The organism is Amycolatopsis sp. NPDC043885, from assembly GCF_056435685.1.
Genome location: NZ_JBWKEA010000001.1, coordinates 978337 through 1026712, shown reverse-complemented (window position 1 = coordinate 1026712; position 48376 = coordinate 978337). Strand labels below are relative to the sequence as shown.

Genomic DNA, 48376 nt, shown 5'->3' with positions numbered 1-48376 from the left:
TTTTTTTGGGGGGGGGGGGGGGGGGGCGGGGGGGGGGGGGGGGGGGGTGTTGGGGGGAAAACCAAAAACCCCCCCCCACGACCCCCTCGACCCACGGCCAGGCCGAAGGCGTCCCTTCGTCGCATCAGACGCAGCGAAGGGAGCCTTCATCCCACCTGTCAACCTCGCCCAAGATCAACTTAAGCTACGTGACATTGCGTTCTAACCGTCATTATCACTCACGACCCCGCCGTGGAACCGCGCAAATCGCCGGAATCGGGCCATTCCTTCTCGGGAGAGTCCCTTGTGGACAATCAGGAGTTCAAGGTCCCCTTCAGCCCACCGGGGTCGGAACCGGAGCGGGCTCCTCTTCGGGATCTTCGAGGACCTTCGGCACCCCGCGCAGCGTGAACAACGCGCTGACCGCCAGCAACGCCATCAGCCCCGCAGAGCACACCATCGTCACCTGCAACCCGTCGACGAACGCCGACTTCGCACTGGCCAGGACCAGCGCGCCCTGCTCGGGCGGCAACTGTGCCGCGACCTGGACGGCGCCGCCCAGGGTGTCCGAAATCGCCGCCGAAGTCTCCGGCGGTACGCCCGCCGGGATGACGAGTTCGCTCCGGTACAGCGCGCCGAGCGCACTGCCGAGGACGGCGATCCCCAGCGCACCACCGAGTTCGGTCGCCGTCTCGGAGATCGCCGACGCCGCGCCCGCCCTGGCCTTCGGCACGACGCCGAGCACCGTGTCCGTCGCGACGGAGAGGATCAGCGACAGCCCGACGCCGAAGATGATCATCGCGGCGAGCAGGTCGGTGTAGACGATCGTCACGCCGACCCCCGCGTACAGCGCGAACCCGGTCGCCGACAGGGCACAGCCGAGCCCGATGGTGACAGCGCGGCCGAAGGCCTTGATCGCCAGTGGCGTGAGCATGCCGCCGAGGATCGCGCCGCCCATCCCGGGCAGCCCGGCGAGCCCGGCCTTCAGCGGCGACCAGCCCGCCACCAGCTGCAGGTACTGCGCGAACATCAGCGAGACCGCGAGCTGCGCGAACATCGCCAGGATCGTGGTGCCGACGGTCGCCGAGAACGCCCGCTGAGCGAACAGCTTCAGGTCCATCAGCGGTTCGGCCAGCCGCGGCTGCCGCAGGATGAACGCCAGCAGGCAGCCGAGGCCGAGCACGGCGGCGACCGCGACGTCCCAGTGCCCCCAGCCCTTGTACGCGACTTCCTTGATCGTGTAGACGATCCCGACCATGCCGACGAGCGAAAGCAGCACGCTGGGCACGTCGATGCGATGGGACACCGGGTTCTTCGATTCGGGCAGGATCAGCGCGCCCGCGATCACCATGACCACCACCACCGGCACGTTGACCAGGAACACCGAACCCCACCAGAAGTGCTCGAGCAGGAAACCGCCGACGAGCGGCCCCATGCCGAAACCGAGGATCGTCAGCCCGCTCGAAACCCCGATCACGGCCGCGCGTTCCTTGCCGGTGAACACGTTCCGCACGATCGACAGCGTCGACGGCATCAGTGTCGCGGCGGCGATCCCGAGCAGCGCGCGGGCGGCGATCAGGAGCTCCGCCGTCGGCGCGTACGCCGTGATCACCGAAGCGACACCGAACAGCGACGCCCCGATCAGCAGCAGCTTCTTCCGCCCGACCCGGTCGCCGATGTTCCCCATCGTGATCAGCAGCCCGGCGAGCGCGAAACCGTACGCGTCGGCGATCCACAGCAGTTCCGTCGTCGACGGGTGCATCTGCTCCGAAAGCGACGGCAGCACCAGGTGCAGCACGGTCAGGTCGATCGCGATCAGCAGCTGCGCCAGCACGCAGACCGCGACGGTGCCGATCTTGCGGCCCTTGCCGATGGTCACCGCGAGACCCCGAACGTGAGTTCCGGCGTGTGCCGCGCGGTGCCGTTCTCGCCGTCACCCAGGTAGAACCGGGTGCTCAGGGTGCGGGCCGCCGGGTCGAGGACGCTGCGCCACAACGTCCGCCACGGCGCGCCGGGCTCGACCGTGAAGGACACCGCGTCGAGCGCGTCGCGCGGCCCGGCGTCCGCTTCCTTGGTGACGGTGCGAAGCCGCTCGTAGGTGCGCATGGTCTCCGGGGTGTCCTCGGGCAGCGCGCCGAGATCCGGATGACGGTGCAGCAGGTGGTTCGTGACGCACAGCGGCCCGTCGGCCACCTCGACGAAGTACTCGACGTCGTGCGCTCCGCGTTCGTAGACGAAGCCGCGGCCGGAGGCGTCGGCGACGATGTAGTGGCAGGGCGCGCCGTGCGCGTACTGCTTGGCGAGCATCAGCGCTTCCTTGGCCTCGTCGACGGTTTCGCAGGTGTCCAGCAGATACCGGCACACCTGCAGTACCGAGAGGCCTGCCTGCGGACCGTGCTCCAGCGGCATGGCCGTCTCGACCTCGGCCATCAGCAGCGCGACGACGAGCCCTGCCTCGTTGACGCCCTCCGTGCCACCGTCCATTGTGGACATCGTGAGGGACGTCGAGGCGATGCCGTCGTCGGGGATCGTCGTCAGGACGTAGGGCCGTGACGCCATCGGCACGGTCCCGTCGTCGACGGGCTCCTCCCCGGCCAGCACCGCGCCCAGCTGAGTCCAGCTCATGGTGAAGAAGTCGTAGTTGCGGCCGAGCTCGCTCCCCGTCCACAGCGCCGAACAGCCCGATCCGGCGGGCAGGGCACTCGCGTCGTCGAAGGAGACGGCCGCGTCGGCGGGGAATCCGTGGGCCTCGGCGAACCCGGCGGTGCGCGCCGCGTACTGCGGCCAGTTCCGCGCGAACCAGGTACGCCGCGCCTTGGCCACGGCCGGGTCGAGCGGCGACGGCGACCAGTCCGAGCGCGCCTTCACCTCGGCGCCGAGGGCATGGCCGATTTCGGCCTGGGAGCCGCGCAGGGTCAGATGCCGCACGGCGAGGAAGTCTTCTGGAGATCCGGCTACGTAGGTCATGTCCGGAGGGTGTCCGCCGCCGCTGACCGTCCACGCACCGAACGCTGGCAGCGTGTCATCCGAATGTCATGTGCCCCGAGCGAAAGTGGTCCCACCAGGCAACGACGAACGAGGGAAACCATGCTCAGCAACAAGGTGTACATCATCGGCGGGGCGGTCATCAGCGTCCTCTTCCTCGCGCTCGCGATGGTCGAGTTCTCCACCGGCTACCCCGACGACGGCCTCCAGGACCTGCTCTACGCCGCCGTGAGCGCCGGCGCCGGCGCGCTGCTGTACGTCCTCGACCGCCGCCAGCGTGAGCGCCGCGCCGCAGCCAACGACGCAGCGCAGCGTGACGCCCGATGAGGAACATCGACGGCGGCTTCCTCGCCACACCCGACCAGGCCTCGCTTCAGCGCCGCGAACAGGACGTGCGCAAGGGCAAGCTCGCACTGCTCCTGACCGTCGCGGGCGGCTTCGTCACGCTGGTCGCCGGCTACCAGGTCTTCGCGGACTTCTCCCCGGTTTCGCTGGTGGTGACAATGCTCGCGCTGGCCGCCGCGATCGGCGGCGGGCTGCTCACCAAACACCTGATGCGCGCCGTGCGGTTCCGGGTGCACAAACCGAACGCGGGCCTGGTCGGCGCCGCGAAACTGACCGGGATGGTCGTGGCCGTCCTCGCGTTCATCGGACTGGTCGGCGCGATCGAAGGCCCCGGGGTGCTGCGGATCATCGCGATCGCCGTCGGCTGCGCGGCCATCGGCTACGTGAAGTCGCTGCACGACCAGCAGTGGGTGCTCTTCGAACTGGACGCGGTGGGCGTCCGGATCGAGCGGACGGTCGTGCCGTGGCGGGACGTCACCCGGCTCACCATCGACCCGGTCGGCCCGGGGATGACCCGCCTCGGCGCGGTGCCGGTCAACGCGGCGCCGCTGTACGTCGCGGTCGAGGACACCGAGCTCGACCAGCGGCTCCTCGCCGAGGCCGTCGGCCGCTTCGCGCCGCAGGGCACGCAGCTGACTCGCGCCTAGGCCAGCTGAGTGGCGCCCCGCAGGCCGAGCCCGCGGCGGTAGGCCCGGTCGAAGTCGTCACCGAGCCGCTCCCGCACGGTCGTCCTGAGCAGGGCGGCGTCCAGATCGACGGCGAACGGGGTGCCCCGGATGGTCACCGCCGCGCCGATCAGGACCGCCGCCCGCTCGGCGTCGCCCCGCACCAGCGCGACCCCGGCGAGACCCTCGGCGGCGCAGGCCATGGTGGTGCTGTCGTGCCAGCGGTCCGCCGACACCAGCGCCAGCCGGTGCAGTTCCTCGGCCCCGTCGAGGTCACCCTCGGCGGCAAGGACCCAGCCGAGAGAGATCTTCGCCCCGGCGCGCACCCCTTCGGCCGCGAACGAACCACCGGAACACTCCGCGAGCGCGCGTTCGCTCAGCGCGCGAGCCGCCGCCAGATCGCCCTCGTGCCGGGCGAGGAACGACAGTCCGACGTACCCGGCCGCCCGGCTTTCGGGCATCCCGGCGCGGCGCGCGATCTCAATGGCGAGTTCGAAATCCGCCCGCGCGCCCGCCGCGTCGCCGTGGAGCAGCTTGCTGCCGCCGCGACGGCACAGCAGGTCCGCGTTGTCGTCGGACGCGCCGAGTTCCCGCATCAGCCGCAGGGCCTCGTTCATCGTTTCGAGGGCTTCGACCTGCCGGTTCGTCCAGATCAGGATCTGGGACAGATGGTCGAGGGCCATCGAAAGGCCCCAGCGTTCCCCGATCGAGCGGAACGCCTGCGCCCCTTCGAGCAGGAACTCTTCCGCCGTGTCGAGTTCGCCCTGCAACAGCGCGCGAAGGCCGTAACCGGTCGGCGCGAGGGCGAGACTCCAGGCCTCGCTGTTCGCCAGCAGCACCCGGCTGCGTTTGATCAGCGCGTCGTCGTCACCGGGCGGGCCGGACACGACGCCCATCAACAGCAGCAGTGCCGGGTTCCGGGGCGCCTTGGTGAGATTCAGCATGAGGCCGTCCACCAGCGGCAAATGCCGGTCGAGCGCCTCGTGGCCCCGCAGTCCCGCGGCGGCGGTGAGCACGCAGAGCTGGTACTCCTCTTCGAGACCGTCCGGCGCCCGTTCGCCGAGCCGTTTGATCACTTCCAAGCTCAGCGTCGAGCCTTCGAACCGGCGGCCGCGCATCCACCAGTACAGCACCAGCGAAGCCGATAGCCGGAGCGCGATCCGCACGTCGGACTCGGCGGCCCAGCGCAACGCGGCGAGGAGGTCGTCGTAGGCGGCGTCGAGCCGATCGAGCCAGACCAGTTGGTCGCCGGTGCGCAGCAACGGATCGGCTTCCTCTGCGAGGGCGAGGAAATACTCGGCGTGCGCGCGCCGCGAGCGCTCTGTTTCACCCGCTTCGGCGAGTTTCCCGGCGAAGAAGGCCCGGATGGTTTCGAGCATCCGATACCGGTCCCCGGTGCGCTCGACCAGCGATCTGTCCACAAGGGACGGAAGCAGCTCCGCGATATCCGGCACGGCGCAGACCGCTTCGGCGTCGGCCAGGGTCGTGCCGCCCGCGAACACGGTCAGCCGCCTGGCGAGCAGGCGTTCGTCCTCGTCGAGCAGATCCCAGCTCCACTCGACGACGGCGCGCAGGGTGCGATGACGGCTCTCGGCGACCCGGCTGCCCCGCGAAAGCAGTCCGAACCGGTCGTCGCCCTCGAGGTGCTCTTTCCCGCCGAGAGGCCATGGACCCAGCCGGGCGGCGATCTCCCCGACCGGCAGGGTCCGCACCCGCGCGGCTGCGAGCTCGATGGCCAGCGGCAGCCCGTCGAGCGCGGCGCAGATCCGCTGGACGTCGCCCGCGGTCTCGTCGTCGACCGCGAAGCCCGGATCACTCGCCTGGGCCCGGTCGGCGAACAGGCGGACCGCGGCGAACTCCAGCGAGCGGGCGGGCGGCGTGCCCGGCGGCGGCACGGCGAGCCGCGGCACGGGAGAGACGACCTCGCCGGTGATGCCCAGCGGTTCGCGGCTGGTGGCGAGGACCCGCAGCGCGGGGGCCGCGCCGAGCAGCCGGGCGGCCAGTTTCGCGGCGGCCTCGACCAGGTGCTCGCAGTTGTCGAGCACCAGCAGGACCGCCCGTTCGGCCAGCGCGTCGATCAGCCGCTCCAGCGGCGCGTTCTCCACCGGTGCGGTGACCGTTCCGAGCGGGACCGTCCGCAGCCCGAGCGCGGTCAGCACGGCGTGCGCGACAGTGAAGTCCCCGGTGTCTTCGGTGTACGGCGCCAGCTCGACGAAGACCGCCGGGAGGTCCATCGCGGCCGCGGTCTCGATGGCCAGCCGGGTCTTGCCCGCCCCGCCCGGTCCGGTCAGCGTCACCAGCCGCGAGCTCTCCAGCCTGCCGAGCACGTGCCGGAGATCGCCCTCACGGCCGATGAAGCTGGTGAGCTGCGCGGGGAGCGCCGCGGTCTCGATGGGCGCTGTCTTGACCGGCGGCGTCTCCCCGCGAAGCACGGCCAGATGCGCGGCGGCGAGTTGCGGCCCGGGGTCCATGCCGAGTTCGTCGGCGAGGACGCGGCGGGCGTCCTCGAACGCGGTGAGCGCGTCGGCCTGACGTCCCGCGGCGTGCAGCGCGCGGATCAGCAGCGCGCGGGTCCGTTCCCGTAGCGGCTGCTCGTCGATGACCTCGCGAAGCTCGGCAAGGACGTCTTCGTGTCTTCCCAGCTTGAGCTCGGCCTCGGCGCGGTCCTCGATCGCCGACGTCTTCAGCTCGTTCAGCCTGGTGACCTGCGGATCGCGGAACGGCGCGTCGGTGATGTCCGCGAAGGCCGGGCCACGCCAGAGCCCGAGAGCGTCGCGAAGCAGTTCCGCCGCCTTCGCGGCGTCCCCAGCCGCGAGAGAGCGCCGTCCCTCGGCGGCGAGCCGCTCGAACCGATGCACGTCGACGTCGCCGGGGTCCACGGCGAGCCGGTAACCCGCCGGGCTGAACTCGACGGGCGCGAGCTCCTTCAGCGCGCCACGCAGCCGCGAGACCTGCGATTGCAGCGCGTTCGCCACGCCTTCGGGTGGCTGCTCGCCGTAGAGGCCGTCGATGAGACGCTCCGCCGGGACGATCCGGCCGGCCTCCAGCGCGAGCAACGCGAACAGCGTGCGGGCCCTGGGGCCGCCGATCGGAACGGCGGTGCCGTCCCCGCGGCGCACCTCCGTCGCCCCCAGAACGCCGAATCGCATGGTTAGAGGTTAGGGATGGAAGCGCAGCTTCTCCATTGAGGGCGGTGGCGGGGGCATGGATGGACTAGGCCGTCGTTGACCTGGGCGGATCCAGCCCGCCCGAGATCGGCCGAATGGCGTCTATACACTTCGCCGGGTCCCCACGCAATGGGAGAGGTATGTCTGAGCAGGAACCCGTCGTTCTGGGTCAGCCGACCGTCGGCGACGAAGAACTCGCCGCCGTGGCGGAGGTCTTCCGGTCCGGCTGGCTGGCCGGAGCCGGCCCCGCGTGCCGTCGTTTCGAGGAACGCTTCGCGAAGACCGTCGGCACCGCGCACGCCCTGACCACCAGCAACTGTGGGTCGGCACTCTTCCTCGGGCTGCGTGTGCTCGGCGTGAAGCCGGGCGACGAGGTCATCGTCGGCGACTACACCTTCCCCGCCACCGGCCACGCCGTGCTCCAGGCCGGCGCGACGCCGGTGTTCGCGGACATCCGCCCCGACGTCTGGAGCGCCGACCCGGCGTCGATCGAAGCGCTGATCACCCCTCGCACGGTCGGCATCCTCGCCGTCGACGTCGCCGGTCAGCCCGGTGACTTCGACGAGTACCGCGCCATCGCCGACAAGCACGGCCTGTGGCTGTTCGAGGACGCCGCCTGCGCCGCGGGCGCGACCTACAAGACCCGGCCGGCGGGCAGCCTCGCCGACCTGGCCGCGTTCTCCTTCCACGGCCGCAAGGGCATCACCGCGGGCGAGGGCGGCGCGCTGGTCTCGGACCGCGAAGACCTCATCGCGCACGCGCGCAAGCTGCACACCTACGGCATCGAGCCCGCCATCACCCGCGAGGGTTCCGGCGCGCTGCCGATCCCGGAGTTCCACGAGCTGGGCTACAACTTCCGGCTCTCGGACGTGCAGGCCGCGATCATGAACGTGCAGCTGGACCGGCTCCCGGACCTGCTCTCGGCCCGCCGTTCGGTGGCCAAGCGCTACCACGAGGCGTTCGAGAACCTGCCCGGTCTCGACGTCCCGGTGGAACTGCCGGACCGCGAGCACCCGTGGCAGGCCTACATCCTCACCGTGGCCCCGGAGATCGACCGCGACGCGCTCGCGTTGCGGATCCGCGAGCAGGGCGTGCAGTGCAACTTCGGCACGTACGCCTCGCACCTCCAGCCCATCTACGGCAAGAAGCAGACCTTGCCGGTATCGGCGGACCTCTTCGCCCGTCATCTCGCCATCCCGATGCACGCCAACCTCACCGATGCCCAGGTCGACCGGGTCATCGGGACCGTCAGCGCCGCACTGCCGAGCTAGGAGAGAAATGCCCGACAAGAAGGTCCTCTTCACCGGGGGCGGCGGTTTCATCGCCGCGCACGTCATCCCGATGCTTATCGAGGGCGGGTACACCGTCCGCGTCTTCGACAACATGACCCGCGGCGACCGCGCCCGGATCAACGAGTTCGTCGCCACCGGCAAGGTCGAACTGGTCGAGAAGGACGTCCGCTACGGCGGTGCCGTGCGCGAGGCCATGCGCGGCTGCACGCACGTCATCCACTTCGCCACCGTGTCGATCAACAAGTCGGTCGCGGACCCGCACGAGTCCATCGACATCAACATGGTCGGTAACCACAACGTCTTCGCCGCCGCGGCGGACGAGGGTGTCGAGCGGCTCGTGTTCGCCTCGACCGCGTCCGTCTACGGCGACCCGAAGCGGCTGCCGATGCACGAGGACGACGAGCTCAAGCCGCTCACGCCGTACTGCATCTCGAAGCGCGCGGGCGAGGACATGCTCGGCTTCTACGAGCGCACCAAGGGCCTGTCCTGGAACGCGCTGCGGTTCTTCAACGTGTACGGCCCCGGCCAGAAGATCGAGGCCTACTACACGTCGGTGATCAACCACTTCATCCAGCGCCTGCGCGCCGGTCAGCCGCCGATCATCGACGGCCGCGGCGACCAGTCGATGGACTTCGTGCACGTCACGGACCTGGCCCGGGCCGTCGTCGCGGCGCTCGAGTCGGAGAAGGCGAACCTGCCGATCAACATCGGCACCGGGATCGACACCTCCATCGCGACGCTGGCGAAGATCCTCATCGACGCCGTCGGCGTCAACGTCGAGCCGCTGTTCAACGAGCGCGACGTGCTGGTCTCGCGCCGCGCCGCGGACATCACCCGTGCCCGCGAGGTCCTCGGCTGGGAGCCGAAGATCTCCGTGGAAGAGGGCATGTACGAACTGGTGAAGGCCTCCGAGTGAGTTCCGTCGACGCACTCTTTTCCGCGGAGACGGCATGGTGATGGCGCCGGGGGAGAGCCGTCCTCTTCGTATCGCCGTGGTGAACAACTTCTTCCCGCCGAGGGTGGGCGGAAGCGCGCACATGGCGGCGTCCCTGGCCGAGCAGTACGCGGCGCGCGGGCACGAGGTGCTCGCGATCACCGCCGCCTACGCCGACGCCCCGGCCGACGAGACGAAGGACGGCTACCGCGTCGTCCGCCTGCCCGCGGTGAAGATGCCGCAGCTGGGCCTGTCGATCGACTTCGACATGAGCTTCGCCTCGCTGCGGCCGGGGAACTGGCGGCGGCTGTGGAAGCTGCTGGACGAGTTCAAACCGGACGCCGTCCACCTGCACGGGCAGTTCTTCGACCTCTCGTGGCTGGCCGGCCTGTACGCGCGGCGGCACGAGCTGCCGATGCTGCTGACCATCCACACCCTGCTGATCAGCGACAACAAGCTGTACGGCGGTGTGTTCCGGTTCCTGGACAGCGTGCTGGTGAACCCGATCCTGCGCTACCTCAAGCCGCGCTACGTCATCCTCGACAAGCTCGGGGTCGACTACTGCGTCGAGCGCTACGGCACGAGCGACGCGAACTCGGACTACTTCCCGATCGCCGTCGACACAGGGAACTTCGAGAAGCCTTTGACGCTCGATGTCCGGGCGGAGCACGGGCTCGGCGACGGTCCGGTGATCGTCTCGCTCGGGCACGTGATCCCGCTGCGCAACCGGCTCCCCCTCGTCGAGGCGCTGCCGTCCATTTTGGACAAGCACCCTGGCGTGAAGGTGGTCGTCGTCGGCCGCGTCTACCACGACGTCTTCCTGAAGCGGGCGGAAGAACTGGGCGTCGCGGACGCCATCATCGTCACCGGCGCCGTGCCGAAGGCCGACGTCCCCGCGTACTTCGCCGCCGCCGACATCGTGACGCACGACCTCAACGGCGGCTGCGGTACCGCGTCGCTGGAGGCGATGCTCTCGGGCACCGCGACCATCGCGTCGGTCACCGAGGACAACTACCCGGGTATCGAATTGCGCAACGGCGAGAACATCCTGCTGGTGCGGCCGGACGACAGCGAGGCGGTGGCGAACACCGTCATCGACCTGCTCGACGACCCGGAGAAGCGGGCTTTGGTGGCACAGCGGGAAAGCGCGATGGTGCGGGCCAACTTCGGCCTCGACGTCGTCGCCGAAGAACACCTGCGTACCTTCGAGAAACTGGTGACCGAGGCCGATGTTCTTCGATGACGAGCGCAGCAACCGCCTGCGCCCGCAAATCCTGACCGAACTCGTCTCGCAGTACATGAACGACGCCGAACGCGCCCGGTTCTACGGACTGCCGGAGTCGACGAGGGTCCGTGAACGGGTCAAGATCATCAGCCCGGAGAACCTGAAGATCGGCGAACACTGCTGGATCGGCGAAGGCGCCGCGCTCGACGCGAGCGGCGGGCTGGAGATCGGCGAGCACACCAGCATCGGGCTCAACACGCTGATCTTCACGCATTCCAGCTGGCTCGCGAACATGACGCTGCAGAACCACTCCGGCAGCGACCTCATCGAGCGCAAACCCGTGAAGATCGGCAAAGGCTGCTTCATCGGCGGCCTCGTGGTGATCATGGCCGGGGTCACGATCGGCGATTTCGCCACCGTGCAGCCCAATTCCGTGGTCGCCAAGGACGTCCCGCCGCGCAGCCTGGTGGCGGGCAACCCCGCGCGCGTGTTCCAGAAGTACGACGACGAGTACATCCAGTCCGAAGTGGAGCGTGTACGCGCCGAGAATGCGCGGCGGCGCGCGCTGGCGGAGGAACGTGGGGACGCCGCTGGTTCTTGGGGCGCGCCGGCGGGCGACTTCACGGAGTAGCTCGGCCCTGATCACAGCCTGTCGGCGAACAGTTTCGCCAGCGTGGCGTAGACGTCGGACCTGGTCTTGTACAGGTACAGCGTCGCCACCCTTGTTTCGCCGTGGCCGCGTTTCCCGACGCTCACCAGGATGTCGAGGTCCGGGCCGTCGGTGGGGATCTCGCACCACAGGGCCTGCTCGCCGATCCCGGGTAGCTGGGTGGCCGGTTTTTCGCATTCCTTCGCGAGCTTGTCGATCGTCGCGCGGGGCGGCTGGTTTCCGGGGATGGCCGCGACGAAGAGCTCCGCCGATTTCCCGTACTTTCCTTTCGGGTCTTCGTAGGCGCACCGGTAGGCCTTGCCTGCGCCGACCCGTTCGGACTCGCCTTCGTTGGCGACCAGATCGTCTGATCTCCCGATCACTTGAAGGAATTCGGTCACGCCCAGTACGGGGCAGGCCGCGGTGATCTTGGTGAGAGGCGCCGGTGGCGTCGTGGCCGGGCTGGGTGTCGCGCGACTGGCCGGTTTGCTCGACGACGGTGTCGACGACATCGGCGCGGGCTCGGTCGCGGTGCCGCTCGAGCAAGCCGTGACGGCGAGCAGCAGGCATACGGTGGTGAGGATTCCCCTCGATCTGTGCACGGCGGGAACGTAGCCAATGTGGGGCGGTCGTGACCAGGCGTTTCTTTCCGTCCGGTCAGAGAATGCACCGACAGTCAAGAACCTCCAGGGTTCTTCGTTTCTCGAAAGGAAGACGACCTGCGGAAACGCAGGGAGCACGATGGTGCACCCCGATGCGGGCCTTGCTTCCCCGCAACTCCTCACTGTAATGATTCACTACTTTCCGTGCTGATACGTTCTTGGGGAAACCGTGGGAAGATGGTCTGGTGATCACCGGCGAAGGAGGAGTTCGATGAGTGTCGTGGAGTGGCCTCATCGATTCCTGACGCTTGACGACTGGGCCGCGTTGCCGGAAGACCCGGAACACCGCGCGGAAGTCGTCGAAGGAGTGCTGGTCGTGTCACCCCGTCCGTTGTTTTTCCATCAGCGTGCGGTCAATCGCCTGACATATTGGCTCGACGAACAGACGTCGCCGGAGTATAGCGCGATGGGTGAGGCCGAAATGGTCGTCGCCACCGCGCCGCTGACGGTCCGAGTTCCCGATGTGCTGGTCACCTCCGCCCTCGTGGCCGACGAAAACCCGGCGAGAGTCTCCGCCGAGGAAGACGTGCGGCTGGTCATCGAGGTCCTGTCCGAGGGCACCGTCCGCACCGACCGGGTCACGAAGTTCTCCGAATACGCGGAAGTCGGCATCGAGCACTACTGGATCGTCGACCTCGACGATCCGGCGAGCATGACCACCTACCGCCTGATCGACGGCGAGTACGAGAACTTCGGCGAGCACACCGGCAAGGTGAGCCTCGACTTCGACGGCACTCCGCTCACTCTCGACCTCGACGCACTGACCACCCGCCACGCGCAGCGCCCGTGATCGCCCTCGTGAGTGGCTAGGACGGTTAGAACCGTCCTAGCCACTCACGAGACGCTGGCCGAACGCGAGGTGACGCGTCCTCGGGCCTTGCTCAACGGAGGATCGGGGACACTCAACGTCCCCGATCCTCCGTTGATCAAGGTCATGCCGAGCGGGGGCCGCCAGAACCGTCCTAGCCACTCACGACCGGGAACCACCACCCCGCTCGACCCGACTACTAGGCTCGGCGGGGGAGTTCCCCGGTGAGAAGGGTGTCAGATGAGGCTCAAGCGGTTCGGTGCGTCGTTGCTGGTCACCGGGTTGGCCCTGCTGGGCACCGCGTCCCCGGCGCTCGCCCATTCGGAGCTGAAGAGCAGTGACCCGGCGAGGGGTGCTTCGCTGGCGACGCCCCCGACGCAGGTCAAGCTGACCTTCTCGGGCCCGGTCACCCTCGCCGACGACAACCCGATCCAGATCACCGGCCCGGAGAACGCGTCGTGGACGGTCGGCCGCGCGGAGGTCGCCGGAGCGGTCGTCACGGCGCCGGTCCAGGCCGTCGGCCCCGCGGGCGAGTACACGCTCCGCTACAAGGTCACCTTCGAGGACACGCACGCCGCGAGTGGCTCGGTGAAGTTCAACCTCAGCGCGCCGGTACCAAGCCCGACGAGCCAGGCCCCGACGAGCAGCCAGGCCCCGGCCGGCAGCGCGTCCCCGGCGCCTCCGGCCGGCGAGACCACCCCCGAAGATCTGGTACCGGCCTGGGTGTGGATCGTCCTCGCGGTGGCCGTGGTCGTGGCGGGGATCGTCGTCGCGCTCCGGTTCACTCGTCGGAAGGACTAAGCGGTCAAAGCAACCTTTCACGTGGTCAACCGTCGAACGGAGATGAGGACCAGGGTGGCTCGCGGCGATGACGAGTTCGTCGAGTTCGTGCGGAACTCGGCGACGCGTCTTCAGCACGCCGCCTACCTGCTCACCAGCGATCGTCATCAGGCCGAGGACGCCACCCAGACGGCGCTCGCGAAAACGTATGCGGCCTGGTCGCGCGTACGCCGTAAGGACGCCTACGCGTACGCGCGACAGGTCCTCGTCAACCATGTGATCGACGGCTGGCGGCGTCCGATCCGCGAGAACGCCACGGAGGACATCCCCGAGCAGCCGAGCGGCCTGGACGTCGCCGGTGCCGTCGTCCAGCGGAAATGGCTGCTTGACGCGTTGCGTACGCTCACAGACCGGGAGAGAGCCGTCGTGGTGCTCAGGCACTTCTTCGATTTGAAGGAATCCGACGTGGCCGGCGAACTGGGTGTCTCGATCGGCACCGTGAAGAGCACCAATTCCCGCGCCCTGACCAAGCTGCGGATCACCGCGGAGGACGGAACGGAACTGATCGGGGGGCTGGGACGATGACCGACCTCGAGATGCTGCGTTCGGCCTTGCGGGAGCCGCCCGTCGAAGGGTTCGCCGAACCTGACCTCGGCGCGATCATGACCAAGGGCAGGCGTATCCGCCGTCGCCGCCGTCTCGCGACCGGCGCGGGCGGGGGCGCCGCCACCGTGGTGACGGTGCTGGTCATCGTCGGCGCGGTCGCGCTCAAAGGCTCTTCGTCCGAACAGCAGCCGCTTCCGCCCGCCGCGAGCGCGTCGGCCGCGCCCGTCCCGACCCCGGCACCGGCGAGCCCGTCGATCACGGCGGCCCCGTCGCCCTCCCCGCTCGGTGACGTGATCCCGCTCGGGTTCAAGGGTGAAGGTGGCCGCGAGCTGGTGATCTACGCGTCCGAGATCGACGAGCCGTCGATGCCGGACGTCCGGTTCGGTCTTCAGGTCGCGTACCGGGACGGCGCGGGCGACTACGACGCGCTCCTGGCCGCCAACGAATTCAAGGGATCCGATCGGTCGTTCGGCTTCCACGCCGTGGACGGCGGCGACCTGATCCGGGGCACGTTCGTGCCCGTGTTCGGCTACTTCTCGGGTCCGGCGGTGCGGATCACCAGCACCGTCCGGGGGAAACCGGTCGAGGCCAAGGCCATCCCCTGGAGCGAGGACCCGTCGGTCGTCATCTTCTGGTTCGACCCAGGCCAGGTGGAGTCGCCGTACGTGCTGACCCCCCTCGTCGCGTACGACGCGAGGGGCCAGCGCCTCACCAAATAACGCATTTAGTCCTCTGGATGCGGTAGTTGCGTGGGCAACTACCGCATCCAGAGGACTAAATGCGAGAGATCAGGCCGCGGCCTGCGTCAGCACCTGGTCGACGACGGCGTGCGACGGCAGGATCAGGTCCCGCTCGGTGTCGGCGTCGATCTTGCCTTCGAGCAGGTCGACGAACCGGTCCAGCTGGGTCGCGAGCGGCTCGCGCGCGGTCACCAGTTCCGGGATCTCGATGACGGTCTGCTGGCGGTAGCCGAGGCCGTCCTCGGTGACCGAGTCGTGCGAGACGTGGCGGTAGATGGTGACGTCGCGGCGGAGCAGGTCGATCTCGATCATACGGTCCAGTTCGGACACCCAGAGCGAGCGGACCTTGCGCTGGCCGAGGCGGGACGCGGAGACCGTGGCGAGCCCGGATTCGAACGACAGCACCGTCTCGATGGTGTCTTCGGCGCCTTCGACCGAGCTCGGGTGGAAGTAGCCCGCGCCGGAGGCGACCCGCTGCGGGGTCGCGCCGCCGAAGAACTGGATCGCCAGGTCGACGTCGTGCACCAGCAGGTCCCACGCGACACCGGTCTTGATCCGCGGCGCGTACGGGCCGTGGCGGCGGGCCATCAGGTGGATCGGCTCGTTGACCAGCGCCCGCGCGGTCATCACGGCCGGGTTGTAGCGCTCCAGGAGCCCGCACATCAGCGGGACGTCCTTCTTCGCCGACAGCCCGACGATCTCCTGGGAGAATTCGAAGCTGTTGCACACCGGCTTCTCGACCAGCATCGGCTTGCCCTGGCCAAGGATCTCCTGCGCCAGCTCGTAATGCGCCTCGGTGGCCGAAGCGAGCACGACGGCGTCCACATCGGACAGTGAGCCGATTTCGGGCGTCCACTGGGTTTCGTAGCGTTCGGCGACCTTGCGGCCCGCCTCTTCGCGCGGGTCGATCACGCGGACGAGGTCCACGCGCTCGTTCGCGGCGAGGACACGGGCGTGCAGCGAACCCATGTTCCCCGTGCCGATGAGGGCGATCTTGTGGGTGGTCATGCGCCGAGTACCTCGCGAACCGTTTCGATGATGGTGTCCAGGTCGGACTCGGAAAGGTGCGGGTGCACCGGCAGGGAAAGCGCCTGCGCGGCGACGGAAGCGGCCACCGGGAAGTCCTCGACCTTCGCGTCGGGGATCAGCGGGTTGTTCCGGTAGCAGTCGTAGTCGAAGACGATCTTCGGGTAGTAGATCCCGTTGCCGATGCCCCGCTCGGTCAGCGCGGCGGCGAACTCGTCACGCGAGAGCATCGCGTGCGGGCCGATCAGCACGGTGTACTGGTGCCACACGTGTTCACGGCCGGGCAGGACCTGCGGGAGGTCGAGGCCCGGGGTGCCGGCGAGGCCCTCGGTGAGGCGCTTCGCGTTGGCCTGGCGGGCGGCGGTGAGCTGGTCCAGCTTCTCCAGCTGCGGGATGCCGACGGCGGCATGCAGGTCGGTCATCCGGTAGTTGTGCCCGGCGACCTCGTACTGGTACCGCGCACGCATGCCCTGGTTACGCAGCACCCGCAGCGCGTCGGCCAGCTTGTCGTCGTCCGTGGTGATCACACCGCCCTCGGCGGTGGTGACGTTCTTGGTGGCGTACAAGGAGAAGCAGCCGATCCCGAACGAGCCAGACGGCTTGCCCTGGAACGACGCGCCGACGGCCTGCGCCGAGTCCTCGATGACCTTGAGACCGTGCTCGGCGGCCAGCGGCGCGAGCTTGCCCATGTCCGCCGTCTGCCCGTAGAGGTGCACGGGCATGAGGACCTTGGTGCGGTCGGTGATCGCGGCGGCGACGGCGTCCGGGTCGATCGCGAAGTCGTCGCGCCGGATGTCGGCGAAGCGGACGGTCGCGCCGGCTTCCAGGATCGCGTTCAGCGTCGCCACGAAGGTGAACGGCGAGGTGACGACCTCGTCGCCCGGCTGAAGGTCGAGCGCCTGGATGGCGGCGACCAGCGCGGTGGTGCCGTTGTTGACGGCGATCGCGTGCTTCGTGCCGGAAACGCTCGCGAACGCGTCCTCGAAGCGCTTGACCATCGGTCCCTGTGCGATGGCGCCGGATCGCAGCACCTCGACGACGAGGTCCTCCGCGTCACGGACGTCGACCACGGTAATGGGGATCATCTGCAAGTCTCTCTCGACTGGGCGTTCTGGTGCGTCCGGTACAGTGAGCCGCCGGTTCTGCGCCCGGCCGCCCTCTCTGGCGCGGGCCACACGTTACCGGGACCGCCGAAGCGCCCAATACCCCAGGCTGTCTCCAGCCACGACGAACGGATCTTCACGTGGTGAACCGCATCCACCCGACAGCAGTCATCGGCGAGGGTGTCGAGCTCGGCGAGGACAACGTCATCGGACCGTTCACGGTCATCGTGGGCCCCACCCGGATCGGGGACGGCAACTGGATCGGCCCGCACGTGACCATCGGTACCCCGGGTGAGGATCGCGGCCGCGAACACCCCGCCGCCTGGGAGGCCGCGCCGGACGGTGATCCCGATCACGACGGCCACGGCGTCGTCATCGGCGGCCGGAACCGGATCCGCGAGTACGTCAGCGTCCACCAGGGCACCTGGCGCACCACCAGCATCGGTGACGGCGGCTACTTCCTCCGCGGCAGCCACATCGCCCACGACTGCATCGTCGAAGACGCCGTCACGGTCGCTTCGAACGTCATCACCGGCGGCCACTGCCACATCTGGTCCGGGGCGAACCTGGGCATGGGCGCGATCCTGCACCAGCGGGTCGTGGTGGGCCCCGGCGCGATGGTCGGGATGAGCTCCGCGGTCCGCAAGGAGGTGGGCGCGTTCACCATCGCCGTGGGCAACCCCGCGCGGGTGACCGGCGTCAATACCGTGGGCCTGTCCCGCCGAGGCCTGGACGAGGCCGCCATCGAGGCGCTGGGACCTTGGCTGAAGGGTAAGGCCGGTCTCCCTGAGGACGGGCTGGCCGACCGGCTGCCCGGCGACCTCTCTACCTTGGTGAAGGCGTGGGACGCCCGTCCACGCGACGATCATTAGGAGTACGGACATGGCGGAAGTCGCCGGCAAGCTGCGTGAGGTCTTCGTCGAGGCGCTGGACCTCGACGGCGAGGTCGACGTCGAGAACCTGAAGTACCGCGACATCGAGGCCTGGGACTCGGTCGGTCACATGGCGCTGGTCGCGGCCATCGAGGACGAGTTCGATGTGGAGTTCGACACCGACCAGGTGATCGACATGTCCAGCTTCAAGGTCGCCGTCGACATGGTGACCGACCTCCAGTCCAAGTGATGCTGGACGGAAAGGTCGCCCTGGTCACCGGGGGTACCCGGGGCATCGGGCTGGCCACCGCGCGGGCGCTCGCCGAGGCGGGCGCCACCGTCGTGCTGACCGGTCGCGACGAGGCGAAGGCCAAGGAAGCGGCGTCCGCGGCGGGGGCCGCGAGCGGGCTCGCCCTGGACGTCACCGACGCCAAGGCCGTGTCGACGCTGGTCCGCGGGGTGGCCAAGGAGCACGGCAAGCTCGACATCGTGGTCGCCAACGCCGGGATCATGGAGGACGCGCTCCTCGGCATGATCCGCGAGGAACTGGTCGACACCACGCTGAGCACGAACGTCGCCGGCACGCTGCACACCGTCCAGGCCGCGGCCCGGGCGATGATGCGCAAGAAGACCGGTGCCATCGTCGTGCTGGCCTCGATCGTCGGTGAATACGGAAGCGCAGGTCAGACGGTGTACGCGGCCTCGAAGGCGGCGGTGGCGAACATCGCGCGTTCGGCCGCGAAGGAGCTCGGCCGTTCCGGGATCCGGGTCAACGCGGTGGCGCCCGGCGTCATCGACACCGACCTGACCTCGGGCCTGACCGAGGACGCCAAGGCCGAGAACATCGGCAAGACCCCGCTCGGGCGGCTCGGCACGCCCGAAGACGTGGCGAACGCGATCCGGTTCCTCGTCAGTGATGACGCTTCGTTCATCACCGGGCAGGTGCTGGGCATCGACGGAGGACTTGTTCTGTAATGACCCTTTTGGGTGTGGGTGCGCGACTGATCGAGGTCACGAGCGGCAGGACGCTCGAGGGCGAGGAACTCGACACCGAGGTCACCCGCGTGGGTGCCGCGTTGTCGCTGCTGCCGCCGGGCGCGCTGTTCGCGCGGATGTCGGTGGACCTCGAAAGCGTCCTGAACTACCTCGGCGCGTTCGAGGCGGGCCGCGCGATCGCGCTGATCGACCCGGCGCTGGACGCCGACGTCCTCGCGGGGCTCATCGAGCGTTTCCGCCCGGCCGCCGTGCTGTCCGCGCCGGACGCGCCCGCACCCGAGGGGTACGGCGTTTCCGACGGCCACTGGGTCCGGAAGTCCACCGAGGGCGTCGAGCCGCATCCGCATCTCGCGGTCCTGTTGCCGACCAGCGGTTCCACCGGCAACCCGAAGCTGGTCCGGCTCTCGCGCGGCGCGATCTTCGCCAACGCCGACGCGATCGCCGAGGTGCTCGGCATCGACCGCCACGAGATCGCGCCGACCAGCCTCCCGTTGCACTACAGCTACGGCCTGTCGGTGCTGAACTCGCACCTCGTCCGCGGCGCGACCGTGGTCATCGAGCCGTCGGGTGTGCTCGGTCGCGGGTTCTGGGACGCGGTCAACGAGCACAAGGTCACCTCGCTCGCGGGCGTGCCGTACCACTACGAGATGCTGCGGCGCCTGAAGTTCGACCCGGCGAAGTACCCGACGCTGCGCACGCTGACTCAGGCGGGCGGCAAGCTCCGCGACGACCTGGTCGCCCAGTTCAACGACAGGATCCGCGAGGTCGGCGGGCGGATGTTCGTGATGTACGGGCAGACCGAGGCCGCCCCGCGGATGACCACCGTCCCGGCGGAACGGCTCGCGGAGAAGCTCGGCGCGGCCGGACCCGCGCTGCCCGGCGGCTCCTTCGCGATCCGGCGCGAGGACGGTTCCGAGACCACGCATCCGAAGATCGTCGGCGAGGTCGTCTACCGCGGGCCCAACGTGATGATGGGCTACGCCGAGGACGAGGCGGGGCTGGCCGCGGGCGACGAATACGGCGGCGTTCTCGCCACCGGCGACCTCGGGTATCTCGACGAGGACGGCTTCCTCTACATCACCGGGCGCCTCAAGCGGATCGGCAAGGTCTTCGGCAACCGCGTCAGCCTGGATGATCTCGAGCACGCCGTGCGTTCCGCCTCGGTGGGGATCGACGTCGTGGCCGCCGTCCCGGCCGGGGACAAGGTCGTCCTGTTCGCCGAAGGCGCCGACAAGGACATCTGCAAGGACGCCGCGAAGGCGCTGTCCGAGCGGCTGCACCTGCACACGAGCGGGTTCGACGTCCGCGCATGCGACACCGTGCCGCTGCTGGCCAGCGGCAAGATCGACTACCGGTCGCTGGAGGCCCAGGTATGAGTGTGTTCACGCTTTCGCAGGCTGAGCGCGAGAAGCATCTGCTTCCGCAGCTCGCCGAATTGACCGCGCACCACCGCGAGAACTCCGAGGGGTACGAGCGCATCCTCTCGTCGCTCGGCATCGCGCGGGACGCGTCGTTCGGCTCCATCGCGGACCTGCCGTGGCTGCCGGTGCGGATGTTCAAGACGCACGACCTGCGCAGCATCCCCGAGTCCGAGATCTTCAAGACGCTGACCTCGTCGGGTACCACCGGCGCGGGCGCGTCGCGGATCTACCTCGACAAGGCCGCCGCGGGCGCGCAGACCAAGCAGCTCGGCGCCACGCTGCAGGAGGTCCTCGGCGGCGAGCGGCTGCCGATGCTGATGGTCGACACCATCGGCATCATCAAGAACCGCCGTTCGTTCTCCGCACGCGGCGCGGGCGTGCTGGGCATGGCGAACTTCGGCCGCAAGCACACCTACGTCCTCGACGAGAACGACCAGCCGGACGTCGAGGCGGTCAAGACGTTCCTGGCGACGTACGGCGACAAGCCCTTCCTGATCTTCGGCTTCACCTTCATGGTGTGGCAGTACCTCTACGAGGTCGCGCGCGAGCACAAGCTGGACCTGTCGAACGGGATCCTGATCCACTCCGGCGGCTGGAAGAAGCTGATCGACCGCGCGGTGGACAACACCGAGTTCCGCCGTCGCTTCAAAGAGGACACCGGGCTCACCCGGATCCACAACTACTACGGGATGATCGAGCAGATCGGCACCGTTTTCCTCGAAGGACCGTCCGGGAACTCGTTGTACTGCCCCGATTTCGCCGATGTGGTGATCCGGAACCCGGAGACCTGGGAAGAGCAGCCGGTCGGCGAGCCCGGCGTGATCGAGGTCGTCAGCACACTGCCGCACTCGTACCCCGGGCATGTCCTGCTCACCGAGGATCTCGGTGTCTACAACGGGATCGACGACGGTGACTGGCCGGGCAAGCACTTCTCGGTCATGGGCAGGCTGCCCAAGGCCGAGGCCCGCGGTTGCTCGGACACCTTCCAGGGAGCGGCGGCATGAGCCTGAACCAGCGTTTTCCGCTCGCGGACGCGATCGAGGTCGACAAGCTCGTCGAAGAGCTGCGGGCCGAGCCGGTCGGCGGACGGCTTCGCGTGGGTGATCCGCGTGTCGTCGAGTTCCTGACGAAGTTCGCGCGCAAGCTGCTCGCCCCCGCGACGGCCCGCCGCTTCCCGGAGCTGGCGTCGCTCGGTTTCTTCCTGCGCAAGGGAGAAATCGCCAAAGCACTGTCCACTTTGGAGACTTCCGGTGACGCGCTGCGCTTCCCGCGCGGCCTCGTCTTCCACGTGCCGCCCGCCAACGTCGACACGATCTTCGTGTACTCGTGGGCGCTTTCCGCGCTCGCGGGTAACCACAACGTCGTCCGGGTGTCGTCGCGTTCGGCCGGTGCGGCGGAAACGGTGCTGGAGGCACTGAACGCCGCACTGTCCGAAGTAGACGCCGACACGGCCGCCGCGATCACCGCGACGCAGCGCATGGTCACCTACGACCGCAGCGACGCGATCAGCGGCGCGCTGTCGGTCGCCGCCGATCTGCGGGTCATCTGGGGCGGTGACGCCTCGGTCGCCGCGCTGCGCAAGTACCCGCTCGCCCCGCACGCGCGTGACCTGACCTTCCCGGACCGGTCGTCGTTCGCGGTCGCGTCGGTGCGCGGCTGGCAGAACGCCTCCGAGGCCGAACGCCGCGGGGCGGCCGAGGGTTTCTACAACGACTCGTACTGGTTCGACCAGGCCGCCTGCTCGTCGCCGCGCGCGGTGTTCTGGGTCGGCGACGAAGACGGCGCCCGTGAAGCGGGTCAGGAGTTCCGGAAGCTGCTCGCCGAGGTGCTGGCGACGAAACAGCACGTCACCGAGCCCGCCATGGCCGTGCAGAAGCGGGTGTCCGCGTACGGCGCGGCCGTCGACGGGCTCGTCAACGGCATCGAATTCCAGGGCAACGGCATCGCGACACTCGAACTGGCTGACCCCGCAGTCCTGCCGCGCGAATGGCTCGGCGCGGGTACTTTCGCCAACGCGCGGGTCGACACGCTTTCCGACCTCGTCCCGATCGTGCTCCGCAAAGATCAAACCGTCGGTCAATTCGGCTTCACCAAAGAAGAATTGGCGGAATTCGTGACGGAATTGGCGGGCCGCGGCGTCGACCGGGTCGTTCCGTTCGGCTCGGCCCTGACGTTCTCCGCGATTTGGGACGGCTACGATCTGCTGACCGAGTTCAGCCGCTTGGTGACCGTACAGGCCTGACCTGCGGTGACGAGGTAGCAGCAGAGGAGGTTCAGTGACGACGGTCGAAACGCCCGAGGAGGAGTCTTCGGTTGCGATAAAACAACCGAAATCCACCAAGGCGAAGATCCTCGACGTCGTCCGCTGGGTCGCCATCCTGCTGGTCGTCGGTTTCGCGGCGAAGACCTTGGTCGCCAATTGGGGTGAATTCTGGCGGACCTTGTCCGAGGTCGCGTGGGAATCCTCCACCTTGAGCCTGCTCGCCCTCATCGCCGCGATCATGGTGTCGACCTACGGCTGGCAGGTCATGGTCGACGACCTCGGCAAGCCGATCGGCTACGCCCGCGGCGCGCAGATCTGCCTCGTCGGCTCGCTCGGCAAGTACGTGCCGGGTTCGGTGTGGGCGTACCTGCTGCAGATGGAGCTGGGGCGCAAGGCCGGGCTCGCCAGGGCGCGGATCTTCACCGGCTCGCTGATCCAGCTCGGCGTCGGCGTGGTGTCCGCGCTGGTCGTGTCGCTGCTCGCGGCGCCCGCGGTGTTCAGCAACAGCCCGCGGGCGCTGTGGCTGTTCGTGCTGATTCCGGTCGGCCTGGCGATGCTGCACCCGCGCGTGCTCACCTGGGGCACGTCGCTGGTGCTGCGGATCCTGCGCCGTCCGCCGCTGGACCACCGGCTGAGCTGGTCGGTCGTCGGGAAGGTCTTCGGCTCGTCGACCGCGGCCTGGGCGCTTCAGGGCGTGCACCTGTGGCTGCTGGCGAACTCCGTCGGCACGCCCGGGTTCAGCGGGTTCGTGCTGTGCGTCGGCGCGATGGCCGTCGCGATGACCGTCGGGACGTTCGCGTTCATCCTGCCCAGCGGGGTCGGCGTCCGCGAGGTCGCGCAGGTCGCCGTGCTGACCGCGTCGGGCCTCACCGTCGTCCAGGCGACGGCGTTCGCCATCGCCTCCCGGGTCATGTTCACCGTCGCGGACCTGATCACCGCCGGTGGCGCCGCCCTCTCGGCCCGCCTCGTGACCTCCCGCGTTTAGTCCTCTGAATGCGGTCCTTGCGCGTGCAACTACCGCATTCAGAGGACGAAATGCGTCAGGGGTTCAGCCGGTAGATGACGGCGTCGGCGTTGCGGTACACCTCGGTCACGAAGTTCAGCCCGTCCAGATCGCGCAGCCCGGCCTGGCGCGGGGCACCCGTCGGGTAGCCGTATTGCCCGAGAATCACCCACCGCACGTTCAGCCGCGCCACCGCCGCCCGCACCTGGGCGTTCGACGGGTACTCGCGGAAATGCCACTCCAGCAGCCGCGCGTCCGACGGCGACAGCGTCTCGTCGAAATGCCCGGAGGTCGTGCGGACGCCGGAGAGCGCGTAGGTCCACACCGTCCCGTCCAGCCGGTCGTTCAGCGCGCGCTCGCCGGGTTTCACGAACTCGGCGAGCTTCTCCATCGCGACGACCTCGTCCGGGCTCACCGGCAGCTTGTGCGGGTCGACGCCGGGCGTGTTCGCGTAGCCGGGCGCGACCTTGTCCGCGTTGGACGGCGCGTAGAAACCGTTGCTCAGGAAGGCGAACGCGCCGAAGACCGCCACCGCGACGGCGAACGCGGGCACCTTCCGGTGCGCCACGTTGTCCCGGAGCCACGCCTGCGTTTCGGCGAGGCCGTGTGCCGCGATGATCGCCAGCGGGATCGCCGCCATCGACATGAACCGGTACGGGTCGTTCCACCACGGCCGTGACAGCGCCAGCACGAGCGGCTGCTCGGACGACGTCACCGCGATGTAGGCGAGCCCGGTGATCAACGCCGTCACGCCGATCCAGCGCAGCCCGCCCAGCCGCGAGAAGAAGATGAAGCCCAGCAGCAACGCGGCCGAAAGCCAGACCTGCGGATACGGCTCATGGTGCTGGAAGCCCAGCAGCGCGCCGAGTGCCGTCGTCGCCCGCCATTCGACCGGCCAGCTGCGGTAGGGCACCTCGCCGTTCGCGAGCCCGATCGCGCCGAACAGCTGCAACCACGCCACCAGGATCGCGACGACTCCGACGATCGCCAGCGCGCGCAGGTCCCGGCCGATCCGCCGCCACTGTTCGCCCGGCGCGATCCAGCGTTGCAGCAGCAGCGGCCCGGCGAACAGGATCGAGCCGAACAACGCGGACGAGTGCACGCACAGCAGCCCGACAGCGGCGGCCAGCAGCACGAAACCGGTGTCGGGAGCGGGCCGGTCGAGGTAGCGCTTCACCGCGACGGCGGCCAGCGGGGTCAGCGCCAGGCCGAGCAGGAACGGGAGCAAAGGTCCCCTGCTCATCGATTCGTACAGGCCCATCACCGGCGCGATGGAGACGAGGGCGGCCGCGCCCGCGAACACCGCGCGCCCCCGGAACACGCGCACCATGGTGACCAGCGACAACGCCAGCAGCGCGGGCAGCAGCGCGGTGTTCACGTCCAGCGTCAGCGGGATGCTCGCCGGGCTGAGCAGGTACACCACGGACGCGAGCAGGTGGTACGCGTTCGGGTAGAACACCGGTGCCGCGTCGCCGTACCAGTTGACCTCGCCGGTGCCGAACAGGCTGCCGTCCCCGGTTTCGGCGATCTGCCGGACCCCGTTGGCGTGATAGACGGCGTCGAACCCCTGCGGGATGGCGTCCAGCCTGCCCATCCCGCGCACCACCGCGTACATCCCGACGGCCGCCGCGAGCAGCAGGCACGCCCCGACCGCGAGATGACCGGACCGTCCCCACAGCGGTTCGTCGGGCTCGGGCGGCCAACGGCGCAGGGTGAGCCGCCGCAGGCCGTACGCGAGTCCGGCGAACAAGGCCGTCGCCACCGCGTACGTCACCGGGTTGAACGGGAGTCCGAGCGCGGCCGCCCACGGCCCGGCGAGGCCACCGATGGCGTAACTCAGCAACGGCGTCATCCCCGCGAGCACCCAGCCGCGCAGGCCGGCGGCGAGCCCGGTGAGCAGACCGGGGAGGCCGATGACGAGCAGCGCGACGCACAGCGTGACGACGTCGGCGGACAGGGAGGTCTGGGTGGGCACGGGCTACCTCGGGTGGGGAATCCGCACAGAACCCCCGAGGTGCGGAACGGAATGGGAAGCCAGATTAACCGCCGGGGACCGTTACCCGAAGGAGTCACATCCTGACGGGCAAAACGGTGGGCCGTTGCCTACTTTGTGCACACTTGCTGGACCATTCGTGTCAAATGACTGCGCCGAAAGAAACACACCGGCGCGGTGATCGATACTTGACCGTAGTCTTTCGTCAGGGGAGTGGCCGGCCCGGGAAGGTGGGGGATCAGGTGGTGATCGCGCTTGTCGTCGCCTGGTTCGTGGTCGCGGTCTTCGTCCTGGTGGCCTGGGCCAGAATCGGCGCGGACAAGGCGTGGCGCGCCGTCGCGCTGATGCTGACCCTCGTTTTCTCCCTGGTGCACCAGTTGATGTTTTCGACCATCTCGGAGGACGCGTACATCACTTTCCGTTACGCCCAGAACATCGCCGACGGCAATGGCCCGGTGTTCAACCCCGGCGAGCGGATCGAGGGTTACGCGAATTTCCTCTGGATGATCGTGATCGCGTTGCCGAAGGCCGCTTTCGGGGCCGACATCGAGAATTCCGCGATCGTTCTCGGCGTTCTCGCCACGCTCGGCGCGGTCCTGCTCGCCCACGTGACGGTGAACCGCGTGGTCGCGCGGGCGGCCGGTGAGGCGCGCCCTGCCTATGGCGTGGCCGCCGCGGTGCTGGTCGCGGGTGCCGGAGGCCTCGCCGCGTACGGCGGATCGGGTACCGAGACGCCGTTGTTCGTGCTGCTCGTGTTCGGTGTCTTCGCCGCGCTCGCGGCCCGGCGGCCGGTGGTCGCGGGTGTGCTCGTCGCCTTCGCGATGATGACGCGCCCAGCGGGGTTCCTGCTCGCTGTGCTGGTCGGGATCTGGCTGGTCGTCGCGGCCCTGCGCGGCCGCTACACCTGGTGGTCGCCGGTGGGGTCGCTGCTCGGCGGGTTCGTCTTCGCGGCGCCGTGGATCGCCTGGCGGGTGACCTACTACGACCATGTCCTGCCGACGTCGGTCATCATCCCCTTCGACCTCGACCTCGCCGCCCGGATCGACGGCGGGTGGCGGTATCTGTCGGGTTTCTCGCTGGTCCACCAGGGATTCCTGCTGCTCGGCCTGATCTCGGTGGTGGCCCTGCCGCTGCGCCGCACCGGCCGGACGCCGCACGAGGCCGAGGCCAGGTCGCTGACCTGGCTGATGCTGGCCACCGCCGTCGCGCTCACCGCTTTCGTGGTCTTCTTCGGCGGCGACGCCGGGCCCGCCTGGCGACTGCTGGCGCCGATCCCGCCGCTGCTGTCGATGGCGGCGGTGTCGATCTACGGTGTGCTCGTCTCGGGCGCGAAGCCGAGCCCGCGGCCGCGTCCGCCGGTCCAGCGGCTGATGCCCGCCGCCGCGGTGGCGTTGTCCGGGCTCGCGGTGCTGGTGTCGGTGTTCAGCCCGGAGATGCTCGCCCGCGTGCGCGCCTGGCACGACCACGGCGCGCAGATGGAGGAGATCGGCCGCTGGCTCGACGCCTATCTGCCGCCCGGTTCGGTCGTGAGCACCTCCGCGCCCGGCGTGCTCTCGTACCACGCCGGGACGCAACTGCAGATCGTCGGCGTCCGGGGCCAGACCGAGGAAGCGGGCGAGGCCGTCGTCTCCCGGCGGCGTCCGACGATCGCCGTCATCACCGACAGTGGCTACTCGGCGAAGCAGACCTGCGTGATCGACCCGGCGTACGCGGCGAGGTACCGCGTCGCGACCTTCGCGCGCGAAGGAACCTCGTCGTGGATCACCGTCTTCATCCGGGCGGACGTCGAGCGGGCGGTCACGTCGGCCCTCGACCGCTCGCCCGATTTCCGCCACGTACCGTGCCTCTCGTGAGTGTCGACGAACGCGTTTCCCCCAGCAGACCGGCAGCGCTCGAGGCTCGTTCGCGCCTGTTCGGCCTCGGTGTGTTCGCCGCCGCGCTCACCGTGCTCCTGGTCCGCTTCCTCGTGCCGCGGCCGATCGCGATGTCCGACAACGGCGACGGTTTCCGCGTGCTCTGCGGCGCGGGCATCCCGTGGAAGGGTGAACCGGAGGGATTCGTCCACCTCGCCTACACCGTCCCGGCAGGCGAATGCGACGCCACCTATCTCCTGACCCAGAGCTGGTTCGCGCGGATCGCACGGTCGATCGGCGGGTTGCTCGGCCTCGAATCGACGCTCAGTCTGGTCGTCCTCGGCGTGCTCACCAGCGTCCTCGCCGCCGCGGCGGTCGCGCTGATCGTCGCCGGACTGCCGTATTCGCGCCGTGTCCGCGGTTTCGCGGCCGTGGGACTGCTGCTGGTCGTCGCGGACTCCGCGTTCTTCGGCTACTTCGCCTCGGTGCTCGGCGAGGGGGCCGCCTTTCTCGGCCTCCTGCTCGCCGTCGGCGGCTTGCTGGTCGCCGCGCGGCCTGGCTGGTGGCGCTACGCGGGTCTCGCCGTGCTGCTCTTCGGCGGCCTGATCGCGGTGAACGCCAAGGTCCAGACGCTGATGATCCTGCCGTTGCTCGCGCTGGCCGCGCTGCTCGTCCGTCCGGCGGGAGTCCGCGGCCTGAAGCGCTGGCTTCCCGTGGTGTTCGTCATCGGCGCGCTCGCCGGGGGCACGGCCTACGCGCAGCAGACCGTCGAACCGGCGAAGCTGCCCGACGGCTCGCTCGCCGCGCGGCCGGGCGACGATTCGCGGGAGATCAACATGTTCAATACGATCTTCCTGACCATTGTGGACGGTCGGCACGACACCGGGGCCGATCTCGCCGCGCTGGGGCTGCCCGCCTCGTTCGGCCAGTACGCGGGCAACGGCTGGTGGCATCCGAAGCCCGCGACGCAGGATCCCGAGTACCCGAAGTACCGCGAACAGATCAGCAGGCGCAACGTCGTCGGCTACTTCGCGACGCACCCCTGGCGCACCGTCGAGATCCTGGATCGCGCGGCGGGCGATCTGCTCACCGCGCGGCCGCCCTACCTCGGCAGTTTCGACCGTTCGGCCGGCTTCGCCCCGGAGGCGCAGGAATACCGCGTCCCGATCGTTTCGACCGTGACGAAACTGCTGGCACCGCTGGGTTTCTTCGCCCTGCTGCCGATATGGGCCCTGATCGCCTGGCGTGGCTGGAAGACCCGGCGCGCCGCGCTGGGTGTCGCGCTGGGCCTCCTGCTCGCCGTCGCCGCCGGGCAGTTCGTCCTGGCCGCGCTGGGCGACGGCTTGGAGAACGTCAAGCATCAGGTGATCGCGCTGTACTGCACGGTGCTCGGCGTCGCTCTGGCACTGGTGACCTTCGCGCGGCAGGAACGCTCGGAGTGATGTGACCTACGCTACCGTAGGTTGGTTACCCTACGGTAGCGTAACCTGAACGAATGGCTGAGCTCGTTTACCCGCCCGTCATCATGGCGGCGAAGTTGATGTTCCGGGTGCTGGACAACCGCATCCGGGTGGAGGGGACCGAGCACATCCCGTCGACGGGCGGGGCGGTCATCGCCTGCAACCACGTGAGCTACTTGGACTTCATCTTCTGCGGGCTCGGCGCGCAGCCCGCGAAGCGCCTGGTCAGGTTCATGGCGAAGAAGGAGATCTTCAGCAACCGTGTGGCCGGGCCGCTCATGCGCGGTATGCACCACATCTCCGTCGATCGCGGCGCGGGTCTCGCTTCGTACCGCGAAGCCGTCGAGCGCTTGAAGGCCGGAGAGGTCGTCGGCGTGTTCCCCGAGGCCACGATCAGCCGGTCGTTCACCGTGAAGGACATCAAGTCCGGCGCGGTCCGGATGGCCGCCGAGGCGGGTGTCCCGGTCGTGCCGATGGCGCTGTGGGGCACGCAGCGGCTGTGGACCAAGGGGCGCCCGAAGGACCTCACCAGACGCCACGTCCCGATCTCGATCCTCGTCGGCGAGCCGATGCACCCGAAGGCCGACGAGGACGCCGAAGTCCTCTCGAAGGACCTTCGCGTGCGGATGTCGGCGCTCGTGGACCGCGTCCAGGCCGGCTACCCGGAGAAGCCGTCGTCCGACGACGAGCGCTGGTGGCTGCCCGCGCACCTCGGCGGCACCGCGCCGACGCCGGAAGAGGCCGCGAAACTCGATCGCGAAGGCCGCTAGACCGCCTTGCCGTGGGTCGTGAGTGGCGTTTCGGGTCAGAACCCGAAACGCCACTCACGACCACGGTGACCGATCACTTCCTAGAACCAGCGTTCGAGCACCTGCGCGACACCGTCCTCCGAGTTCGGCGCGGTGATCTCGTCGGCGACGTCCAGCACAGAGCGGTGCCCGTTGGCCATCGCGACGCCGTGCCCGGCCCAGCCGAGCATCTCGACGTCGTTCGGCATGTCCCCGAACGCGATCACGCGTTCGGGCGGGACATCCAGCCGCTCGGCGACCTCGGCCAGCCCGGTCGCCTTCGTGATGCCGTGCGCGGCGACCTCGATCAGGCCGGTGTTGGTCGAGTAGGTGATGTCGACCGAGCCGTCGAGCACCTCGCGTGCCGCCCGCGCCATCTCGTCGGAGTTCATCCCGCGCCTGCTGATCAGCAGTTTGATCGCCGGATGCCCGAGCACCTCGGCCCGCGGCGCCTCCGTGCCCTCGTGGTTGCCCCACGGATTGTGGTAGTCCGGCTCGATCACGAAGTTGCGCATCTCGGGGTCGAGCGCGGACTCGCCGACCCGCTCCGCGGCGAACCGGCAGCCGGGGAGAGCGTGATCAAGAGCACTCACCGTGTCGTGCAGCAGCTGCGGTTCCAGCAGGCCGTGGACCGCCGCGATCCGGTCCGTCCCGATCTCGTACAGCACCGCGCCGTTCGCGCAGACCGCGTACCCGGTGAGGCCCAGCGGGTTCGCGATCGGCGCGATCCAGCGCGGCGGACGGCCGCTGGCCAGCACGAACGGCACTTCGGCCGCGGCGACGCGCCGGACGACGTCGATCGTGCGTTCGGACAGGACCTCCAACGGGCCGAGCAGGGTGCCGTCGACATCGGAGGCGATCAAGAGAGGCTTTTCCACCGGCACATCATCCCCGAAGATCCGCCCATCGGGCGAAGTGTCGGTCTGGACCAGTACCTCCGCCTTCCTCCCCTCCGCCACCCTCGACGGAGGAGCTTCGCTCCGCTGTTACTTTCGCGGTGTGCGCGTAGGCATCGTGATCCTTCCGGAAGATCGTTGGTGGGCGGCCGAGCCGAAATGGCGGGCCGCCGAGGAATACGGCTTCGACCACGCTTGGACGTACGACCACCTCGGCTGGCGGAATCTCGTCGACGGCCCGTGGTTCAGTGCGATGCCGACGTTGACGGCGGCCGCGATGGTGACGTCGCGGATCAGACTGGGCACCTTCGTCGCCTCACCGGTCGCGCGGCACCCCGTGCCGTTCACCCGCGAGCTGACCACCCTCGACGACATCTCCGACGGCCGCTTCATCCTCGGCGCGGGCGCCGGGGTCACGAACACCAGCTACGACGCCGTCGTCCTCGACGGCCCCGAACTGTCGGTCAAACAGCGCACGGACCGCTTCGCCGAGTTCGTCGAGGCGCTCGACGGGCTGCTGATGACCGACGGCTTCGACTTCGAGGGCGAGTACTACCGGGCCAAGGGCGCGCGGAACCAGCCGGGCTGCGTGCAGCGGCCGCGGCTGCCGTTCCTGGTGGCCGCGAACGGTCCGCGCACGATGACGCTCGCCGCGCGGTTCGGCGCGGGCTGGGCCACCACCGGCATCAAGGCGGACACCCAGGACGAGTGGTGGAAGGGCGTCGCGGAACTCGTGAAGATTTTCGACGAGCGGCTCGACGTCGTGGGCAGGGACAAGGCGAGCGTGCAGCGGTTCCTGAGCCTCGACTCGGCGCCGGTCTTCTCGCTCTCCAGCGTGGGCGCGTTCACCGACGCCGCCGGGCGGGCCGGGGAGCTCGGATTCACCGACATCGTCACCCACTGGCCGCGGTCCGGGGACCACTACGTCGGCCGTGAGTCGACTCTCGAAGAGGTCGCGAGCGACGTACTCCCGGTACTGCAGGGAAGAACTTCTTAGGCCGATCGGGTGACGTTGGCGGGTCGGGTAAACCACTTCCGCCTAATGGTCGTCTGACAGACAAGTACTGCGAGTGGGCGCGGCCGGCGACGGCTGCCCCTCATGGGTCACCCCGGGGGTGAATGGGGGACTGAGGCTCGCGTGGTCGCGGCAGGGGCAGTCCGCGACCACGCGAGCCTTTATCTTTTCCGCCCCGGCACCGGTCCGGATGTCATGAAAGGGTCGTTCAGGACAAAAGATGTCCTGAACGACCCTTTCGTGACATTCGTGAAGGGCAGCCGTCAGCGGGTCAGTGTGTAGATCGAAGCCCCCGCGTTGGAGAAGTCCTTCCGCAGGAAGCCCAGCCCGTCCAGATCCCGCAGCCCCGGCGCCGGCGGCTCGCCGATCTTGATCGGCGTGCTCCCGATCAGCACGTGCTTGATGTTCAGCCGCCGCACCGCGGCCCGCACCTCGGGGTCGGTGTCGTACTCCCGGAAGTGCAGCGCCAGGTACTTCGCGTCCGGCGGCGGCACGCCCGGGTCGTAGTGCCCGGCGACCGGGTGGATACCGGTGATCGCGTACAGCCAGGCCGTCCCGTCGAAGCGCTCGTTGAGCACCTTCTCGTCCGGTCCGATGTTCATCTTGGCCAGCTCGTTCATCGCGGCGAGCTCGTCGGCGCCGACCGGCGGCGTGACCTCGCCCTCGGGCCCGTTGTAGTACAGGAACGACACCGCGTGCGCGTTCGACTCGGTGTAGAAACCCTTGGTCAGCACGGCCGAAGCGGCCACGACGAACACGGCGGTCGCCAGGCCCAGCCGGGCGGGCAGCGCGGGACGGCTCTTCACCCACGAGCGCCCGCTCGCCCATTTCGCGAACCAGCGCTGCAGCTCCGCCATCCCGTGCCCGGCCAGCAGGCACAGCGGGATCGCGGCGAGCGCCATCAGGCGGTACCGGTCGTTCCACCACGGCCGCGAGAGCGAGATCACCCACGGTTCGGCGCCGAACGACGCGACCAGCACGAACAGCGCCGAAAAACCGATCGCCGAAAGACCCACCCAGCGCATCCGGCCGAGCCGGAACAGGCTGAGCACGCCGATCACCAGCAGTACCGTCAGCCACACCTGCGGGGCGCTCAGCACCTGCCGGAAAGTCACCAGCAGCCCGAGCGACTTCACGACCGGCAGGTCGGAGCCCCACGCGTAATAAGGGTATGAACCCGAAGTGAATTTCAGGGCGCCGAGAATATGCGGGGCCGCGAGCAACCCGCTGCCCACCATCACCGGCACCATCTTGACGACGTCGCCGCCGATCACCCGCCGGCCGCCACGGCCTTCGGGCACCCCGTCGAGCGGTTTGTGCCGCAGCGCGCGGTACCAGCGCTGCACCACCAGCGGGAAGGCGAACAGCAGCGCGCCGAACAGCGCCGACGAGTGCGCGGCCAGCAGCCCGACCGCGGTCAGCGCGAGCACGTAGCCGGTGTCGAGGCCGGGCCGCGCGAGGAACCGGGCCAGCGCGACGACGGCCAGCGGCGTCAGCACGATCCCCAGCGCGAACGGCAGCAGCCCGCTGGACACCGACTCGTACGCGCCGGTGGTGGCCGCCGCGGCCACCAGCGCCGTGCAGCCCGCGAACACCGCCCGCCCGCCGAGCTGGCGGATCAGCGCGACCATCGACAGCGCGAAGACGCCGGCCACCGGCATCGTGATGGCGTTCAGCGTGACCGGGATCGTCGTACCCGAGATCGAGTACACGAGCGAGCCGACCAGGTGATACGCGTTCGGATAGAACGAGCCGTCCGGGTACCAGTTGATGGTGCCCATGCCGGTCAGGGAGCCGTCGCCGGTCTCGGCGATGTAGCGGATGCCGTTCGCGTGGAACACGGTGTCCCAGCGCTGGAACACCGCCGTCGTCCCGCCGCGGGCCGAGAGCACCACGAGGATCGAGATCCCCACGGCCAGCGCGACGCAGGCCGCGACGGCGTAGTGCGCGCGCGGGTGCCACTTCTTCGGCGGCTCCTCGGCGCCCGGCTTGATCCAGCCGCGGCTCTGTCCCAGCTTGCGCAGGCTGAAGCCGATCCCGGCGAGCACGGCCGTGACGGCCGCCACGGTCAGGGGGTTGTACGACACGCCCGCGAGTGCCAGCCACGGACCGGCCAGTCCGGTTACCGTGTAGGACAGCAGCGGAGCCAGCCCCGCCAGGGCCCAGCCACGCAGGCCGGCGGCCCGGCCGACGAGCCCGCCGGGGACCGCGAGGACGGCCAGGTAGGTGAGGGTCGCACCGAAATACGACCAGAAGGTGTCCGGAGTAGGCACTGCTTCCTAAATGTGTCTGTCGAAGGTGAAAACCGGTGCTCGCTGCAGGGCACGGAGTCGACGTGCGTACCCTCGACGCCCGTGAGCGCGCACACGAACCCCGACAAGATTACTGAAGCCGATTTCACCGGCTACGACCTCATCGTGGTCGGGTCCGGATTCTTCGGGCTGACCGTCGCCGAACGGGCCGCGGCCGAGCTCGGCAAGAAGGTCCTCGTGCTGGAACGGCGTCACCACATCGGTGGCAACGCCTACTCCGAGGCCGAGCCCGAGACCGGGATCGAGGTGCACCGTTACGGTGCGCACCTGTTCCACACCTCCAACAAGCGTGTGTGGGAGTACGTCAACCGCTTCACCGAGTTCACGAACTACCAGCACCGCGTGTTCGGCAAGTACCAGGGTCAGGTCTACCCGCTGCCGATGAACCTGGCGCTGATCAACCAGTTCTTCGGCAAGTCGCACACGCCGGACGAGGCCCGCGAGCTGATCGCCAAGCAGGCGTCGGAGTTCGAGACCGCGAACGCGCAGAACCTCGAAGAGAAGGCGATCTCGCTGATCGGCCGTCCGCTCTACGAGGCGTTCATCCGCGGCTACACGGCCAAGCAGTGGGAGAACGACCCGAAGAACCTCGGCGCCGACATCATCACCCGGCTCCCGGTCCGCTACACCTTCGACAACCGCTACTTCAACGACACCTACGAGGGTCTGCCGGTCAACGGCTACACCGCGTGGCTCGAGAAGATGGCGGAGCACGAGAACATCGAGGTGCGGCTGAACGTCGACTACTTCGACGTCCGCGAGCACATCCCCGCCGGCACCCCGACCGTCTACACCGGGCCGCTGGACCGCTACTTCGACTACTCCGCGGGCCGCTTCACCTGGCGCACCGTGGACTTCGAATCCGAGGTCGTCGAGACGGGTGACTTCCAGGGAGCCTCGGTCGTCAACTACAACGACGAAGAAGTGCCCTACACCCGGATCATCGAGTTCCGGCACTTCCACCCGGAGCGCAAGCACTACCCGAACGACAAGACGGTCGTGTTCCGCGAGTACTCCCGCTTCGCCGGCGAGGCCGACGAGCCGTACTACCCGATCAACACCCCGGAGAACCGCGAGAAGCTCGAGGCCTACCGCGAGCTGGCGAGGGCCGAGGCCAAGAACAAGAACGTGCTGTTCGGCGGCCGTCTCGGTACCTACAAGTACCTCGACATGCACATGGCCATCGGCTCGGCGCTGTCCGTGTTCGACAACAAGATCGCGCCGCACCTGACCGATGGCGCGCCTCTGGACGGGTCCCTCGATGCTTGAGAGGGGCGCTCCCACCGGCGAGGTGGCTGTTCTCGCTAAGGCTCAGGGCGTCCTGAAGAGCGACGTCACGGTGAAGGCGGCACGCGGTCTTTCGCACTTCGGCGAGCACAGTGCGGGATGGTTCGCGCTGGGGCTCGTCGGGGCGGCGGTCGACAAGAAGCGCCGCAAGGACTGGCTGGTCGCGGCGGCGGGCGTCGTCGGCGCGCACGCCGCGTCCATCGCGGTGAAACGCGTGGTCAGGCGGCCCCGCCCGGACCACCCGAGCGTGGAGGTCCTGGTCTCCACGCCGAGCAAGCTGAGCTTCCCGTCCTCGCACGCGACCTCGACTACGGCGGCGGCGGTGCTCTACTCCGGATTGACCGGGCGTAACCTGGTCCCGGCCCTGGTACCGCCGATGCTGGCCTCCCGGCTCGTGCTCGGCGTCCATTACCCGACCGACGTTCTGGCCGGAGCGGCCCTAGGGGGCGTAGTCGGCGGCCTGATACGTAGGAAGCTGAAGCGACGATGAGTGAAACGACCGAGAAGGCCGATTCCAAGCCTGACGACGTAGAACCCGTGGCCGCGACAGAGGCCGCCGAACCGAAGAAGGTCGCCGGCGGTCTCGTCGGCGGCATCATCAAGACGGCACGCCCGCGCCAGTGGGTGAAGAACGTGCTGGTGTTCGCCGCACCGTTCTTCGCCTTTTCGAAGTCGACGGACCGGACCGGCCTGCTGATCGCCGCGCTGATCGCCTTCGCGGCGTTCTCGCTGGTGGCCTCCTCGGTCTATCTCATCAACGACGCGATCGACGTCGAGGCGGACAAGGCCCACCCGACCAAGCGGAACCGGCCGATCGCGGCCGGGATCGTGCCGGTGCCGGTGGCCTTCGTCGCGGCGGGCGTGTTCTTCGCCGCCGGTCTCGGCATCTCGTTCTTCGCCAGCTGGCAGCTCGCGGTCGTGCTGGCGGTCTACGAGGCCGTCCAGCTCGGCTACTGCTTCGGGCTCAAGCACCAGCCCGTGGTCGACCTGGCCATCGTCGGCTCGGGCTTCCTGATGCGGTCGATCGCCGGTGGTGTCGCCGCGGGTATCGCGCTTTCGCAGTGGTTCCTGCTGGTCACCGCGTTCGGCTCGCTGTTCATGGTGGCGGGCAAGCGCTACGCCGAGATCATGCTCTTCGAACGCACAGGGGCGAAGATCCGGTCTTCGCTCAAGAAGTACTCGGCGAGCTACCTGCGGTTCGTCTGGGCGACGTCCGCGGCGATCCTGATCATGTCGTACTGCCTGTGGGCGTTCGAGATCCGCCAGGTCGAGCACGACTCGGTCTGGGCGGTCGTCTCGATGGTCCCGTTCGTGGTCGCCGTCCTGCGCTACGCCGTCGACGTCGACGGCGGCAACGCGGGCGAGCCGGAGGAGATCGCGCTCAAGGACCGCGTGCTCCAGGTGCTCGGCGCGAGCTGGGTCATCACGCTGTTCCTGTCGTTCTATCTCTGATCGACAGCTCGGACACAGCGCATCCACAGGATGCGCACGCATCCTCGGTGATGGGGGTGGGCACACAGCCCGCCCCCATCGACTTGAGGAGCGAAGAGATGAGCGACCCGCAGCGGCCGTCCGATGACGAGGACAAGACGGTCGAGCAGCCCTCCGTGGCGGACGAGAACCCGAAGAAGCCCGCCGAGGCTTCGGCCGCGCCTCCGCCGGTGCAGCAGGTCCCGCCCCGGAAGGGCGGATTCCGCCGGTTCGCCGGGCATCGTGCGACGCAGCTGGTCGCGGTCGGCGCCCTCGGCTTCCTCCTCGGCGGCGGCATCATCGGCACCGCCGTCGGCCTGGCCTCCCGCGACGGTGATCGGCGGCCCGGTATCTCCCGCGAACACCGAGGTCCGGGCGGTCCCGGCATGCACAGGGACTTCCGTGACGGCCATGGCGACCGCGGCCGGCGTGACGAGTCCCATGGCGGGTAGATAACGGAATCATCACGCCGCCGTGTACGGTGTCCGTGATGCGAAGCGCCTCCGCCGATCTGCCCCAGGCTCCCGGTGCGCTGCCGGGAGCCGCCGTCCTTACCCGCACCTGGGTGCTCCCGGCCGGGGCGGCGGTTGCTTCGGCTCTGGTGTTCGTGCTGGTCAGCGGGCATTTGATCGACGACACGTACATCACGCTCTCGTACGCGAAGAACCTCGCCTTCCACGGCCACTGGGGCCTGATCGAAGAAGGCACCGCCAACACCGCGACGTCGCCGCTGAACGTCCTCGTGCTGGCGCTCGTCACCTTCATCGTGCGGGACGCCGTCTTCGCCGCGGGGGTCGTCTTCGTCGCGAGCCAGGTGGCGCTCGTCCTCGGCCTGCGCCGGATCGGCGCCGCGACCGGTCTCTCCGGCTGGTTCGCCCCGCTGGTGCTGGGCATGCTGCTGGTGAATCCGCTGCTGCTGTCGTCGGTCGGGCTGGAAGTCGCCCTCGGCGCGACCGCCGTCGTCTGGTCGATGGTGTTCCTGCACGAACGCCGTCCCGCCGCCGCGGGCGCGGTGATCGGCCTGATCGCGCTGATCCGGATCGACCTGCTGCTGATCGCCTTCGTCCTGTTCCTCGGGCGCCGTGAATTCTGGGTGGGCATCTGGCGGATGACGTTCGCCGCGCTGGGGGTGATGCTGCCGTGGTTCCTGTTCAGCTGGCTGGTGCTGGGTTCGGCGGTGCCGGACACGCTGGTCATCAAGATCATGCAGCGCTCGTGGGGGCCGTTCAGTTTCACCAACGGCCCGCTGCTGTACCTGCGCAACTTCCCGCTGGCGGCGACTCTTTCCTTCCTGCCGCTCGTGATCGGCGCGCTCGCCGGTCTACTGTGGACATTCCACTTCCGGCGCGGTTCGGAGCGGGGGAAGCGGCTGCTGCCGTTCGCCACGCTCGCCATCGCCGGTGCGGCGCATTACCTGGCCTATTGCTGGCTGAACGTCCCGCCATACCACTGGTATTACGCGCCCAGCATCATCGGCGCGACGGTCTTCCTCGCCGCCGGAGCCTGCGCTCTGCCCGGCCGGGCGCGGCTCGGCGCGGGGATCCTCGCGGGCGCGTTCGTCCTCGTGAGCGCCGTCGCCTACGCGGCTCCTGAGCTGCCGCGCCGGTTCGCGCCCATCACCAGCAACCACGCCGCGTCCGACGAGTACCGCGCGATCGGCGCGCAACTGGGTGAACTGACCAAGGGGCGCAAGGTGGAGAGCGCGGGCGAGGTCGGCGCGCTCGCGTACTCCTGCGATTGCGACATCGTCGACCAGTTCTCCGACCGCGGCTCCGTCGACCCGGCGATCGTCGAGACGAAGAACCGCAGCAGCGATCTGGGCAAGGCCCTGCTGGCGGCGAATTTCCGGTTCTTCGACCACAGCGTCCCGCCCGCGACCCCGGATCTCGTGCTGGCCACCACCCGCAAGGCGCCGCCGCCGAACGCGCTGGCGACCTGGACGATCAGCTCGCCCTGGATGGGCACCCAAAGCCTGTACCTCCTCCCGGCCCGATGACCTCCCGCATTTCGTCCTCTGAATGCGGTAGTTGGCATCGCGAACTACCGCATTCAGAGGACGAAATGCGAGGGGTCAGCGGCGGGAACGGGCCCGGTCGGCTTTCGTGACGGCCAGCATGTCGCGCTGGTAGACCACGGACCCGTCGGCGAAGACGAACTGAAGCACCGGCCGCGCCGGGAAACTCCGCCCCAGGTAGAGCGCGGACACCGAACGCACCACTCCCGGCGGCATCTCCTCGAAGGTCCGGAACGGCTGGGCGGGATCCTCGCCCTCCAGCATCCGCGCCGGGTACACGACGGCCAGCCGCCGGTCGGACAGCGTCAGCCGCGCCTCGCCCTTCCCGCCGGCGAGGTGGTCCGCGAGCCGCGCGGCGGTCTGGTCCGCGGTCCGCGCGACGGCCCAGTAGGCGATCGTCGGGTCGTCGGTCCAGTCGGCTTCGAGGACCTCGGGCGCGGGCAGCGGCCACCGCGGTTTCCCGGTCACCGCGGGGGTTTCCCGCGACGGCGAATAGGGCAGCGTGAGCTTGCCGTCGAGCACCAGGCCGACGTACCCGTGCGCGGGCGGGCAGCCGATGATCAGGCGCTCGCCGGGCGCGAGCCAGAACTGGTGCAGTTCCCGTTCGACGATCTCGTCGACGGTCTTCGCGGTCAGTGGCGTGTTCTCCATCAGCTCACCGTCACCGAGTACAGCCAGGCGAACTGCCGGGGATCGTCGCAGTCGAAAAGGAAATCCATCCCAGATCCGTCCACAAAGGACGCGCGAAGACACGGGCGCCGCTTCTTGCCGTGCTCGGCGACCGCGAAACCGGCGATCCGGTCGCGGGGGATCTCGGCACACGGCACCATCTCGTGCCGCGCGATCGGGACGCCCTCGGCGTTCTCGCCGTAGGTCTTCGTGGTCATGATCGCCGCGATGTCCTTGCCGAACCCGATCGCCTTCGACATGAACGACTTCTTCGAGGGCTTCTCCGGAGCGACGAACTTCTCCAGCACCAGCAGCCGCGCGCTGGTCAGCGCCCAAAGCCGCGAAAGCGAGCCGCTGGTGGGCAGCTCCCGCACCGCCGCGTGCGCGAGGCCGCCCCGTTCGCCGAGCACGACGACCTGCGGCGATGGCGGATTCGACTTGCCGCCGTCGTCACCCCCGCCCAGCGCCGCGCCGACCACGTCGCCCGCGAAGTTCGCCGCGCCGGAGCCGATCTTGCCCAGCACGCTCTTCTTCGGCACACCCCAGGGATCGAGGCCGCGCACGTCGTAGTTCACCGTCCGGCCGTACGCGGCCCACAGCAACCGTTCGCCCGGGTGCAGCGAAGGCAGGGCCTGCGACGCGGCCCCGAGCGGGTAGCCGAGATTCATTCTTCGATCGTGAACCCTCTGTCGGTCGCCGCGCGGCGCTCTTCCTCGGACGACGTGTCCTGTGACTCGTGGTAGCCCGCCTTGACGCCCTGCTCGACGCCCAGTTCGGCCAGGTTACCGGCACTGCCGCGGAAGGCGGCCTTGCCGACGCTGGTCGTGCCGCTCATGCCCATCGCCCGCAACCCGGCCTCGGTGAGGTTCGTGGTGAGCGCGTCCGAGCCCTCGCCGCCGACGCCGTAGCGGTCCGCGAACCTGTTGGCCGTCTTGGAGGCGCCGGTCGCCGGGTTGGCCTTCGTGACGATCTTGGCCAGCGGGTTCTTGTCGATCTGGTCGGCGAGCCGCTTCTGCAGCCAGTTGCCGTCGCGCAGCCCTTCGGTGCGCTCGACGACCTTCTTCAGCGGCCCGTTGCGGAGCGCCTTCAGGATGTCTTCGAGCTTGTCGATCAACGGCTTGAGCTTGCCGAGCAGCTGCTTGACCTTCATCCCGAGCCGTCCGCCGGTCACCGCGACCTGACCGGCCGTGGCCGCGCCCGCCGCGCCGACCGAGGCGCCCGCCGTGATCTACGAGGCGGCCAGCGCGGCCAGCCACTCGATGATCAGGCCCATCACCAGTTCCTGGATGATGTCGATGACGATCTCGACGAACGCGTCGAACAGGTCGGCCGCGATCTCCAGGATCTGCCGCAACCCGCGGACGTCGTTCGCGAACGCCTTGGCGCCGCCCGAGAACTCGGTCATCTGGCCGCGGAACGCGTCGCCCGCCTGGCCTTTCCAAGCCTCCTTGGTGCCATCGGCGCGCTTCTGCTCGTGCTCGGCGACGCCGTCGAGCCACTTCGCCGTCTGCTCCCAGCCCTTGGCGGTGCTGCGCATCTGCTCGGGGTCACCGATCGCGGGCTCCAGCACCAGCTCGACCAGCGGGCTGATCGCGATCCCGATCAGGAAACCCAGCCCGTTGTCCACAAAGGACTGCCCGGGGCTCGTCACGAGCTGGAGTTGTTCCATCCGAGCGTGCACCGTCGCGATCGCGACGTCCGGCGGGCTGCTCGCCCTGGCGACCTCCGAGGAGGTGCTGATCCACGAACTGCCGTAGCCACCGTTCTGCTCCCAGAACCCCTTGCGGCCGGAGTCGCCGGCGCTGTTGAGGTCGCTCAGGCTGCCGGGGCCGCTGCCGCCGTCGTCCAGCCCGGCGCCGAGGCCGGTGATGACCTCGGCGGTGCCCTGGTTGTGGTCGAGATAGGTCTTCGCCGCGGTGGTGGTCTTGTCGGCGATCTGGTCCATGAAGGACTTCGCCTGCTCGGCGAGGTCCTGGCACTCCTGCAGCCCCTCGAAGTACTTGAAGGCCATCAGTTCGCCGAGCGGGCCGAAGCAGTCGTCCGAGACCCTGGCCTGCTCCAGCAGGCCGGCGAGGCTGCCGAAATTCCCCGAGGCCTCTTTGGACCCCGTCGCGTGCGCGGTGAGCGCTTCCGTCTGTACGCCGAAGCCGGTCAAAACGAGTCCCTCCGCAGGATCGGGCCGCCGAAGTCGTCATCGTCGGCGGGAGCGGGGCGTGTCGGACGAGACGTGCGGACGGGCTGCTGGAGGGCGGGCCCGGCGAGGGATTCCGCGGGCGGGGGAGCGCTGGGCCCGAGCGGTTCGACGTGGGCGTTGAACGCCTCTTTGAACTGGTCCGCGCGGTCGCCGAGGATCGGCTGGACGGTCTGCTGCATCGCGGCCGCCGCCTGCTGGGTCGCTTCTCTGACCGCGGTGAGGATCTCCTGCCGCAGCGCGGTGTGCGTGCGGTTCATCGCCTTGGGGGACAGCTGGAGTCCCAGCAGGGCGCCGGACGGGGCGACGGTCGCCGTCACCGAGCCGTCGGCGTTGCGCGCGGATCCGCGCAGCCCGGCGATCTTGTCCTTCAGTTCCGCGGCTTTGGCGGCCTGCTCCTGAAACGACCGGATGGCCGCGTCGAGCCTGGCTTCCTGGTCAGCCATCGATTCCTCTCAACCCGGGGACGGAGGGAGTCCGTGCCCGGGTGAGACGAATGGAGTAACGCGCTCGTTCCCTAGATCGGAAGTTTGCGGAAGATCGGCCGGGGGATGTGCCGCAGGGCCGACATGACCAGGCGGAACGGCGCGGGCGACCACACCAGTTCCTTGCCGGCGCGCGAGGCGGCGACCGCGGTCTCGGCGACCTGCTCGGCGTCCACCGTCAGCGGGGCGTCCTTGAGGCCCTCGGTCATCTTGGTCCGGACCTGGCCGGAGCGGACGACGGTGATCCGCACGCCGAACTCGGACAGGGCCTCGCCGAGGCCCAGGTAGAAGCCGTCGAAACCGGCCTTGGAGGAGCCGTAGACGAAGTTCGACCGGCGGACCCGCTCACCGGCGACCGACGACAGCGCGATGACCTTGCCGTGGCCCTGCTTCTTGAGCTTGTTCGACAGCGCGACACCCACCGAAACCGCGGCCGAGTAGTTCACGGTGGCCGCCTCGACGGCCTTCGCGTGGTCCTGCCACAGCTCTTCCTGGTCGCCGAGCAGGCCGAACGCCACGACGGTGACGTCGATGTCGCCACCCTCGAACGCCTTGTCCAGCACGGCGGGGTGGGTGTCCATGGCCTTGGCGTCGAAGTCCACAGTGGACACCTCGGCGCCCTTGTCCTTCAGGCGCTGCGCGGCCGCGTCGAGCCGCGGCGACTGGCGTCCGGCCAGCACGACCCGGAGGGGCTTCTCGGACAGGTACTTCTCCGCGATCGCGAGCGCGATGTCGGAGGTGCCGCCGAGCAGCAGCAGGGACTGGGGGTTGCCCACAGCGTCGATCACAGTTCCAACCTTCGGGACATGTCAGAGGCGAAAACGCCTTCGGGGTCAACGGAAGCGCGAACCTTGCGCCACTCTTCGAGCCGCGGGTACATCTTCGCGAAGTTCTCCGCCGAGGTGCGCGAGTCCTTCGCCGTGTACAGACGGCCGCCGAGCGCGAGCACGTCCTCGTCGAGTTCCTGGCAGAACCGGCTCAGCCCGTCCTTGATCGGGAAGTCGAGGCAGACCATCCAGCCGGGATGCGGGAACGACAGCGGCGCCGCGTTGCCCTCGCCCATCTGCTTGAACACGTTGAGGAACGACACGTGCCCGGAATCCGCGACCTTCTGGATGATCCGGCGCAGCGGCTCGTGCGCGTTCAGCGGCGTGCTGAACTGGTACTGCAGGAAACCCTTGGTGCCGTACGCGCGGTTCCACTCGCCGAACAGGTCGAGCGGGTGGTAGAAGGCGGTCAGGCTCTGGATCTGGTCGCGCGCGTTCTTCGCGGTCTTGCGGTAGTACAGCTCGCCGACCATGGAGAACGACAGCTTGTTCGCCAGCCCGTTCGGAAAGATGTCCGGCAGGGTCGCCAGGGTGCCCGGGTTGAACTTGAGCGGGTCGGCCCGCAGCTTGGGCGGCAGTTCGTCCAGCTTGGCGAGCGAGCCGCGCTGGAAGGCGGCGCGGCCGAGCTTCGCGCCACGGGAGATCGAGTCGAACCAGCCGGACGAGTACGTGTAGTTGGCCTCGGAGCCGTCGGTGACCAGCGCCAGGGTCTCGTCGAGGTTCGCCGTGCGCTGGATATCGGCCTTGAAGTAGGCCGTCTCGGTCTTCGTCATCCGGATCTTGGCGCGGACGATGATGCCGGTCAGGCCGATGCCCGCCACGGTCGCCCAGAACAGCTCCGCGTCGGGGCCGTCCGGCGTGATCGTGCGCACCTGCCCGTCGGCGGTGACCAGGTCCATCGACACCACGTGGTTGCCGAAGCTGCCCGCCGAGTGGTGGTTCTTGCCGTGGATGTCGTTGGCGATCGCGCCGCCGATGGTGACCTGGCGCGTCCCCGGCAGCACCGGCACCCACAGCCCGTAGGGCAGGCCCTCGCGCATCAGCTTGTCGAGGCTGACGCCCGCGTCGAGGTCGACGATGCCGGAATCCGGGGCGATCGAGTGGATGCGGTCCAGCGCGGTCATATCGACGACCAGGCCGCCCGCGTTCTGCGCCGGGTCGCCGTAGGACCGGCCGAGACCGCGCGCGATGACCCCGCGTTCCCCGGCCCGCGTCACCGCACGGGCGATGGCTTCCACATCGGGGGTGCTCAGGACGTCCGCGATACTCGGCGACGTCCTCGCCCAGCCCATGAGCGACTGCCGCTGTGTCTTGGGTGCTTGGGTCACGCCGACCAGGGTAACCACGCCGAACAATGCCCGGAACGTGACCCTGAAGTGCTCGCTTCTACACTTTGCGCATCAGCCCCAGCAGTTTATGAGGTAGAGCAGTGGTGGCGACCGACCCGAAAGCCGGCGTGACGGCAGCAGCGCCGTCCTCTCCTGGGCTGCTCGGGCAGCTCATCCGCTTCGGCCTCATCGGCGGCTTCTGCGCCCTGGTCGATTTCGGTGTCTACCAGGGGCTTCGCGCCCTCGGAATGGACGCGACGCCGTGGGTGGACATCGCCCGCGCGCTCAGCTTCATCGTGGGCACCACGACCGCCTTCTTCCTGAACCGCAAGTTCACCTTCGCCGGTGGACGCCAGGAGGGCGCGCGTCAGATCGGTAGCTTCGTACTCCTGTACGCCGTGACGTTCCTCGTCGCCGTCGGCGTCAACCGCACGATGCTGCACGTCCTGCCGGAGTCGGCCTGGAAGGCCACCTTCGGTTGGGTCGTTTCGCAGGCAACCGCGACCATGATCAATTTCGTCATGCTCAAGTGGGTCGTCTTCCGTGAGCCCCGCGCCATCGCCACCAGCAAAGAGGAGAACTGAGGATTCATGCCCGGTAAAGCCGCCGTCACCGGAGAGGCCCCGAGCGCCATGGTGAGCACTGTCGACGACACCCGCTTCGCGGAACGCACCCCGCAGGGCCGTCTCACCGCGCAGCGCGGGCTCTATGCCGGCCCGGCCCCCATCGTCAGCAAGGACCTCTACGCCGAACTCGAATGGGGCACCGCCGTGCGCGAGCGCGCGGGCATCTCCATCGAGCCGGCGTCGAAGGTGTCCGGCAACACGTATTTCGGCCGTTTCCCCGCGAGCTACTGGCAGCGCTGGACCGACGTGACCGAGGTCCAGGTCGAGGCCGTCGTCACCGGTGACGGCCAGCTGTCCGTCGGCGCCTCCGACATCGAGGGCGACTCGCGTGTGGTCGCGGCCGAAGTCGTCGCGGGTGCGAAGCAGCGGAAGGTGACGCTCACCGCGAAGCTCGACAAGTTCTATGACGGCGGCGCGCTCTGGCTCGACCTCGAGACCGAGGGCGGCCAGTCGCTGCGTGTCGAGAAGGTCCGCTGGACGGTCGAAGCGCCGGAGAAGATCCGCCCGACCGCGGTGACCATCTGCACGATGAACCGCGCCGACGACTGCCTGTCGAACCTGCAGGCGCTCGCCGCCGACGTCTCCTCGCTGGAGACGCTCGACGCGATCTACGTCGCCGACCAGGGCACCGACCTCGTCGAGTCGCGTGACGGCTTCGAGCAGGTCGCGAAGGACCTCGGCGACAAGCTGCACTACATCAAGCAGCCGAACCTCGGCGGCGCCGGCGGGTTCACCCGCGGCCTCTACGAGGTCGCCGGGCACACCGAGACCGAGCACGCGAACGTCCTGTTCATGGACGACGACGTGCTGCTGGAGCCGGATCTGGTGATCCGGATGACCGCGTTCTCCAACCGCACGGTCAATCCGGTCATCGTCGGCGGGCAGATGCTGAACCTGCTGCACCCGAACCAGCTGCACGTCGGCGCCGAATACGCCCGGCTGAACACGCTGGAGCCCGGCCAGCCGGTGCAGCACTCGCTCTCGACCGCCGACCTGCTCGGCGTCGACGAGGAGACCCTCAAGCCGAACCGCCAGGAACGCCGCCTCGACGCCGGGTACAACGGCTGGTGGTCGTGCCTGATCCCGTACGAGGTCGTCAAGGCCACGGGCTACCCGCTGCCCTTCTTCTTCCAGTGGGACGACGCGGAGTACAGCTACCGTGCCCGCGCGCACGGCTTCCCGACGGTCACCCTTCCGGGCGCCGGCGTCTGGCACGCCGACTTCCACTGGAAGGACTGGGACGAGTGGCATCGCTACTTCAACCTGCGGAACTCGATCATCACCGCCGCGCTGCACTCGCCGTTCAACCTGAACCTGCTTTCGCGCGTGCTCATCGCGCAGCTGGTCCGGTACCTGCTCGGCATGCAGTACGGCCTGTCCGCCACGCTGATCAAGGCCGTCGAGGACTTCCTCGAGGGGCCGGAGGTCCTGCGTGACGGCGGCGTCGCCGCGATGAAGGAGATCCGCCGGATCCGCGACGAGTACCCCGAGACCAAACGGCACAAGGCCACCGACGTCCCGGGTATCGCGTCGAACGACATCGGCATCATCAACAGCGCGCCGCGGCCCAGCATGCAGCGCCTGGTGCTGATCAAGCGGATCCTCGACCGGGTGCTCGGCCGCAGCCGCCACTCGCTCGGCGCGATCCCGATCGACGAGGCCCACTGGTGGCACGTCGCGACCTTCGACACCGCCGTCGTCACCGACGCTTCGCAGGAAGGCGTGCGGGTCCGCTCGTACGACCGCGCGAAGATGTTCGACCTGGCGCGCCGGGGCGCGAAGGTGATCCAGCGGCTCCGCAAGGAAGGCGCGGCGGTGCAGGAGCAGTACAAGCGCGCCATGCCCGAGCTGACCTCGCGGGACAACTGGAAGCGCCTCTACAAGCTGTAGCACCCGCTTCGCGCGGCTTCGATGTCCCCAATGTCGCATTAGAGACGCTCAGTGTCTCCAATGCGACATTGGGGACACTGCTATCTGGGGGCTAAAAGGGGAGCAAGGGACCTTTAGTAACGCTAGCTTTCCTAGCGGCGCTAGACTCGCAACAGGTCAAGTAAGGGTAGCCTTACTTTCATGACGGATCTGGTCGCTCGAGCCCACGCCCTCGCCGATGATCTCCTCTTCCCCGCAGCCACCGAAGTCGACCTCAAGGGCGAAGTGCCTTCAAGTCACTTCGACGCCCTCGCGGCCGAAGGCTTCTACGGCCTCGCGGCGCCCAAGGAAGCCGGCGGTCCGGGTGCAGAACTCCCGGAGATCGTCCAGGTTCTCGAGGCACTGGCGGGCGGCTGCCTCAGCACGATGTTCACCTGGATCCAGCACCACGGCCTGGTCACGGCACTGACCGGCGCCGTCGACACCGAACTGCGTGATCGCTACCTCCCGTCGCTGATCAGCGGGGAACTCAAGGCCGGCGCCGCGTTCGCCGCGGTGATCCCGACTCCGCCCAGGCTGCGTGCGGAACGCGTCGACGGCGGCTACCTCCTCGACGGCGAGGCCCCCTTCGTCAGCGGGTGGGGCGTCATCGACCTGCTTCAGCTTTGCGCCCGCGACGGCGACACCGTCATCGGCGCGATCATCGATCCGGTCGCGGGGGAGCGGCTGGAGGTCCAGCCGCTCGACCTCGTCGCGGCGCAGGGCACGTCCACCGTGCACCTCGGCTTCACCCGCTTCTTCCTCGCCGACGACCGCGTCTACGGGAAGACCCCGCACGCGGACTTCGTCGCGGGCAACACCTTCGCCTCCCGCCTCAACGGCTGCGCGCCGCTCGGCCTGGCCGCCCGCGCCGCTCGGCTCATCGAGGACCTCGGGAAGGCCGACGTCGCCGCCGGGATCCGGGCCGAGATCGACGTCGTCCGCGGCAGGCTCGACGCGGCGCTCGCCGACCCGCCGTCGCTGCCCGCGGCCAGGGCGGCGGGCGCGGAACTCGCGTTCCGGGCCGCGGGCGCGCTGGTCGCGGCCAACGGCAGCACGTCGGTACTCGTCGGACGACACCCCCAGCGGCTCGTCCGGGAAGCCGTCTTCCTGATGGTCGCCGCCAGCCGCCCGGAGATCAAAACCGGTCTGCTGGAGCTCTTCTCCCGGAGTTGACCGCCTGGGCGAAAGCGCGAGTGCGGCGCCGCCACGTGGTCTAGTGGAGGCCGAACACGCGAGTCTTGCGGTTCAGGTCGTCGATGTAGGCGGCGGCGACGTGGGAGAAGTTGATCGCCACCTCGGAATCGTCTCTCGTCCGGATCGTCTGTACCGCGCCGGTGCGGACGAAATGCGAGAGATCCTTGGTCAGCCGTTCGGTTTCGTCCGCCGTGAGCGCGAAGAGCAGCGGCTCGCCGCCGGCGGCGAGATGGAGGACGAGCGCGGGTTTCCGGTCTGTCATGAATCCATGGCACCAGCGTTGATCACGGCCGGGCAAGCGGGTTCGCTGCGGGCGTATCGGGTGCGTGGACTACGTTCATCCCGACGAACAAGACACCCGCGGGGGGAAATGGCGATGCCGCATTCGTTCTCGCTGTCGCTGGCGGCGGTGGACATCCTGCTCGAACACGGCCGGTTCGGTCCGGCGCCCGTCCCGTTCGAGGTCCCGCACATCGGCACGACGACCGATCAGCGCGCGATGGTGCGCGAGGCCGTCTTCCGCGACCTCGAAGGCC

48 protein-coding genes (1 of these 48 cut by a window edge) are annotated in these 48376 nt (G+C 68.9%); 31 read left to right on the top strand and 17 right to left on the bottom strand.

Features of this window, described 5'->3' with window-relative positions:
- Nucleotides 1-313: 313 nt before the first annotated feature.
- Entirely contained in the window at nucleotides 314-1858 is a 1545-nt protein-coding gene (locus AC069I_RS05165) for an MFS transporter (RefSeq protein WP_478223764.1), read from the bottom strand.
- Nucleotides 1855-2946 (bottom strand): C45 family autoproteolytic acyltransferase/hydolase, encoded by a 1092-nt coding sequence (locus AC069I_RS05160; RefSeq protein WP_478264883.1) that lies wholly within the window; start codon nucleotides 2944-2946, stop codon nucleotides 1855-1857. The genes AC069I_RS05165 and AC069I_RS05160 overlap by 4 nt, the downstream gene beginning before the upstream one ends.
- A gap of 120 nt (nucleotides 2947-3066) precedes the next feature.
- Here AC069I_RS05160 and AC069I_RS05155 point away from each other — a divergent pair, with 120 nt between their 5' ends.
- Nucleotides 3067-3291 carry a hypothetical protein gene (locus AC069I_RS05155; RefSeq protein ID WP_478223762.1) on the top strand — a complete coding sequence of 75 codons (225 nt, stop codon included), beginning with the start codon at nucleotides 3067-3069 and terminating at the stop codon, nucleotides 3289-3291.
- Nucleotides 3288-3956, top strand: coding sequence for a hypothetical protein (locus AC069I_RS05150; RefSeq protein WP_478223761.1), 669 nt, complete (start codon nucleotides 3288-3290; stop codon nucleotides 3954-3956). Before AC069I_RS05155 ends, AC069I_RS05150 begins: the two co-directional genes overlap by 4 nt.
- On the opposite strand, the gene AC069I_RS05145 is transcribed toward AC069I_RS05150, so the two are convergent.
- The gene (locus AC069I_RS05145; protein WP_478264882.1) at nucleotides 3953-7123 is read right to left on the bottom strand and encodes an AfsR/SARP family transcriptional regulator; all 3171 of its coding nucleotides are present in this window, start codon (nucleotides 7121-7123) and stop codon (nucleotides 3953-3955) included. The genes AC069I_RS05150 and AC069I_RS05145 overlap by 4 nt on opposite strands.
- Nucleotides 7124-7281: 158 nt before the next feature.
- On the opposite strand from AC069I_RS05145, the gene AC069I_RS05140 reads away from it, so the two are divergent.
- From AC069I_RS05140 to AC069I_RS05125, 4 genes are read left to right on the top strand one after another with little or no spacing between them, the layout of a single operon-like run.
- Nucleotides 7282-8412 carry a DegT/DnrJ/EryC1/StrS family aminotransferase gene (locus AC069I_RS05140; protein WP_257483685.1) on the top strand — a complete coding sequence of 377 codons (1131 nt, stop codon included), beginning with the start codon at nucleotides 7282-7284 and terminating at the stop codon, nucleotides 8410-8412.
- Nucleotides 8413-8419: 7 nt separating this feature from the next.
- Nucleotides 8420-9349, top strand: a complete 930-nt coding sequence (locus AC069I_RS05135) for an NAD-dependent epimerase/dehydratase family protein (RefSeq protein WP_192747468.1) — start codon at nucleotides 8420-8422, stop codon at nucleotides 9347-9349.
- 34 nt (nucleotides 9350-9383) lie between these two features.
- Nucleotides 9384-10610 carry a glycosyltransferase family 4 protein gene (locus tag AC069I_RS05130; RefSeq protein ID WP_478223758.1) on the top strand — a complete coding sequence of 409 codons (1227 nt, stop codon included), beginning with the start codon at nucleotides 9384-9386 and terminating at the stop codon, nucleotides 10608-10610.
- The gene (locus AC069I_RS05125) at nucleotides 10597-11223 is read left to right on the top strand and encodes an acyltransferase (RefSeq protein WP_038507474.1); all 627 of its coding nucleotides are present in this window, start codon (nucleotides 10597-10599) and stop codon (nucleotides 11221-11223) included. The genes AC069I_RS05130 and AC069I_RS05125 overlap by 14 nt, the downstream gene beginning before the upstream one ends.
- 11 nt (nucleotides 11224-11234) lie before the next feature.
- Here the strand turns inward: AC069I_RS05125 and AC069I_RS05120 are convergent, their stop codons facing one another.
- A complete protein-coding gene (locus AC069I_RS05120; protein WP_478223756.1) occupies nucleotides 11235-11642 on the bottom strand; it encodes a hypothetical protein in 408 nt (135 codons plus the stop codon).
- Nucleotides 11643-11664: 22 nt separating this feature from the next.
- Here AC069I_RS05120 and AC069I_RS05115 point away from each other — a divergent pair, with 22 nt between their 5' ends.
- The 5 genes from AC069I_RS05115 (at nucleotide 11665) to AC069I_RS05095 (ending at nucleotide 14816) form a co-directional block, all read left to right on the top strand.
- Nucleotides 11665-11856 carry a hypothetical protein gene (locus AC069I_RS05115; RefSeq protein ID WP_478264881.1) on the top strand — a complete coding sequence of 64 codons (192 nt, stop codon included), beginning with the start codon at nucleotides 11665-11667 and terminating at the stop codon, nucleotides 11854-11856.
- A 258-nt stretch (nucleotides 11857-12114) separates the two neighbouring features.
- A complete protein-coding gene (locus AC069I_RS05110) occupies nucleotides 12115-12693 on the top strand; it encodes a Uma2 family endonuclease (protein ID WP_478223754.1) in 579 nt (192 codons plus the stop codon).
- Nucleotides 12694-12951: 258 nt separating this feature from the next.
- Nucleotides 12952-13512: a copper resistance CopC family protein gene (locus AC069I_RS05105; RefSeq protein ID WP_478223753.1), complete on the top strand. Its 561-nt coding sequence runs from the start codon at nucleotides 12952-12954 to the stop codon at nucleotides 13510-13512.
- 54 nt (nucleotides 13513-13566) lie between these two features.
- A complete protein-coding gene (locus tag AC069I_RS05100; RefSeq protein WP_125679130.1) occupies nucleotides 13567-14076 on the top strand; it encodes a SigE family RNA polymerase sigma factor in 510 nt (169 codons plus the stop codon).
- Nucleotides 14073-14816, top strand: a complete 744-nt coding sequence (locus AC069I_RS05095; protein WP_478264880.1) for a hypothetical protein — start codon at nucleotides 14073-14075, stop codon at nucleotides 14814-14816. The genes AC069I_RS05100 and AC069I_RS05095 overlap by 4 nt, the downstream gene beginning before the upstream one ends.
- 69 nt (nucleotides 14817-14885) lie before the next feature.
- Here the strand turns inward: AC069I_RS05095 and AC069I_RS05090 are convergent, their stop codons facing one another.
- Both AC069I_RS05090 and AC069I_RS05085 read right to left on the bottom strand, forming a co-directional pair.
- Entirely contained in the window at nucleotides 14886-15845 is a 960-nt protein-coding gene (locus AC069I_RS05090; RefSeq protein WP_340685904.1) for a Gfo/Idh/MocA family protein, read from the bottom strand.
- Nucleotides 15842-16948, bottom strand: coding sequence for a DegT/DnrJ/EryC1/StrS family aminotransferase (locus tag AC069I_RS05085; protein ID WP_478264879.1), 1107 nt, complete (start codon nucleotides 16946-16948; stop codon nucleotides 15842-15844). Before AC069I_RS05085 ends, AC069I_RS05090 begins: the two co-directional genes overlap by 4 nt.
- Before the next feature lie 158 nt (nucleotides 16949-17106).
- On the opposite strand from AC069I_RS05085, the gene AC069I_RS05080 reads away from it, so the two are divergent.
- The 7 genes from AC069I_RS05080 to AC069I_RS05050 are packed head-to-tail and all read left to right on the top strand — an operon-like array spanning nucleotide 17107 to nucleotide 23503.
- Entirely contained in the window at nucleotides 17107-17838 is a 732-nt protein-coding gene (locus AC069I_RS05080; protein ID WP_478264878.1) for a UDP-N-acetylglucosamine acyltransferase, read from the top strand.
- A gap of 10 nt (nucleotides 17839-17848) precedes the next feature.
- Complete coding sequence (locus AC069I_RS05075; RefSeq protein WP_005149592.1) at nucleotides 17849-18088, top strand: acyl carrier protein; 240 nt, start codon at nucleotides 17849-17851, stop codon at nucleotides 18086-18088.
- Nucleotides 18088-18813, top strand: a complete 726-nt coding sequence (locus AC069I_RS05070) for an SDR family NAD(P)-dependent oxidoreductase (RefSeq protein WP_478223749.1) — start codon at nucleotides 18088-18090, stop codon at nucleotides 18811-18813. Before AC069I_RS05075 ends, AC069I_RS05070 begins: the two co-directional genes overlap by 1 nt.
- Complete coding sequence (locus AC069I_RS05065) at nucleotides 18813-20210, top strand: AMP-binding protein (RefSeq protein ID WP_478264877.1); 1398 nt, start codon at nucleotides 18813-18815, stop codon at nucleotides 20208-20210. Before AC069I_RS05070 ends, AC069I_RS05065 begins: the two co-directional genes overlap by 1 nt.
- A complete protein-coding gene (locus AC069I_RS05060) occupies nucleotides 20207-21259 on the top strand; it encodes a LuxE/PaaK family acyltransferase (RefSeq protein ID WP_478223747.1) in 1053 nt (350 codons plus the stop codon). Before AC069I_RS05065 ends, AC069I_RS05060 begins: the two co-directional genes overlap by 4 nt.
- The gene (locus AC069I_RS05055) at nucleotides 21256-22497 is read left to right on the top strand and encodes an acyl-CoA reductase (RefSeq protein WP_478264876.1); all 1242 of its coding nucleotides are present in this window, start codon (nucleotides 21256-21258) and stop codon (nucleotides 22495-22497) included. Before AC069I_RS05060 ends, AC069I_RS05055 begins: the two co-directional genes overlap by 4 nt.
- A 34-nt stretch (nucleotides 22498-22531) precedes the next feature.
- On the top strand, nucleotides 22532-23503 hold the full coding sequence (locus tag AC069I_RS05050; protein WP_478264875.1) for a lysylphosphatidylglycerol synthase transmembrane domain-containing protein: 972 nt from the start codon (nucleotides 22532-22534) through the stop codon (nucleotides 23501-23503).
- Nucleotides 23504-23558: 55 nt separating this feature from the next.
- Here AC069I_RS05050 and AC069I_RS05045 read toward each other — a convergent pair whose 3' ends face one another.
- Nucleotides 23559-25496 (bottom strand): DUF6541 family protein, encoded by a 1938-nt coding sequence (locus AC069I_RS05045; RefSeq protein WP_478223744.1) that lies wholly within the window; start codon nucleotides 25494-25496, stop codon nucleotides 23559-23561.
- Between the two features lie 260 nt (nucleotides 25497-25756).
- Between AC069I_RS05045 and AC069I_RS05040 the strand changes: the two genes are divergently transcribed.
- The 3 genes from AC069I_RS05040 to AC069I_RS05030 are packed head-to-tail and all read left to right on the top strand — an operon-like array spanning nucleotide 25757 to nucleotide 29597.
- Complete coding sequence (locus AC069I_RS05040) at nucleotides 25757-27367, top strand: hypothetical protein (RefSeq protein WP_478223743.1); 1611 nt, start codon at nucleotides 25757-25759, stop codon at nucleotides 27365-27367.
- Nucleotides 27364-28809, top strand: coding sequence for a glycan biosynthesis hexose transferase WsfD (gene wsfD, locus AC069I_RS05035; RefSeq protein ID WP_478223742.1), 1446 nt, complete (start codon nucleotides 27364-27366; stop codon nucleotides 28807-28809). The genes AC069I_RS05040 and wsfD overlap by 4 nt, the downstream gene beginning before the upstream one ends.
- Before the next feature lie 53 nt (nucleotides 28810-28862).
- Nucleotides 28863-29597 (top strand): lysophospholipid acyltransferase family protein, encoded by a 735-nt coding sequence (locus AC069I_RS05030; protein ID WP_478223741.1) that lies wholly within the window; start codon nucleotides 28863-28865, stop codon nucleotides 29595-29597.
- Nucleotides 29598-29677: 80 nt separating this feature from the next.
- Here AC069I_RS05030 and AC069I_RS05025 read toward each other — a convergent pair whose 3' ends face one another.
- Nucleotides 29678-30478: an HAD family hydrolase gene (locus AC069I_RS05025; RefSeq protein ID WP_478224432.1), complete on the bottom strand. Its 801-nt coding sequence runs from the start codon at nucleotides 30476-30478 to the stop codon at nucleotides 29678-29680.
- Between the two features lie 136 nt (nucleotides 30479-30614).
- Here AC069I_RS05025 and AC069I_RS05020 point away from each other — a divergent pair, with 136 nt between their 5' ends.
- The gene (locus AC069I_RS05020) at nucleotides 30615-31508 is read left to right on the top strand and encodes an LLM class flavin-dependent oxidoreductase (protein ID WP_478223740.1); all 894 of its coding nucleotides are present in this window, start codon (nucleotides 30615-30617) and stop codon (nucleotides 31506-31508) included.
- A 281-nt stretch (nucleotides 31509-31789) separates the two neighbouring features.
- Here the strand turns inward: AC069I_RS05020 and AC069I_RS05015 are convergent, their stop codons facing one another.
- A complete protein-coding gene (locus AC069I_RS05015) occupies nucleotides 31790-33799 on the bottom strand; it encodes a DUF6541 family protein (RefSeq protein WP_478264874.1) in 2010 nt (669 codons plus the stop codon).
- An 81-nt stretch (nucleotides 33800-33880) separates the two neighbouring features.
- Between AC069I_RS05015 and glf the strand changes: the two genes are divergently transcribed.
- From glf to AC069I_RS04990, 5 genes are all read left to right on the top strand, one after another.
- Nucleotides 33881-35107 (top strand): UDP-galactopyranose mutase, encoded by a 1227-nt coding sequence (glf, locus tag AC069I_RS05010; protein ID WP_478264873.1) that lies wholly within the window; start codon nucleotides 33881-33883, stop codon nucleotides 35105-35107.
- A complete protein-coding gene (locus tag AC069I_RS05005) occupies nucleotides 35100-35615 on the top strand; it encodes a phosphatase PAP2 family protein (RefSeq protein WP_478223738.1) in 516 nt (171 codons plus the stop codon). The genes glf and AC069I_RS05005 overlap by 8 nt, the downstream gene beginning before the upstream one ends.
- A complete protein-coding gene (locus AC069I_RS05000) occupies nucleotides 35612-36577 on the top strand; it encodes a decaprenyl-phosphate phosphoribosyltransferase (protein ID WP_478223737.1) in 966 nt (321 codons plus the stop codon). Before AC069I_RS05005 ends, AC069I_RS05000 begins: the two co-directional genes overlap by 4 nt.
- 98 nt (nucleotides 36578-36675) lie before the next feature.
- Nucleotides 36676-37047, top strand: a complete 372-nt coding sequence (locus AC069I_RS04995) for a hypothetical protein (RefSeq protein ID WP_478231190.1) — start codon at nucleotides 36676-36678, stop codon at nucleotides 37045-37047.
- Nucleotides 37048-37085: 38 nt separating this feature from the next.
- Complete coding sequence (locus AC069I_RS04990; protein WP_478264872.1) at nucleotides 37086-38591, top strand: hypothetical protein; 1506 nt, start codon at nucleotides 37086-37088, stop codon at nucleotides 38589-38591.
- A 75-nt stretch (nucleotides 38592-38666) separates the two neighbouring features.
- Here the strand turns inward: AC069I_RS04990 and AC069I_RS04985 are convergent, their stop codons facing one another.
- The 7 genes from AC069I_RS04985 to AC069I_RS04955 all read right to left on the bottom strand — a co-directional run bounded on the left by AC069I_RS04985 (nucleotide 38667) and on the right by AC069I_RS04955 (nucleotide 44109).
- Nucleotides 38667-39260: a hypothetical protein gene (locus tag AC069I_RS04985; protein WP_478223734.1), complete on the bottom strand. Its 594-nt coding sequence runs from the start codon at nucleotides 39258-39260 to the stop codon at nucleotides 38667-38669.
- Nucleotides 39260-39946, bottom strand: coding sequence for a hypothetical protein (locus AC069I_RS04980; protein WP_478223733.1), 687 nt, complete (start codon nucleotides 39944-39946; stop codon nucleotides 39260-39262). The genes AC069I_RS04985 and AC069I_RS04980 overlap by 1 nt, the downstream gene beginning before the upstream one ends.
- On the bottom strand, nucleotides 39943-40428 hold the full coding sequence (locus AC069I_RS04975) for a hypothetical protein (protein WP_478264871.1): 486 nt from the start codon (nucleotides 40426-40428) through the stop codon (nucleotides 39943-39945). Before AC069I_RS04975 ends, AC069I_RS04980 begins: the two co-directional genes overlap by 4 nt.
- Before the next feature lie 78 nt (nucleotides 40429-40506).
- A complete protein-coding gene (locus AC069I_RS04970; protein WP_478264870.1) occupies nucleotides 40507-41433 on the bottom strand; it encodes a WXG100 family type VII secretion target in 927 nt (308 codons plus the stop codon).
- On the bottom strand, nucleotides 41430-41915 hold the full coding sequence (locus AC069I_RS04965) for a YbaB/EbfC family nucleoid-associated protein (protein ID WP_478223731.1): 486 nt from the start codon (nucleotides 41913-41915) through the stop codon (nucleotides 41430-41432). The genes AC069I_RS04970 and AC069I_RS04965 overlap by 4 nt, the downstream gene beginning before the upstream one ends.
- A gap of 71 nt (nucleotides 41916-41986) precedes the next feature.
- A complete protein-coding gene (locus tag AC069I_RS04960; protein WP_340685883.1) occupies nucleotides 41987-42742 on the bottom strand; it encodes an SDR family NAD(P)-dependent oxidoreductase in 756 nt (251 codons plus the stop codon).
- Nucleotides 42739-44109: an FAD-binding protein gene (locus tag AC069I_RS04955; protein WP_478264869.1), complete on the bottom strand. Its 1371-nt coding sequence runs from the start codon at nucleotides 44107-44109 to the stop codon at nucleotides 42739-42741. The genes AC069I_RS04960 and AC069I_RS04955 overlap by 4 nt, the downstream gene beginning before the upstream one ends.
- A gap of 101 nt (nucleotides 44110-44210) precedes the next feature.
- On the opposite strand from AC069I_RS04955, the gene AC069I_RS04950 reads away from it, so the two are divergent.
- The 3 genes from AC069I_RS04950 to AC069I_RS04940 all read left to right on the top strand — a co-directional run bounded on the left by AC069I_RS04950 (nucleotide 44211) and on the right by AC069I_RS04940 (nucleotide 47819).
- The gene (locus AC069I_RS04950; RefSeq protein ID WP_192747497.1) at nucleotides 44211-44693 is read left to right on the top strand and encodes a GtrA family protein; all 483 of its coding nucleotides are present in this window, start codon (nucleotides 44211-44213) and stop codon (nucleotides 44691-44693) included.
- Nucleotides 44694-44699: 6 nt separating this feature from the next.
- Entirely contained in the window at nucleotides 44700-46625 is a 1926-nt protein-coding gene (locus tag AC069I_RS04945; protein WP_478223728.1) for a glycosyltransferase, read from the top strand.
- Between the two features lie 180 nt (nucleotides 46626-46805).
- Entirely contained in the window at nucleotides 46806-47819 is a 1014-nt protein-coding gene (locus AC069I_RS04940; RefSeq protein ID WP_478223727.1) for an acyl-CoA dehydrogenase family protein, read from the top strand.
- A 40-nt stretch (nucleotides 47820-47859) separates the two neighbouring features.
- Here AC069I_RS04940 and AC069I_RS04935 read toward each other — a convergent pair whose 3' ends face one another.
- Nucleotides 47860-48102: a hypothetical protein gene (locus AC069I_RS04935; protein ID WP_478264868.1), complete on the bottom strand. Its 243-nt coding sequence runs from the start codon at nucleotides 48100-48102 to the stop codon at nucleotides 47860-47862.
- A gap of 114 nt (nucleotides 48103-48216) precedes the next feature.
- On the opposite strand from AC069I_RS04935, the gene AC069I_RS04930 reads away from it, so the two are divergent.
- Nucleotides 48217-48376 carry the 5' end (the start) of an ESX secretion-associated protein EspG gene (locus AC069I_RS04930; RefSeq protein WP_340685877.1) on the top strand. It continues 605 nt past the right edge of the window, so only the first 160 of its 765 coding nucleotides appear in the window; the start codon lies at nucleotides 48217-48219; its stop codon lies beyond the right edge, outside the window.

Bases quoted from the DNA above. Each gene is read 5' to 3' on its own strand.
- AC069I_RS05160 (WP_478264883.1), bottom strand. From the start codon at position 2,946: ATGACCTACGTAGCCGGATCTCCAGAAGACTTCCTCGCCGTGCGGCAT.
- AC069I_RS05155 (WP_478223762.1), top strand. From the start codon at position 3,067: ATGCTCAGCAACAAGGTGTACATCATCGGCGGGGCGGTCATCAGCGTC.
- AC069I_RS05150 (WP_478223761.1), top strand. From the start codon at position 3,288: ATGAGGAACATCGACGGCGGCTTCCTCGCCACACCCGACCAGGCCTCG.
- AC069I_RS05145 (WP_478264882.1), bottom strand. From the start codon at position 7,123: ATGCGATTCGGCGTTCTGGGGGCGACGGAGGTGCGCCGCGGGGACGGC.
- AC069I_RS05140 (WP_257483685.1), top strand. From the start codon at position 7,282: ATGTCTGAGCAGGAACCCGTCGTTCTGGGTCAGCCGACCGTCGGCGAC.
- AC069I_RS05135 (WP_192747468.1), top strand. From the start codon at position 8,420: ATGCCCGACAAGAAGGTCCTCTTCACCGGGGGCGGCGGTTTCATCGCC.
- AC069I_RS05130 (WP_478223758.1), top strand. From the start codon at position 9,384: ATGGTGATGGCGCCGGGGGAGAGCCGTCCTCTTCGTATCGCCGTGGTG.
- AC069I_RS05125 (WP_038507474.1), top strand. From the start codon at position 10,597: ATGTTCTTCGATGACGAGCGCAGCAACCGCCTGCGCCCGCAAATCCTG.
- AC069I_RS05110 (WP_478223754.1), top strand. From the start codon at position 12,115: ATGAGTGTCGTGGAGTGGCCTCATCGATTCCTGACGCTTGACGACTGG.
- AC069I_RS05105 (WP_478223753.1), top strand. From the start codon at position 12,952: ATGAGGCTCAAGCGGTTCGGTGCGTCGTTGCTGGTCACCGGGTTGGCC.
- AC069I_RS05095 (WP_478264880.1), top strand. From the start codon at position 14,073: ATGACCGACCTCGAGATGCTGCGTTCGGCCTTGCGGGAGCCGCCCGTC.
- AC069I_RS05090 (WP_340685904.1), bottom strand. From the start codon at position 15,845: ATGACCACCCACAAGATCGCCCTCATCGGCACGGGGAACATGGGTTCG.
- AC069I_RS05085 (WP_478264879.1), bottom strand. From the start codon at position 16,948: ATGATCCCCATTACCGTGGTCGACGTCCGTGACGCGGAGGACCTCGTC.
- AC069I_RS05075 (WP_005149592.1), top strand. From the start codon at position 17,849: ATGGCGGAAGTCGCCGGCAAGCTGCGTGAGGTCTTCGTCGAGGCGCTG.
- AC069I_RS05070 (WP_478223749.1), top strand. From the start codon at position 18,088: ATGCTGGACGGAAAGGTCGCCCTGGTCACCGGGGGTACCCGGGGCATC.
- AC069I_RS05065 (WP_478264877.1), top strand. From the start codon at position 18,813: ATGACCCTTTTGGGTGTGGGTGCGCGACTGATCGAGGTCACGAGCGGC.
- AC069I_RS05060 (WP_478223747.1), top strand. From the start codon at position 20,207: ATGAGTGTGTTCACGCTTTCGCAGGCTGAGCGCGAGAAGCATCTGCTT.
- AC069I_RS05055 (WP_478264876.1), top strand. From the start codon at position 21,256: ATGAGCCTGAACCAGCGTTTTCCGCTCGCGGACGCGATCGAGGTCGAC.
- AC069I_RS05030 (WP_478223741.1), top strand. From the start codon at position 28,863: ATGGCTGAGCTCGTTTACCCGCCCGTCATCATGGCGGCGAAGTTGATG.
- AC069I_RS05005 (WP_478223738.1), top strand. From the start codon at position 35,100: ATGCTTGAGAGGGGCGCTCCCACCGGCGAGGTGGCTGTTCTCGCTAAG.
- AC069I_RS05000 (WP_478223737.1), top strand. From the start codon at position 35,612: ATGAGTGAAACGACCGAGAAGGCCGATTCCAAGCCTGACGACGTAGAA.
- AC069I_RS04995 (WP_478231190.1), top strand. From the start codon at position 36,676: ATGAGCGACCCGCAGCGGCCGTCCGATGACGAGGACAAGACGGTCGAG.
- AC069I_RS04990 (WP_478264872.1), top strand. From the start codon at position 37,086: ATGCGAAGCGCCTCCGCCGATCTGCCCCAGGCTCCCGGTGCGCTGCCG.
- AC069I_RS04985 (WP_478223734.1), bottom strand. From the start codon at position 39,260: ATGGAGAACACGCCACTGACCGCGAAGACCGTCGACGAGATCGTCGAA.
- AC069I_RS04980 (WP_478223733.1), bottom strand. From the start codon at position 39,946: ATGAATCTCGGCTACCCGCTCGGGGCCGCGTCGCAGGCCCTGCCTTCG.
- AC069I_RS04975 (WP_478264871.1), bottom strand. From the start codon at position 40,428: ATGAAGGTCAAGCAGCTGCTCGGCAAGCTCAAGCCGTTGATCGACAAG.
- AC069I_RS04965 (WP_478223731.1), bottom strand. From the start codon at position 41,915: ATGGCTGACCAGGAAGCCAGGCTCGACGCGGCCATCCGGTCGTTTCAG.
- AC069I_RS04945 (WP_478223728.1), top strand. From the start codon at position 44,700: ATGCCCGGTAAAGCCGCCGTCACCGGAGAGGCCCCGAGCGCCATGGTG.
- AC069I_RS04940 (WP_478223727.1), top strand. From the start codon at position 46,806: ATGACGGATCTGGTCGCTCGAGCCCACGCCCTCGCCGATGATCTCCTC.
- AC069I_RS04935 (WP_478264868.1), bottom strand. From the start codon at position 48,102: ATGACAGACCGGAAACCCGCGCTCGTCCTCCATCTCGCCGCCGGCGGC.